Consider the following 53,388-nt stretch of genomic DNA (forward strand, 5'->3'; position numbering starts at 1 on the left):
GTGTCGCACCTGCTGCGCGACCACCACGGGCGCAGCGACCGGGTCGCCAGGCAACGCGGGCTGACCGGGGCCGGCGAGCGGCTGCGGATGAACATCGCGGCGGACCTGGAGATCAACGACGACGCGTACGGTGACGGACTCGCCCGGCCCCAGGGCGCCGTCCGGCCACGCAACCTGAAGCTGGACGAGGGCCTGCTGATGGAGGACTACCTGCGGCAGTTCCGGCTGGGACCGCTGACCCAGGCCCTCACCTGGCTGGACTGCGGCAGCGGCGCCGACGGCCGCGAACGGGACTGGGACCTGGGGCCGGACGGCGCGCACGGCCTCAGCGAGCAGGAGCGGGACGGGGTGCGGTTCCGGGTCGCGCAGGCCATCACCGGGCGCCCGGGGAGCACCCCGGACGGCTGGCGGCGCTGGGCGGAGGAGGCCTTCCATCCGCCGCAGCCGTGGCGGGAGCTGCTGGGCGCGGCGGTCCGCTCGGCGACCTCCGCCGCGGGTGCGGGCGACGACTACGACTACGGTCGCCCGTCGCGCCGTTCGGCAAGTCTGCCCGGCGTGGTGCTCCCCAGCCTGCGTCGCAGGCCGCCCCGGGTCTCCGTCGTCATCGACACCTCCGGCTCGGTCAGCGACGCCGAACTGGGCAGCGCCCTGCTGGAGGTGGCCGCCATCGCCCGCGCCGTCGGCGGCCGCCGGGACCTGGTCAGCGTGGTCTCCTGTGACGCGGCCGCCCGGACCGTGCACCCCCTGTGCCGTGCGGAGGGCATCGCGCTGGTGGGCGGCGGCGGAACGGATCTGCGCGCGGGCTTCGCCAGAGCGCTGCGGGCCCGCCCCGCCCCGGACGTCGTGGTGGCCCTGACCGACGGACAGACACCCTGGCCGGGGACCCAGCCGCCCTGCCGGACGGTGGTCGGTCTGTTCCCCCGCCACTGCACCGGCACGTCGTACAACGAGGACAACCCCGACTACGTACCGGACGAACCGCCCGCCTGGGCCCGGGTCGTACACATCGGATGACGCTGCCTTCGGGCCCGGGACGTGTGTCGGAAATGCTTTGGCCCGGCTCACGTGAGTGCACGGGGGCGGAGTTGCCGATGCCTCGGACCGGTCGAGCCGAAGGTCGCGGTCCGGTCCGGTGGCAGTGGGTGCCGGACCGGCTCGGCCGCTGACTTCGCAAGCTGGGTTGCCGAGCCTTCAGCGGCGGAGCCGGCCGACTTCTCGGACAGCCGTCACTTCATCAGGGCCTTCAAGACACACTACGGTCAGACTCCCACCGACCATGTCCGCCGGGCTCGCGCGCGTGAGGACTGAGGTCTCCCCGGCGAGCATCGCCAGGCCCTACTCCGCTCGGGTCGCCGCCAGGTAGTTGTACGCGGAGGCGCGGGAGATGCCGAGCCGGGTGGCGATCTGCTGGACCGCGCCGCGCACCGCGAAGACACCCTGTCGGTCGAGGTCCCGGAACAGCTCCAGGCGTTCGTCGCGGGTGAGTTGGGGCCACGGCCTGGCCTCGCGCAGCTGGCGGGCGTCGACGATGGAGTCCAGTACGGCGGTGATGTCGTCGCCGAACGTCGTGGTCGGCGGCGCGTCGGGCAGGGCCGCGACCCCGGCCAGGTCGCCGACCAGCGCATGGACCTGGGCCACGGCCGTGACGTCGAGGTTCACGCACAGCGCCCCGAACGCCGTACCGGCCGAGTCACGCAGCACCATCGTCGAGGACTTGACCAGCTTCCCGTCCCGGGTGCGGGTGAGGTAGTTCAGCTCGTCGGCCGCCGTGTCCCCGGCCGCCAGCAGCTTCATGCCGATCTCGCTCATCGACCCGCCGACCCCGCGGCCGGTGACCGACCCGGCGATGGCCACGACGGAGCGCTCGGGGCGGCGGAAGTCATGGATGACGACCTCGCAGAAGGCACCGAAGGTCGCCACGATCCCCTCGACGACCGGCGCCAGCGCGGCGATGATCGCGTCCTGCTCGGCCCGCGCCGCCGCACCGCCCGCCGTACCCGTCGGTTCCTGTGCCATTCGCTCGCCTCCGTGCCCCCGCCCGGACCGGGTCTGGACTTCACGTCCAGATGATAGACAATAATTCCATACGGTCGGCGTCGAACGGCTGTGCTCGACGCCCATCCGGCGCCCGGCGGCGCCCAGAACGGAGGACGAACATGCCCGACACCCCGCCCGTGACCCTCCAGGACGTGCAGGACGCGGCCGCGCGGATCAGGGGAGTGGCCCACCGCACCCCCGTGCTGCGTTCGCGCACCCTGGACGAACTGGTCGGCGCCGAGGTCTTCCTGAAGTGCGAGAACCTCCAGCGCATCGGCGCCTTCAAGTTCCGGGGTGCCTACAACGCCGCGTCCCGGCTCTCCGCCGAACAGCTGGCCAAGGGCATCGCCGCCTACTCCTCCGGCAACCACGCCCAGGCCGTCGCCCTCGCCGCCCGCGAACTCGGCACCACCGCCGTCATCGTGATGCCCGAGGACACCCCACGCGCCAAGCTGGAGGCGACCGCCGGATACGGCGCGGAGATCGTGACGTACGACCGCTACACCGGCGACCGCGTCGCCATCGGTGAGGCCCTCGCCGCCGAACGCGGACTCGCTCTGGTGCCGCCGTACGAGCATCCGCATGTGATCGCCGGACAGGGCACGGCCGCCCTCGAACTCATCGAGGAGGTCGGCGAGCTGGACGCCCTGGTGGTGCCCGTCGGGGGCGGCGGGCTGATCGCCGGCAGCGCCACAGCGGCGAAGGGGCTGCTGCCCGGTATCCGGGTCGTCGGGGTCGAGCCCGAGGCCGGGGACGACACCAAGCGGTCCCTGGAGGCCGGGTACCGGGTGTCCATCCCGGTGCCGAGGACCATCGCCGACGGCCAGGCGGCCGACATCCCCGGCGAGCTGACCTTCTCCGTCAACCGGCGTCTGGTGGACGACATCTCACTGGTGAGCGACGACCAGATCCGGGACGCGATGCGGTTCGCCTTCGAGCGGATGAAGACCGTCCTGGAGCCGAGCGGCGCCAGCGGTCTGGCCGCGCTGCTCGCCCACCGGGTGGCGCCACTGCCGCGCCGGATCGGGGTCATCCTCTCCGGCGGCAACGTGGGTGCTGAGCGGTTCGCCGAGATCGTCGCAGGCTGAGCAGCCACGCCGGCCCGGACGGCCGGGGCAAGGCAGAGGGCTCCTGACGAAGGGGCTGGTGGGGGGCGGTGCGGGGGGCAGGAGTCGGCGGGTTCCTGTGGCGGGCAAGGGCGCCCTGCTGCTGACCGTCCTCCCGGAGCCCGCGCTGACGGCGCTGCGGCGCATGGCCCAGGAGAACGAGTCGGCCCGTCGGCACACCCCCTGACGGCGAAGTTCGCGCGGCGGTTGGGGCGCCGGTGCCTGCCTCCCCGGTTCAGCAGTCGCGGAACTCCGGTGACTGGTTGAGGATCTGCGAGCGCGTCGAGGTGAAGCGGGTGTGCGTCCGGCCGCCCCGTGCCTCGGGTGGGAACACCGCCACGCGGTGGCAGTTCTGGAAGGCGAGGGCGACCCCGAAGTGCCGTTCCAGGCTGGACCGGATCGCGTCGGAGGACAGCGCCCGCAGCAGCTGGCCGCGCTCCCTCTCCGACGGCGGCGGGGTCTGGTTGTCGGCGAACTCGCGCGAGCCGTCGCGCAGTTCGCCGGTCAGCCGGGCGATGAGCTGGTACGCGTACGGCAGCGACCTACGGACGGTTTCCACGAAGTCCTCCTCCCGTACCGCACCGTTCTCGGCTTCGGCGAGCAGCTGCGGGGAGACGTCGAGCGACATAGGGCTGTGTCCTGTTCTGTTCAAGGTGGGTGGATCGACAGGGGAGCGGGCTTCAGGCGAAGGCGGGCAGGGCCGCCGGTCCGTGCCGGAAGTCCGGGTCGACCTGGGCGGCCAGATCCTGGCCGGTGGCCGCGTTCGCCCAGGCGGTGGCGTTGCGCAGATGGAACTCCACGGCATGCCGCTGGAAGGCGTCCCAGTCCTTGGCCCGCGCGTCCACGGCGGCTCGCAGCCGGTCCATGGCCCGGGAGTTGTGCGGCTCCAGCGCGCCGCCGCCCCGGCCCTGCTCCTGGGCGCGGACGTACGACGACAGCTCGCAGTGGGCCAGCAGGTCCTCGCCCACCCGCTCGCGCAGGAAGGCGAGGTCGTCCGCGCCGGTCACCTTGTTGCCGACCACGGCGACCGGGATGCCGAACTCGGCCGCGTGGTCCCGGTACTGCCGGTACACGGAGAGGCTCTTGCGGGTCGGCTCGACCACCAGGACCGTCATGTCGAAGCGGGTGAAGAGGCCGGAGGCGAAGGCGTCGGCGCCGGCCGTCATGTCGACGACGACGTACTCGCCGGGCCCGTCCACCAGATGGTTGAGATAGAGCTCCACCGCGCCGAGCTTGGAGTGGTAGCAGGCCACCCCGAGGTCGCTCTCGGCGAACGCCCCGGTGACCATCAGCGGCACCCCGCCGACTTCCTGGACGTGGTGGGAGTGCACCTCGTCGTCGCCGAGCAGCCGCAGCAGCCGCGAACCGCGCCCGGGCGGGGTCGTCTTGACCATGGCCTCCCCGGATGCGATCCGGGGGTTCGTACCGCGCAGGTAGTCCTTGATCGCGCCTGTCCGCGCGCTCAGCGGCGGCGCCGTGAACAGCTCGTCCTCGTCGAGGCCGAGGGCGTGGGCCAGGTGCTGGTTGATGTCGCCGTCGATCGCGACGACCGGCGCGCCGGACCGCGCCAGGTGACGGGTGAAGAGGGCCGACAGGGTGGTCTTGCCGCTGCCGCCCTTGCCGACGAAAGCCACACGCATCGCTAGTCGCTCCTCCTTTTGAAAATGGAAGTCATGATCATAGATTGGAGACGGTGCCGGGAGGTGTCAAATCGGGGTGACCCAACCGGGAAGCGGTCCGAGGGATTTGACGGAGCCCCAGATCCGGCTAGCCTCCAGCCAACACACCTGGACGGATGGGTCGACGATGGCGGACACGCGGGAACCCGGCCGGCAGCTCCAGGTGGAGACCCACGGCCTGGACGTGATCGGCGACGCCGACCGCAAGGGCACCCCGCGCACGCTGTTCTGGCCCTGGTTCGGTGCGAACGTCTCCGTCCTGGGAATGAGCTACGGCGCCTTCGCGCTCGGCTTCGGCATCTCCTTCTGGCAGGCACTGGCCGCCGGAGTCCTCGGCATCCTCGTCTCCTTCCTGCTCTGCGGCTTCGTCGCGGTCGCCGGGAAACGCGGCTCGGCACCCACGATGGTGCTCAGCCGGGCCGCGTACGGCGTGCGCGGGAACCGGCTGCCATCGGTGGTCTCGTGGGTGCTCACGGTCGGCTGGGAGACCGTCCTCATCGCCCTCGCCACCATGGCCACCGCGACCGTCTTCGCCCGGCTGGGCCGGGGCGGCGGCACCGGGACCGAGGTGGTCGCCCTGCTCGTGGTCTGCGCCCTGACCGTGATCGGCGGAGTGATGGGCTTCGACCTGATCATGCGCCTGCAGACCGTGATCACGGTGGTGACCGGCGTCCTCACCCTCGGCTACGTCGGGCTGGTGGCCGACCACATCCACTGGGCGACGGTGCGCGCGATCCCGTCCGGCTCCGCCCAGGAGTTCATCGGCGCGCTGGTGTTCATGATGACCGGCTTCGGACTCGGCTGGGTCAACGCGGCCGCCGACTACTCCCGTTACCTGCCCCGCGGCTCCTCCGGCCGGGGCGTGATCGGCTGGACCACCTTCGGCAGCTCCCTCGCCCCGCTCCTCCTGCTGGTCTTCGGCCTGCTGCTCGCGGGCTCCTCCGACACGCTGGACAAGGCGATCGCCGCCGACCCCATCGGCGCGCTGACGACCGTCCTGCCCACCTGGTTCCTGGTCCCCTTCGCCGTCGTCGCCGTGCTCGGCCTGGTCGGCGGCGCGGTCCTGGACATCTACTCCTCGGGCCTCGCGCTGCTCTCCGCGGGACTGCGGGTGCCGCGTTACCTGGCCGCCCTGGTCGACGGCGTCCTGATGACCGCCGGCGCGGTCTACATCGTCTTCTTCGCCGACGACTTCCTCGGCCAGTTCATGGGGTTCCTCACCACACTCGGCGTGCCGATCGCCGCCTGGTGCGGCATCATGCTCGCCGACCTCGCGCTGCGTCGCCGCGACTACGACGAGGCCGACCTCTACCGCCCGGCCGGCCGTTACGGCGACGTACCACTGCCGCCCCTGCTGCTCACGTCGGCCGCCACGGCCCTCGGCTGGGGCCTGGTCACCAACACCGCCGCGAGCTGGCTGACCTGGCAGGGCTATCTGCTGGGCCCGCTCGGCCTCGGCGGAAAGTCGGGCGCGTGGGCGTACGCCAATCTGGGCGTCCTGGCCGCCCTCGCACTCGGCTTCGCCGGCACCCTGGCGCTGAGCCGCGGCCGGATCCGCGCCCAGGAGACCCAGGCCCCGACCACCCCGGCGCCGCCGTCATGACCACCACCCAGCCCGGCACCACCCGCACAACCAGCCGGCCCGGCCCGCCGGCCGCCTGACTGCCTCGCCCGGCCCGCCGGCCGTAGAGCTGCCCGGCCCGGCCTGCCGGACGCCTGACTACCTCGCCCGGCCCGCCGGCCGCATGACCACCCCGCCTGACCCGCCGGCCGCCATCGCCACGCGGCACGTCGGAGGGAAACGGCTCCTGGACCGCCGAGCCCCGGTCGGTGCTGCCCTTCGGTCGCCCGCGACCGGGAGCTCGGACGCATGCCCCGGCCTCGATCGGGTACGCGTGCCGTGGCCGCCCGGCACTCGCCGGTCCCTGCGGCCAGTACCACCACTATCTGGGGATCTGTCATGGAGACACCCGCACACGACGACTTTCCGACGCCGGCCCAGCGGGCGCTCGACACGCTGGCCGTGAACGCCGAGGACCGTGACGCACTGGACACGCTCGCGCACAGCGACGTGCTGGTCCCGGTGCCGGACGACGCGGCGGAGGCGGCCGACCCCGCCATGATCGCGCTGCCCGTCCTGGAACGCCCCGACGGCGACCCCGTCGTCCCCGTGTTCACCTCGGAGGGAGAGCTGACCGGTCTGCTGCCGACGGTCTCCCGCTACCGCCTGGTGCCGCTGGGCGCGCTCGCCCAGCAGTGGCCCGAGGACAACCTGTCGCTCGCCATCGACGGCAGCTCGACGCACGCGCTGACGCTGACCTCCGAGGGCGTGCGCACCCTGCTGGCCCGGCCGACGGGCTGACGACGGGTCCCGGTCACCAGGAGGCCGCCGTGGGGGCCAGAATGGCCCCATGGAATGGATCTCCGGGGTGGCCGGGGGACTGGTACTGATCCTGGTCCTGCGCAGCATCCTGCGCACTCTCGTGGTCCCGCGGGGCCTGTACTCCGTGCTGGTGTACCGGCTGTGGTGGACCCTGCGCAAGCTGCTCTGCCTCACCGCGCGCGGCCGCGACTACCGGGCGATCGACCGGGCGGAGACCTGGCTCGCCCCGCTGATGCTGATCGGCATGCTCGCCGCCTGGCTCGGTGGGGCGTTCCTCGGTTTCGGCCTGCTGCTCTACGCGTTCTCCCCGCTGTCCTGGAGCACCGCCTTCCGGGAGGCCGGCTCCAGCCTGTTCACCCTCGGGTTCGCCAGCGGCGTCCGGCTGCGGCTGTCCGCGCTCGACTTCGTCGCCGCCGCCACCGGCCCCGTCGTCATCGCCCTGCAGATCGCCTACCTCCCCACGCTGTACGCGGCCTACAACCGCCGCGAACTGGAGGTCACCCTCCTGCAGTCCCGGGCCGGCGAACCGGCCTGGGGCCCGGAGATCCTGGCCCGGCAGTGGCTGGTCGACACCGAGGTCGCGCTGCCCCAGCTGTACCGGGACTGGGAACGGCTGGCCGCGGACATGGGGGAGAGCCACGCCACCTACCCGGTGCTGCTGGCGTTCCGCTCGCCCCGCCCCTACCGCAGCTGGCTGGTCGGCCTGATCGCCGTCATGGACGCGGCCGCCCTGCAGCTCGCGCTCAGCCCGCGCGCCGCCCCACCGGAGGCCCGCCTGGTGCTGCGCGCCGGGTTCACCGCCCTGCGCGACATCGCCGCCTCGGTACGGGCGACCTTCGACTCCGACCCGCCCCCGGACGCCCCGATCGACCTGACGTACGGCGAGTTCGAGGCGGCCGTGACCATGCTGGAGAAGACCGGCTTCCGCGCGGAACGCGGCACGCGGGAGGCCTGGCCGCACTTCCACGGCTGGCGGGTCAACTACGAGGCCGTGGCCTACGAACTGTGCCGCCGGTGCGACGCCGTACCGGCGCTGTGGACCGGCGGCCGCGACTTCGCGTCGGAACCGATCCCGCCGATGCGTCCGGTGGACCGGCAGCCCCCCGAAGGACGGCCGGAAGTTCTTCCCCGCGACGGGTAGCGCGGCCCATCCTGAGGGAAGATCCCAGCAGGGGTCGGGGAGACCGAGAGGGGCGGATCGTCGTGAGGGTCGTCCTGCTGGGCACCGCCGCCGGTGGCGGATTCCCGCAGTGGAACTGCGCCTGCGTGCTGTGCGCCGCCGCCCGGGACGGCAAGCTGCCGTCCCGTACCCAGGAGTGCGTCGCCCTGACCGGCAACGGCCGGGACTGGTGGCTGCTCAACGCCTCGCCGGACATCCGCGCCCAGCTCACCGCCACCGCGGTGCTCTGGCCGGGTCCGGGCCCGCGGGAGACCCCGGTGCGCGGCGTGCTGCTCACCGACGCCGAGGCCGACCATGTCACCGGTCTGACCGTGCTGCGCGGGGCACCGGACCTGAAGGTGTACGCGGCCCCGCCGGTGCGGACGCTGCTGACCCCGGCCCGCGGCGCCCTCGACCGCTACGCCCCCTGGGAGTGGGCCGACAGCCTGGCCGACGGCGGTTTCGTGCTGTCCGGCGGCCTGGTCGTGACGGCCCACCCGGTGAGCGCCAAGGCCCCGAAGTACGTGCCGGCCGCACTCGTCGAGGCCGACGGCCGCTGGGTCACGGCGTACCGTGTCGAGGACCTGGCCACGGGAGGAGTCCTGCTCTACGCACCCTGTGTCGGCGCCTGGAGCGACACACTCGACGACCTGTGCGCGGAGGCCGACTGCGTCCTGCTGGACGGCACCTTCTTCACCGCCGACGAGATGGGCACCACGGTCCGCTCCGGGCCCGGCCAGGCCGCCATGGGCCATCTCCCGGTCTCCGGTCCGCACGGCAGCCTCGCCGCCCTGTCCCGGCATCCGGGCACCCGCCGGATCTACACCCACCTCAACAACACGAACCCCCTGGTCGACCCGGCCTCCCGGGCCCGCGCCCAACTGGCCGAGGAAGGCATCGAAGTCCTACCGGACGGCATCGAGTTCGCGCTCTAGCCGGCGGCCGGACCTTCGAGCATCCGCTCCAGCGCGGCCCGCTGCAGCGGTCGTACCTCGGCGTGCACGGCCCGGCCCCTGGCGGTGAGCGCGACCCACACGCCCCGCCGGTCCTCGACGCACACCGACCGTTCCACCAGGCCGTCCTTCTCCAGCCGCCCGATCAGCCGGGACAGCGCGCTCTGGCTCAGATGCACCCGTCCCACCAGGTTCTGCACCCGGCAGTGGTCACCTTCGGCGGGCGACTCGGTCGCCAGCAGGTCGAGCACCTCGAAGTCGCTCGCGCCCAGCCCGTGCGGGTGCAGCACCCGGTCGATCTCGCACATCGTGCGCGCGTGCACCGACAGGATGTCCCGCCAGCGCTCCTCCAGCCGGGCCTCGGCCGTCTTGACTGCCATACCCGCACCGTAGCACCGATCCGGCCAATCGTTGAGTGTGCAACTAGTGCGGGTGCAAGCAGCATTCCGCGGGTCGTACAAGGACGGGTACGACGGTCAGGCCACCGGGTCCTGGAGCAGCCCCACCATGTTCCCGTCGGCGTCCTTCACGGAGGCGACCAGCCGTCCGTTGCCGACGTCCCGGGCGTCCTGGACCAGCTCCGCACCGGCCGCCAGCAGCGCCGCGAGCCGCTCCCGCAGATCGGTGACATGCCAGAACGGCGTCGGCCCGGTCAGCCCCTGGGCGTGCCCGTTCGGGTCCAGGCCGACGTCCTGCCCGGCGGCCTTGTACCCGATGTAGTACGGCTCGTCGGCGAACGGCTCGACGCCCAGCAGGGCGGTGAACAGGGCCTTGGCCCGCTCCGCGTCCTTCACGGGGTAGATGATCGTCTGGATGCCTGCGGTCATGGTCTTCTCGCTCCTCGTACCTGGCTGCCCGGCGCGGTCCGTCCGGTGGTTCCCACGCTAGGAGGGCGAGGGGCGGCACGGCTTCTCGAAAACTGACCGGCTGCCGGACCGCCCGCCCCACGCCTCAGGCCGACTCGCGCCGCACCAGTTCCGTCGGCAGGATCACCGCCGCCGGGTCCTCGCCGCCTATCTGGGCGAGCAGCAGCCGCACCATCTCGGCGCTGATGCGGTCGTAGGGCTGGCGGATCGTCGTGAGGGCGGGCGTGGCCTCCGTCGCCGCGACCGAGTCGTCGAAACCGCCGACAGCGATGTCATTAGGCACCCGGCGGCCCGCCCGGTGCAGCGCCGCCAGGGCGCCCTGCGCCATCAGGTCGGAGGCTACGAACAGGGCGTCCAGGTCAGGGGCGCGCGCCAGCAGCCGCTCGGCGCCCGCCTCGCCACTGGCCCGGCTGTAGTCGCCGGAGACGACGAGCCGCTCGTCGAGCTCGACGCCCGCTTCCGAGAGCACCTCCCGGTAGCCGGCGAGCCGATCGACACCGCCCGGGGTGTCCAGCGGACCGGTGATCATGCCGATCCGGCGGCGCCCCACATCCAGCAGATGCCGGACCATGTCCCGGGCGCCGTCCCGGTCGTCCGCCGCCACGTAACTCACCTTGGTGCCGGGCCCCATGGGCTTGCCGCACTGGACGAGGGGCACACCCGCCTCGCGCAGCTCCTCGGCGACCCGGTCGCCGGAGTGGCTGGAGACCAGCAGCACCCCGTCGACGTGCCCGGCGGTGATGTACCGCGTGATGCGCCGCCGTTCGTCCTTGGTGCCCGCCAGCATCAGCAGCAGCGGGATGTCGTGCCCGGCCAGCGCCTGGGTGCAACCGCTCAGCAGCACGTTGAAGTTGGGGTCCTCGAAGAACCTCTCCTGGGGCTCGGTCAGCAGGAAGCCGACCGAGTCCGAACGTCCGGTGATCAGCGAACGGGCGTGCCGGTTCACCACGTACCCGGTGCGGCGGATGGCGTCGTTCACCGCCTGCTCGGCGGCGGGGCTGACGTAGTGCCCGCCGTTGAGCACACGCGAGACCGTCCCTCGTGAGACGCCGGCCTCGCGCGCCACGTCGTGAATCGTCGGCGGTTTGCGCCGGCCCCCCGCATTACTGCCCATGGTCATGACTTTACGGCCCCGGACAGCAGGTCAAGGCTCCAGAAGCGCTGAATGACCAGGAACAGCGCGATCAGCGGCAGCACGGCCAGGAACGCCCCCGTGATCACCAGGGTGTACAGCGCCGGGGTGTTGGCGCCCTGTTCGAGGAGCGTGTACAGACCGAGCGTGAGCGGGAACTTCTCGTCGTCACTGAGCATGATGTACGGCAGGAGGAAGTTGTTCCAGACGGCCACGAACTGGAAGAGGAACACCGTCACCATGCCGGGGATCATCATCGGCATCGCGATCCGGGTGAAGATCCGCCACTCGCCGGCCCCGTCCATCCGCCCGGCCTCGACCACGTCCGTGGGCACGGCCGCGGCCGCGTAGATACGGGAGAGGTAGACGCCGTACGGGGAGAGGATCTGCGGCAGCAGCACGGACCAGTAGGAGTCCGTGAGATCGGCCTTGGCCAGCAGCAGGTACTGCGGGATGGCGAGGATGACCGGGGGCATCAGCACGCCGGCCAGCAGCACGTTGAAGATCGACTCGCGGCCCGGGAAGCGGTAGGTGGCGAGCGCGTAGCCGCTGAAGGCGGAGACACAGGTCGACAGCAGGGCGCCCAGACCGGCGTACAGGGCGGAGTTGCCCATCCAGTTCCAGTAGATGCCCTCGCGGTAGGCGTCGAGGTCCTTGAGGTTGTCCAGGAAGCCGGTGCCGGGCAGGAAGGTGAAGGTGGAGAACAGCTCGCTGCCGGACTTGGTGGATGCGATCACCACCCAGGCCACCGGCAGGAGCGTGTAGACCGCGCCGAGGAGGAGCGTGAGCGTCGGGATCAGGGCGATCCGGCGGCGCAGCGGCGGCCCCTGGGCGGTACCGGGAGTCGTACCCGCGGCCGGGGCGGCCTTGCGGACGGCAACAGAACTCACTGCGCTGCCTCCTGCTTGTTGCGGCGGTTCGCGGCCCGCAGGAACCCGAAGGACAGCACCAGCGTGGCTATGGCGATCAGCGTCGCCTCGGCCGCCGCCGAGTAGATGTCGCCCTTGGCGAAGGCGTCGACGTACACCTTCATCAGCGGACTCCAGGTCGTGTTGACCGAGTTGGTGAGGGGCTTGAGGGTGGTCGGCTCGTTGAAGACCTGGAGCGTCGCGATGATCGAGAAGAAGAAGGTCAGCACCAGCGAGGGCGCCACCATCGGAATCTTGATCTTCAGGGCGGTCTGCAACGGGGTGGCGCCGTCCAGCTTCGCCGCCTCGTACACCTCGGCCGGGATGGACCTGAGCGAGGTGTAGATGACGATCATGTTGAAGCCGGTGCCGCCCCAGACCGCGATGTTGGAGAGGGCCAGGTAGAGCGGGCCGCCGTCCAGCAGGTTCGGCTGCGGCAGGTGCAGCTTTGCGAGCACGTAGTAGAAGGGGCTGACGTCCGGCAGGTACAGGAAGCCCCACAGCAGCGCGGCCACCACGCCGGGGATGGCGTACGGCAGGAAGATCGCGAGCCGGGTGAAGGGGGCCAGCCGGACCCGCTCGGTGTCCAGCATCAGCGCGAAGAGCAGGGCGAGGCCCAGCATCACCGGGACGACGATGCAGCCGTAGCCGACGACGCGCAGCGCGCCGGCCCAGAACTCGTTGTCGGTGAGGGCGTCCCGGTAGTTCGCCAGGCCGGCCCAGACCTCGCTGCGGGCGCCCGCGCCCAGGCCGAGCCCGGAGACGTGCACCTTGCGGAAGCTGAGCCAGACCGCGTACCCGATGGGCAGCGCGAAGAACAGGGCGAAGAGGGCGGTGGCGGGGAGGAGGAAGGTGTACGGGGCCCCCTTGACCCCGTACCACCTCCGGCCGGTGGGGCTGGTCACTGAGAGACCTCGAAGCCCTGCTTCTTCATGTCGGTGACCGTGGCGTCCTGCATGGTGTTCAGGGCGGTCAGGAAGTCCGACTTGTTCTTGGCGGCGGCGGCGAACGCGTCGTTGAACGACGTGTAGGCGACGTTCACGTTCGGGCCCCACGCGGAAGGCGCCGTGGTCTTCGCGATCTTGGCGGCCTCGGTGTAGAAGTCGGCCTGGTTCGAGAAGTACTCCGGCGGGTTGGCGAAGGCGCCGCTGAGCTGGGCCGAGGTGGACGCCGGGTAGATGCCGCTCTCCTTGGCCAGCGCGTTGAGCGCGTCGCCGTCGGTGTTCAGCCAGGCGGCGAACTTGGCGGCGGCCTCCTGGTGCTTGGAGTCGGTGGTGACGGCGGTGGAGGAGCCGCCCCAGCTGCCGGTGACGTCCTCGGACGTGGACCACTGGGGGAGCGGGGCCATCGCCCACTTGCCCTTGGTGTCCGGCGCCGCCGTGGTCAGTGTGCCCGGCGCCCACACCGCGCTCACCCAGGCGATCTGCTTGCCGGTGTTCAGCGCCTTGTTCCAGGCCGGGGTGTACATCGGCTGGTTGTCGATGGCGCCCTCCTTGACCAGGCCGCCCCAGAACTTGGCCACCTTCTGGGTGGCCGCGTCGTTGATGGCGACCTTCCACTTGTCGCCGGAGGTGGTCCACCACTTGGCGCCGGCCTGCTGGGCGAGGCCCGCGAACAGGCCGGAGTCGTTGGCGGAGAACGTGGTCAGGTCGGTGTCCGGCGCCTTCTTCTTCAGCGCGCGGGCGGTCTTCGCGAACTCGTCCCAGGTGGTGGGGACCGTCAGGCCGTACGTCTTGAAGAGGTCCGCGCGGTAGTAGAACATCATCGGGCCGATGTCCTGCGGCACCGCGTACACCGCGTCCGTGCCCAGTGTGACCTGCTGCCAGACGCCGTCGGCGAACTTGGACTTGGCCTCACCGACGCTCTTCGATATGTCGGCGACCGCGTCGTTGCTGACCAGCGTCGGCAGCGCCTGGTACTCGGCCTGCACCAGGTCGGGGCCGTTCTTCGCCTTGTGCGCGGTGAGGATCTTGGTGACCAGCGTGTCGCCGGACGCCTGCTTCTTCACCGTGACGGTGATCTGGTCCTTCTTGCCCTCGCCCTTGTTCCACAGGTCCACGACCTTGTCCATACCGGGCGCCCAGGCCCAGTACGTGAGCGAGACCGGACCGGAGTCGGCCTTGCTGTCGTCGTCGGACGAGCCGCAGGCGGCGAGGGCGGTGGCGCCGAGCGAGACGGCGACGGCGGTTGTCACGAGGCGGCGGCGCTTCGTGTGCGGCATGGATCTCTCCCCTGACCTGGGCCCCCGCCCGACGCGGGGACCTTGCCATGCAGATGTGTGAGCGTTCTCAGACCCGGATCATCGCCCGTCGCGAGTCCGTGTCATGCTCTGTGAGCGTTCACAGTAGAGAAACATCCCGGACACTTGTCAATGGTTGTTGCTGTGCGGTTATGTTGGGCTCACGCCACGATCGATGTGTGTGCACGTTCCCAAATGATCGATTAAACGGGAGAGACCCATGCCGGACACCACCCCCAGGGGCCTCACCAGGCTCGCCTTCGGCGGGGACTACAACCCCGAGCAGTGGCCGGAAAGTGTCTGGCACGAGGACGTCCGGCTGATGCGCGAGGCCGGGGTCACGATGGTGAGCGTCGGGATCTTCTCCTGGGCCCTGCTGGAGCCGGCGCCGGGGGAGTACGACTTCGGCTGGCTCGACCGGATCATCGCCCTGCTGCACGAGAACGGCATCCGCGTCGACCTGGGTACGCCCACCGTGGCGCCGCCCGCCTGGTTCTACCGGGCCCACCCCGAGGCCCTGCCGGTGACCGCGGAGGGCGTGCGGTACGAGTTCGGATCACGCGGCGCCATCTGCCACTCCAACGCCGACTACCGCGCGGCCGCCGCGGACATCACCACCCGCCTCGCCGAGCGCTACGGCGACCACCCCGCGCTCGCCCTGTGGCACGTCCACAACGAGTACGGCGTCCCCGTCTCGGCCTGCTACTGCGACTCCTGCGCTGCCCACTTCCGCCGCTGGCTCGCCGCCACCCACGGCACGGTCGACGCCGTCAACGAGGCCTGGGGCACGGCCTTCTGGGGCCAGCACTACACCGACCTGGCGCAGATCAACCCGCCGCGCGCCACCCCGACCGTCGGCAACCCGGGCCAGGCCCTCGACTACAAGCGGTTCGTCGACGCCACCATCCGGGAGAACTTCCGCGCGGAGCGGGACATTCTGCACCGCCTCTCGCCCGGCGTCCCGGTGACCACCAACTTCATGACCGCGCTCAGCCAGTGCGACTCCATGGACTACTGGGCCTGGGGCCGCGAGGTCGACCTGGTCACCAACGACCACTACCTCATCACCGACGGCCGCCGTACCCACGTCAACCTCGCGATGGCCGCCGACCTCACCCGCTCCGTGGCCGGCGGTGCGCCCTGGCTGCTGCTGGAGCACTCCACCTCGGGTGTCAACTGGCAGCCGCGCAATCCGGCCAAGGCGCCCGGGCAGATGGCGCGCAACTCCCTGGCCCATGTGGCCCGCGGCTCCGACGGCGCGATGTTCTTCCAGTGGCGGCAGTCCCGGCGCGGCGCCGAGAAGTTCCACTCGGCGATGCTCCCGCACGGTGGCACCGGGACCCGGGTGTGGCGCGAAGTCGTCGAACTCGGCTCCTCCCTCGACTCGTTGACCCAGATCAAGGGCACCCGCACCCAGGCGGACGTTGCCGTCCTGTGGGACTGGCAGTCCTGGTGGGCGCAGAACCTCCAGTGGCGCCCCAGCGAGGACCACGACCCGCGCGAACGCGCCGACGCCTTCTACGAGGCCCTCTACGACCGCCACCTCACGGTCGACTTCGCTCACCCGGAAAGCGACTTGTCGGCCTATCCCCTTGTCGTCGTACCGGCCCTCTACCTGATGACGGAGGCGGCCGGGAACAACCTCAAGGAGTACGTCGAGAACGGCGGCACCCTGGTCGTCTCCTACTTCTCCGGCATCGTCGACGAGCACGACGCCGTGCACGAGGGCGCCTACCCGGGTCCGCTGCGCGACGTCCTCGGCCTCACCGTCGAGGAGCTCTCGCCGCTCCTCCAGGACCAGCGGGTACGGCTGACCGGGCCGGAGGGCTCCGAGCCGACCGGCGACGTGTGGACCGAGTTCGTCGCCCCGCGCGGCGCCGAGACCGTCTGGACCTACGCCGACGGCCTCACCGCCGGCCACCCGGCGGTCACCCGGCACCGGTTGGGGGAGGGCGCCGCCTGGTACGTGTCGACCCGCCTGGACGCGCACGGCCTGGACGCGCTGCTCGGCCGCGCCGCCGAGGACGCCCGGATCGCGCCCCGCGCCGACCTGCCCCGCGATGTCGAGGTGGTCCGCCGCACCGGTGACCACGGCACGTTCCTCTTCGCGATCAACCACACCGCCACCGACGCCAAGGTGCCTCTGGACACACACGGCACCGAACTGCTGACGGGCGAACGCGCCGCCGGCCGCCTCGCGGTCCCCGCGGGCGCCGTCCGGGTCGTACGGCTCGACGGCTGAACCCCGGCAGCGGACCGGTTCGCCGCACCCGGTCCGCCGAGACTCCCCTCCGCCCGCGAGTGCCACGAGAGCCGTGGGCGGAGGGGCCTCCTCCGGTCCCGCCGGAGGACACCCCTCCCCAGTCACGTCGAAGGGACGACGGACGATGATGTTCCATCCCAGACGCACCATCAGAGCCCTGCTGCTGCCGCTGCTGGCCGGGCTCGCCCTCACCGCCCTTCCCGCGCAGACCGCCCAGGCCGCGAGCACCCTCACCAACGCCGGCTTCGAGTCGGACGGTGCCGGTGTGGCCGCACCCACCGGCTGGTCGGAGTACGGCGACACGGGTGCTTCGTACACCGAGTCCGGTGGCCACGGCGGCAGTTACCGCCTGAGCCACTACTCGGCCGCCGCCTACAAGGTGGAGACGTACCAGTACCTCTCCGGCCTGACCAACGGCACCTACACGCTCACCGCCTGGGTGCGCTCCAGCGGCGGGCAGAACTCCGCCTACATATCCCTGAAGAACTGCGGCAGTTCGGAGCAGCGGACCGACCTGCCGGTCTCCACCAGCAGCTGGGTGCGGATCGTCACCTCGATCACGGTCACCGGCAACCAGTGCACGATCAGCATCAACTCCGATGCCAACGCGGGCAACTGGATCAACGTCGACGACCTGACCTTCGCCTCCGGCTCGACGGGCCTGGCCATCAAGGGCGCCGACATCTCGTCGCTCGCCAAGAGCGAGGCCAAGGGCGGCGTGTACAAGACCAGCTCCGGCACCACCGGGGACGCGGTCACCATCCTCAGGAGCGCCGGCATGAACTACGCGCGCCTGAAGGTCTGGGTCAACCCGGCCGACGGCTACAACGACAAGGCGCACGTCCTGGCCATGGCCAAGCGCGTCAAGGCGGCCGGCATGAAGCTGCTGGTCGACTTCCACTACTCGGACAGCTGGGCCGACCCGGGCAAGCAGACCAAACCCGCCGCCTGGTCCGGCCACTCCTACAGCCAGCTCAAGACCGACGTCTACAACCACACGTACGACGTCCTCAACGCGCTGAAGGCGCAGGGCACCACCGCCGACATGGTCCAGATCGGCAACGAGATCAACGGCGGCATGCTCTGGTCCGAGGGCTCCACCGACAACTGGTCCCAGCTCGCCGGCCTCATCAACTCCGGCTACAGCGCGGCCAAGGCGGTCTCCTCCGGCACGCTGGTCGCCCTGCACCTGGCCAACGCGGGCGACGACGCCACGGTCCGCTGGTGGTTCGACAACGCCAAGACCTACGGCATCAACTACGACGTGATCGGGCTGTCGTACTACGGCTACTGGCACGGCTCGCTGGCCGCCGCCCAGACCACCCTCGACGACGTGGCCTCCCGCTACGCCAAGCCGGTCTACATCGCCGAGACCGCCTACCCGTTCACCCTCGCCCAGGACGACCCGCTGGAGAACCAGATCGACACCAGCGGCGAACTGGTCACCGGCTACCCGGCCACCGCGGCCGGCCAGCTGGCCTGGATGAACGCCGTCGCGAACATCGTCGAGGCCGTCCCCAACGGCCGTGGCCTCGGCGTCTTCTACTGGGAGGCGACCTGGACCGCCGTCACCGGAAACGGCTGGGACCCGACCGACGCCACCTCCGGCAACGGCTGGGAGAACCAGGCCCTGTTCGGCTACGACGACAAGGCGCTCTCCTCCATGGCGTGGTTCAGCCACCGCTGAACCACCACTGACGAGGGGCCCGGCCACAAGGGGACGGCCGGGCCCCTCCGCCCTGTCCTGGGCAGGCCGCGAGGGCAAGGCCCCCGTCGGTCGATCTCGTACGGCCGTGCGGTCTCGGACAAGGCTCGCCGATCCCTGACGTGGGGGCTTCGGCCGCGGGACAGTGGGAAAACGAACTACGAGGAGGCAAGGGACGGACGGAGGCCGGTCGGATGCTGAGGAACTCCCAGAGCGTGAGCCGCCTGGACATTCTGGACTGGCTCAAGGATCCGGCGGCCCACTTCCCACCCCGGCGGCACGCGGACCTCACCGAGGACGGCGTCACCGTCCGGGCCGTCGCCGCCAAACTCGGCGTCTCCCGCAAGGTCGCCGGCACCCATCTGGGCATGCTGACCCGGCTCGGGCTGCTGCGCACCCGGCGCATCCGGCACCGCACCTACTACCGGCGGGACGAGGTCCGGATCGCCGAGGTGGCCCGGATGTTCGAGAAGGGCTGGTGAGACCGGTCACGCCTGTCAGTATGGGGTTCATGGACCGACCCGCGCGCCTCGTCCCGCTCCACTACGTCGCCATCGGCGGCCGCGGTCCGGAGGACGTGGTCACGGATCCGGACGGCGGGGTCCTGACCGGCGTCGCGGACGGCCGCATCCTGCGCCTGGACGGGCTCGGCGACCCGGACACCGCCCGGGTCCGGGAGCTGGCCCGGACCGGCGGCCGCCCGCTGGGCCTCGAACTCCTCCCGGACGGCGACCTGCTGGTGTGCGACGCGGAGCGCGGGTTGCTGCGTGTCGGCCTCGCCGACGGTGCCGTCCGCGTCCTCGCCGACTCGGTCGAGGGGGAACCGCTGCGGTTCGCGAGCAATGTGGTCGCCCTGCCGGACGGTACCGTGTACTTCACCGCGTCCAGCCGCCGCTTCCCGCTGGACCGGTGGATCGGCGACATCGTCGAGCACAGCGGCACCGGCCGCCTGCTGCGCCTCGCGCCCGGCGCCCGCAGCGCCGAAGTGGCCTGCGACGGACTCCAGTTCGCCAACGGGCTGGCCGTGAGCGGCGACGGCACCTTCCTGATCGTCGCCGAGACCGGCGCGTACCGTCTCACCCGATACTGGCTCACCGGCCCGCGGGCCGGTCGCGCCGAGTTCTTCGCCGAGCTGCCCGGCATGCCCGACAACATGTGGCGCGACGGCGAGCTGACCTGGGTCGCCCTGGCCGGCCCGCGCAACCCGCCGCTCGACCTCTTCCACCGCACCCCGCCCGCCGTCCGCCGGGCCGCCGCGCGCGCCGCCGTACACGCCCCCTACCGCCCGGCCGGCACCATCGCCGTGGCGGCCCTCGACGACCACGGCAGGGTCGTCCACCACCTTGCCCGGCAGCACTCCGGCTTCCGGATGGCCACCAGCGTCTGCGTGACCGGCCGCCACCTGGTCCTCGGCAGCGTCTGGGAGCCCGGTGTCGCGGTCTGCGCGGCCCCCACCGCGAAGTGACCGCCGGGTAGACCCGGCGGTACCCTGGTGCACTCGTCGGGGCGGTGCCGAACAGGAGACCTACGACCCATGACAGCCCCGGAAGCCGAGAGCCTCCGTGTCCAGCCGAGCCCCCAGCGGCGGTCCGAGTGGCGTGCCCAGGCACCGGTCGTCGCGGTGGTCGCCGCCGGCGGCGCGATCGGGGCGGTGGCCCGCTACGCACTCGCCCTGGCGCTCCCCACGGCGGCGGGCGGATTCCCCTGGGCGACCTTCTGGACGAACGTCGTCGGCTGCACGGTGATCGGCGCTTTCCTGGTCCTGATCACCGAAGGGCTGCCCGCGCACCGCCTCGTCCGCCCCTTCTTCGGCACCGGCGTCCTCGGCGGCTTCACCACCTTCTCCACCTACGCCGTCGACATCCAGAAGCTGGTCGACCACGGTCGGCCCGCCACGGGCCTGGCCTACCTCGCCGCGACCCTGTGCGCCGCCCTCGCCACGGTGTGGTGCGCGGCCACCGCGACCCGCCGTGTCCTCACCCGGAGGCAGCGATGACGAGACTGACCGGCCGCGCCCTGCGCCTGACGGTCTACATCGGCGAGGACGACACCTGGCACCACAAGCCCCTGTACACGGAGATCGTGCACCACGCGCACGCGGCCGGCCTCGCGGGCGCCGGCGTCTTCCGGGGCATCGAGGGCTTCGGCGCCTCCTCCCGCATCCACTCCGCCCGGCTGCTGTCCCTGAGCGAGGACCTGCCGGTGGCGGTCGTCGTCGTGGACACGGAGGAACGGAGCCAGGCGTTCCTGCCCCAGCTCGACGAACTGGTGACCGAGGGGTTCGTCACTCTGGACGACTGCGAGGTCATCCGGTACGTCGGCCGCGACACGGAATCCGGCAAAACGGACGCGAAGGGTAAGAAGTCGTTGTGAACTGGCTGTTGGTCGCCGCCGGCGCCGTCGTAGGTGCTCCGCTGCGCTACCTCACCGACCGCGCCGTCCAGGCCAGGCACGACTCCGACTTACCCTGGGGCACCTTCGTGGTGAACGTCGCCGGCTGCCTGATCCTCGGGCTGCTGACCGGCGCGGCCTCGACGGGTGCGGCGAGCCCCCACCTCCAGCTGCTGCTGGGCACCGGGCTGTGCGGGGCGCTCACGACCTACTCGACGTTCTCCTACGAGACCCTGCGGCTGACCGAGACCGGCGGCGGGCTCTACGCTGCGAGCAACGTCGTCGCGAGTGTGGCGGCGGGGCTCGGGGCGGCCTTCGCCGGAGTGGCGATCGCCCAGGCGGTGTGGGCCTAGGACTTGCCTCACACCCGTGCGTTGTAAGACTGTCTACAGCACTGTCGACCAAACTCTGCAGAACTGGATCCCATGAGCGCCATCTCCGTCGGTCAGGCCGCCATCCTCGGGGTTGTCGAGGGGGTGACCGAGTTCCTCCCGGTGTCCTCCACCGGCCACCTCAAGATCACCGAGGGGCTCATGAACATCCCCGTCGACGACCAGTCCGTCGTCGGGTTCTCAGCCGTCATCCAGGTCGGCGCCATCGCCGCCGTGCTGGTGTACTTCTTCAAGGACATCCGGCGGATCGTCTCCGCCTGGGGCCGGGGGCTGGTCAACAAGGAGGAGCGCTACCACCACGACTACAAGTTCGCCTGGTGGGTGATCGCCGCGACCGTCCCGATCGTCCTGGTGGGCCTCGCCGCCAAGCCGCTGATCGACGGGCCGCTCGCCTCGCTCTGGGTGGTCGCGGGCTCGCTGATCGCCGGCTCCGCGGTGATGTGGGCGGCGGACCAGATGGGCCGCCACAAGCGCGGTGAGGACGACACCTCCTTCAAGGACGCGATGCTGGTCGGCAGCTCGCAGATCCTCGCCCTGCTCTTCCCCGGCTTCTCCCGCTCCGGCGCCACCATGTCGACCGCGCTCATCCTCGACCTGGACCGGGTCGCCGCCACCCGCCTCTCCTTCTTCCTCGGCATCCCGGCCCTGACCGGCGCCGGCCTCTACGAGCTCAAGGACGCCCTGGGCGCGGGCGTCGGCGCTGCCCCGCTGGTCGTCGGCACGGTCGTCTCCTTCGTGGTCGCCTACGCCTCCATCGCCTGGCTGCTGAAGTTCGTCGCCAAGCACTCCTTCAACGCGTTCGTGATCTACCGGATCGCCATCGGCCTGGCCCTCTTCGGGCTGCTCGCCACGAACACGATCAGCGCCTGACCCGTTCATCGCGCCGCCGCGGGGTGTGACGCCTGTCCATTCAGGTGTCGCACCCCGTGAATGTTTTCTTTCCGGACGCCTTGACAGTCGCGGCCCGCAACCCGGAACATCTCACCCGTGAACCTGTCAGACAGCCGGACAGCCGGACAGCCCCCGCGGCGCGTGAGCGCCATGGAGGCGGTACTGGCGCATCTGCGCGGTGCCATCGAGCGCGGCGAGTACGCCATAGGCGACAAGCTCCCCTCCGAGGCGGAGCTGTGCCGTTCCCTGGAGGTCAGCAGGCCCGTCCTGCGCGAGGCCCTGCGGGCCCTGCAGACGATGGGCCTGACCGTCTCCAAGACCGGCAAGGGCACCTTCGTCGTCGCCAGCGCCGTGGAGGACCCCACCTTCGGCGACTACGCCGCCAGCGACCTGCTCGAAGTGCGCCGGCACATCGAGATCCCGGTCGCCGGGTACGCGGCGCTGCGCCGCACCCCGGAGAACCTGGACCACCTGGCCCATCTGCTCGACCGCATGGAGCGGGAGACGGACACCACCGCGTGGGTCGCGATGGACACCCTCTTCCACCTCGCCGTGGCCGAGGCCGCCCAGAACCCGGTCTTCCGCCGGGTCATCGAGGAGATCCGGGACGCACTGGCGCGTCAGTCGGCCTTCCTCAACGAGCTGGGCGGCCGCCGCGAGCAGTCCAACCGGGAGCACCGGGCCATCGTCGAAGCGCTGATCGACGGTTCCGAACCCGACGCCGTGGACGCCATGAGCCACCACCTGGACCGCGTCGAGACGACCCTCACCCACATCGTGCGGCCCGCGCGCACGGACGAGCACACGGAAGGCGGAACCGAGGCGTGAGCGAACAGCACCTCAAAGACGAGACGCGCCCCTCGTCCCGTCACGTCGACGCCGGAGACCACGGCTACAGCAAGTCGCTGAAGCACCGGCACGTCAACATGATCGCCATCGGCGGCGCCATAGGCACCGGCCTCTTCCTCGGCGCCGGCGGCCGCCTCGCCGACGCCGGCCCCTCCCTCTTCGTCGCGTACGCGGTCTGCGGGATCTTCGCCTTCCTCGTCGTACGCGCCCTCGGCGAACTCGTCCTGTACCGCCCGTCCTCCGGCGCCTTCGTCTCGTACGCCCGGGAGTTCCTCGGCGAGAAGGGCGCGTACACCGCGGGCTGGATGTACTTCCTGAACTGGGCGACCACCGGCATCGCCGACATCACCGCGGTGGCCACCTACACGCACTACTGGGGGATGTTCTCCGACATCCCGCAATGGTTGATCGCATTGATCGCCCTTGCCGTCGTGTTGACCGTCAATCTGATCTCCGTCAAGATCTTCGGCGAGCTGGAGTTCTGGTTCGCGATCGTCAAGGTCAGCGCGCTGGTGATCTTCATGTGCATCGGCATCTTCCTGCTGGTCACCCAGCACCCCGTGGACGGCGCCACCCCCGGCCCCTCCCTCATCACCGACAACGGCGGCGTCTTCCCCAACGGCCTGCTGCCCATGCTGCTGATCATCCAGGGCGTCGTCTTCGCCTATGCCTCGGTCGAGCTGGTCGGCGTCGCGGCCGGCGAGACGGAGAGCCCCGAGAAGATCATGCCCAAGGCGATCAACTCGATCATGTGGCGGGTCGGCCTGTTCTACGTCGGCTCGGTCGTCCTGCTGTCGATGCTGCTGCCCTGGAACAAGTACACGGCGGGGGAGAGCCCCTTCGTCACCGTCCTCTCCCACGTCGGGATCCCGGCGGCCGGCGGTGTGATGAACCTCGTCGTCCTCACCGCGGCGATGTCCTCCCTCAACTCCGGCCTCTACTCGACCGGCCGCATCCTGCGCTCCATGGCCGTGAACGGCTCCGCCCCCGGGTTCACCGCGAAGATGAGCCGCAGCCAGGTGCCGTACGGCGGAATCCTGCTGACCAGCGGTATCTGTGTGCTCGGCGTGGGCCTCAACTTCGTCGTCCCCGCCGACGCGTTCGAGATCGTCCTCAACTTCGCGGCGATCGGCATCCTCGCCACCTGGGGCATGATCATGCTGTGTCACCTGCTCTTCTGGCAGAAGACCCAGAAGGGCGAACTCACCCGCCCCGGCTACCGACTGCCGGGCTCCCCCTGGACCGAGATCGTGACGCTGGCGTTCCTCGCCGCCGTCCTGGTCCTCATGTACGCCGACGGCGGCGCCGGACGCACCACCGTGCTGTGCCTGCCGCTGATCGTCGCAGCGCTGGTCGCCGGCTGGTACGCCATCCGCCGCCGACTCGCGCGCCCGTCCGCCGGAACCGACGCGTGAACCGCGTACCGGTCCGTCCCGACTCACCCGAGACCAGGCAGTGATGTACAGCAGTTCCCCCGCGGCCGCACCCGTCGTCCGTGAACCCCTGCACGCCCCCGTCGCCCACCTCATACGCGGCGGGGTAGTCGAGGGCATCCACTACGGCTCCGCCGTCGTCCTGGACGCCGACGGCGAGGTCCAGTTCCAGCTCGGCGACATCGAGGCCGCGTTCTACCCGCGCTCGGCCGTCAAGCCCGTCCAGGCCGTGGCCATGCTGCGGGCCGGGCTGCCGCTCGACGGCGAGCTGCTCTCGCTGGCCGCCGCCAGCCACTCCGGCGAGGAGCGCCACCTCGCCGGCACCCGGCGGATCCTCGACCTCGCCGGCCTCACCGAGGACGACCTGCGCAACGTCCCCGACCTTCCGTACGACCCGGCGGTCCGGGACACCTGGATCCGCGAGGGCCGGCAGCCGTCCCGGCTCGCCCAGAACTGCTCCGGCAAGCACGCGGCCATGCTGTGGACCGCGAAGCTGAACGACTGGTCGCTCGACGACTACCTGGCGCCGGAGCACCCGCTCCAGCAGGCAATCGCCGAGATCGTCGAGGACCTGACCGGGCAGCGCATCGCGCGGACCACCGTGGACGGGTGCGGTGCGCCGCTGTTCTCCATCTCCCTGCACGGGCTGGCCCGGGCGGTGTCGCGGATCGTGACCGCCGCGCCGGGGACGCCGGAGGCGCGGGTCGCCGACGCGATGCGGGAGCACGCGGAGATGGCGTCCGGTGCGGGGCGCGACGTGGCCGCGCTGATGGCGGCCGTGCCGGGGCTGCTGGCCAAGGACGGCTTCGAGGGCGTCCAGGTCGCGGCGCTGCCGGACGGGCGGGCCGTGGCCGTGAAGATCGCCGACGGGGCGAACCGGGCGCGGATTCCGGTGGCGGCCGCGGCGTTGGCGAGGGCCGGGGTGGATCCGGAGCTGCTGACCGGGTTCGCCGGGGAGGCGCTGCTCGGCGGCGGGCAGGAGGTCGGGCGTGTGCGGCCCGTTCGCTCGCTGGAGCCGGTCGACGTTCCCGTGTGCGCCTAGTGATTCGAGTGGCCATTCCGGCGGGCGGCCTCGGGTCGTTCCTGGCTGGTCGCGCCCGCGCGGCGGAGCCGTAAATGTCACAGCCCCGCGCCCTTTACGGGGCGCTCCAGTTCCGGCCTTGAATATGTCACTCCCTCCGAAAGAGGATCTCCACCCTCATGACCTTCCGTAGCGAGCACGATCTGCTCGGTGACCGTGATGTGCCCGTCGACGCCTACTGGGGTGTGCACACCCTGCGGGCCACGGAGAACTTTCCGATCACCGGGACGCCGATCTCCGCGTACCCGCATCTGATCGATGCCCTGGCCGCCGTCAAGGAGGCCGCTGCTCTCGCCAATGAGGAGCTGGGGCTGCTGGCGCCCGCGAAGGCCGCCGCCATCGTCGCCGCCTGCCGGGAGATCCGGAACGGCAAGCTGCACGACCAGTTCGTCGTGGATGTCATCCAGGGCGGTGCCGGGACCTCGACGAACATGAACGCCAACGAGGTCGTCGCCAACCGGGCGCTGGAGTTGATGGGGCACCGGAAGGGGCAGTACGAGTACCTGCACCCCAATGAGGACGTCAACCTCGGTCAGTCCACCAATGACGTCTACCCGACCGCCGTCAAGATCGCGACGGTCTTCGCGGTGCGTGGACTGCTCAAGGCGATGGCTGTACTCCAGGACGCCTTCGGCCGCAAGGCCGTCGAGTTCCGTGACGTGCTCAAGATGGGCCGTACACAGTTGCAGGATGCGGTTCCCATGACGCTCGGCCAGGAATTCTCCACCTTTGCCGTCATGATCGACGAGGATCGCTCCCGTCTTGACGAGGCCGTCGAGTTGATCCATGAGATCAACCTGGGTGCCACCGCCATCGGTACCGGCCTCAACGCGCCCGCCGGATACGCCGAGTCGGCCCGCCGGCACCTCGCCGAGATCACCGGACTGCCCCTGGTCACCGCCGCCAACCTGGTGGAGGCCACCCAGGACTGCGGTGCGTTCGTCCAGATGTCCGGCGTGCTGAAGCGGATCGCGGTCAAGCTCTCCAAGAGCTGCAACGACCTGAGGCTGCTGTCGTCCGGCCCGCGCGCCGGGCTCGGCGAGATCAACCTGCCGCCGGTGCAGGCCGGTTCGTCGATCATGCCGGGCAAGGTCAACCCGGTGATCCCCGAGGTCGTCAACCAGGTGGCCTTCGAGGTCATCGGCAACGACGTCGCCATCACCATGGCGGCCGAGGCCGGGCAGCTCCAGCTGAACGCGTTCGAGCCGATCATTCTGCACTCCCTGTCGGAGAGCATCACGCATCTGCGGAACGCCTGCCTGACGCTGGCCGAGCGCTGCGTCGACGGCATCACCGCCAACACCGAGGTGCTGCGGGCCACGGTCGAGAACTCCATCGGCCTGGTCACCGCCCTCAACCCGTACATCGGGTACACGGCGGCCACCGACATCGCCAAGGAGGCCCTCGTCAGCGGCCGGGGCGTGGCCGAACTCGTCCTGGAGAAGGGCCTGTTGCCCGCCGAGCGGCTCGCCGACCTGCTGCGTCCCGAGGTCGTCGCCGGCAGCGGGGCGCCCCTCGCCTGACCTGCGAGTACGCACCAGGACCGGCCCGGAGGCACAATGGTGATCATGACAATGACGTCGTCACCGGCGTTTCTGCCGGTCCTGGAGCGGATCGCGGAGGAGGTCGAGCGGACGCCCGGTCGCGGGCGGCCCGCCGACTACATCCCGGCGCTCGCCGCCTGCGACCCCCGCCGCTTCGGCATGGCCGTGGCCGAGCTGGACGGCACGGTCTACGGTGTCGGCGACTGGCGGCAGCCGTTCTCCACGCAGTCCATCACCAAGGTCTTCACCCTCGCCCTCGACCTGGCCCGCGAGGGCGACGAACTCTGGGAGCACGTCGGCCGGGAGCCTTCCGGAAACCCCTTCAACTCCCTGGTCCAGCTGGAGTACGAGCAGGGCATCCCGCGCAACCCGTTCATCAACGCGGGTGCTCTCGTCGTCACCGACCGGCTCCAGACCCGTACCGGAGACGCGGCCGGCGAGCTGCTGGCCTTCCTGCGCGCCGAGAGCGGCAACGCTTCGCTGGAATTCGACATGGAGGTGGCCGCCTCCGAGTCCCAGCACGGCGACCGCAACGCCGCGCTGGCCCATTTCATGGCGTCCTACGGCAACATCGACAACGAGATCCCAGTCCTCCTCGACCAGTACTTCCGCCAGTGTTCCGTCGCCGCCTCCTGCGCCGACCTCGCCCTGGCGGCCACCTTCCTGGCCCGCCACGGCATCCGGGCCGACGGCACCCGCCTGCTGACCAGAAGCCAGGCGAAACAGGTCAACGCGGTGATGCTGACGTGCGGGACCTACGACGCGGCCGGCGACTTCGCCTACCGGGTGGGGCTGCCCGGCAAGAGCGGGGTGGGCGGCGGCATCGTCGCCGTGGTACCGGGGCGTTGTGCGCTCTGCGTGTGGAGCCCGGGGCTGGACGAGCGGGGCAATTCGGTGGCGGGAGTGGCGGCGCTGGACAGATTCACGACCCTCACCGGTCTGTCCGTGTTCTAGTTCCGGCGCTTCACCAGGACGTCGGTACTTCTGCCGGCCGCACCCGGACATTCCCGGCAGGACACCCCGTTCGCGGCGGTGGGCTGAGAACCCCGGCTGTTGCTGCGGGGAAGGGCGTGTCTGCGGAACGGCAGGTCGGCCGGTCCGGTGCGGGTCAGCCGCCCGGTACGGCGTCCGCGCGGCCGGACTGCATCCCGTCGGTGAGCAGCGTCAGGATGCGCTGGGCGCGTTCGCGGTCGGAGTACTGCGCGGCCCAGCCGATGGCGGCGGCGGCGGTGAAGAGGTCCTCGGCGTCCACGTCCGGCCGGACCTCTCCCGCGGCCTGGGCGCGTTCCAGCAGCCGGGAGGCCGATTCGTGCATCGCCGCGCAGGAGCCGTGCAGTTCGGAACGGACGTCGTGCAGGGCGGCCAGCACGGAACCGGGCAGCCCGTGAAAGGTGCCGGAGCCGGCGGCGAACCGCTGGAGCCACGCGGTGAGCGCCTCGCCCGGGGACGGCGCGGTGAGGGACTCGTCGGCCGCGTCGGCGAGCGCGTTGAGCCGGTCGCTGAGCACCGCCTGGACGAGGGCCTCGCGGGTGGGGAAGTGCCGGTAGAGAGTGGCGATTCCCACCCCGGCGCGGCGTGCGACATCCCGCAGGGACGCCTCCAGCCCCTCTTCGGCGAGGACGGTACGGGCCACCGCGAGGAGGTTGTCGCGGTTGCGGCGGGCATCGACGCGCATGCCGCTCTCGGCCGGGGTCCGTGGCGTGCGGCCGCCCGAGGCCGCGGCTCCCGCCGGGCCGCGGGACGAGCCCGCACCGTCGGCCGGACCCGAGGCCGCGCCTTGCTCGTCACTCATGGCACCTCCCTCGGTTGAGAATCGGAGCAGTGCTCCGTATAGTCATCAGGAGCACCGCTCCGTTTTATCGGAGCAGTGCTCCTCATCCTACATAAGCTCCAGGTCGACACTCATAGGGAGACCGGCCCATGGCAGCGGAGAGCACCACCAGCCCGCCGGACACCGGACGGGAGCCCTTCTCGCCCGAGCTCCGCAAAGTGATCGCGGTGACCACCCTCGGCGCGTTCATGACCTTCCTCGACTCCACGATCGTCAACGTCGCGCTCCAGACCCTGACGATCAAGATGGACGCCTCGCTGTCCACCATCCAGTGGCTGGTCACCGCCTATCTGCTGGCGATGGCCGCGGTCATCCCCATCAGCGGCTGGCTCGGCATGCGGCTCGGCGCCAAGCGAGTCTTCATCGGGGCGGTCACCCTGTTCACCCTGGCCTCCCTGGCCTGCGGACTCGCCACCTCGATCGACCAGCTGATCGTCTTCCGCACCATCCAGGGCATCGGCGGCACCGCCGTCCCGGTGAGCCAGGCGATCCTGGTCCGCGCCGCCGGCCCCCGGCTGATGGCCCGCGTGATGAGCGTCAGCGGTATCCCCGTCATCATGGCGCCGGTGATCGGCCCGACCGTCGGCGGACTGCTGCTCCAGCACGTCGGCTGGCGGTCGATCTTCCTGGTCAACATCCCGATCGGGATCATCACGGTGCTGCTCGCCCTGTGGCTGCTGCCCGCCGACGTGGCCGCGCAGCCGGGCCGGCTCGACGTGCCGGGTCCCGTGACCATCGTCGGATCCAGCGTCGCGCTCACCTACGGGCTCGCCGAGATCGGCAACTCCGGTGACGCCGGTTCGCCGAAGGTGGTGGTCTCGCTCGTCGCGGGCGTCGCGCTCCTCGTGGCCTTCGTCGTCATCTCCCTGCGCAGCGCCAAACCCCTGCTGGACATCAGGCTGTTCAAGGGCCGGCTCTACACCGCGGCCTCCCTCACCAACTTCTTCATGGGCGCGTTGAGTCTGGGTGCCGTCATCCTCATGCCGCTGTACTTCCAGGTCGTCCGCGGCGAGGACGCGGTCAACACCGGTCTGCTGCTGATCCCGCAGGGCGTGGGCGTCGCCATCGCCATGTGGCGGGTGGCCCGCTCCGTGGACAAGTTCGGCAGCGGCCCCGTCGCCCTCGTCGGCGGTCTCATCAGCATCGCCTCGACCGTTCCCTTCGCGGTGATCGGCGCGCACACCTCGTACTGGTGGATCGGAGCGGCCATGGTGGTGCGCGGATTCGGTATCGGCACCTGCGCGGTACCGGCGGTCACCGCTGCCTACCGAGCCGTGTCGATGATGAAGATCCCGGACGCCACGGTCCAGCTCAACATGGGCCAGCGGATCGGCGGTTCGCTCGGCGCGGCGATCCTCGCGGTCATCCTCCAGAAGCAGCTGCAGGACGCCCATTCGTCGGGCGACCAGGCGAGCGGCTTCGGTGTGGCCTTCGGCTGGGTGCTGGCCATCGGCGTGGCGGCGACCCTGCCGGCACTTCTCCTCGCCGTGACCGAGCGCCGCAACGCGGCCGCGGCCGCCGCGACACCCCCCGCGGCACCCGCAGGATCCCTCAACGAGGCCGGCAAGGCCTGACCACGATCCACCACCCACAGGTAACAACCAGGCCCCTCCCAAGAAAACACCCCGTCGCTTTCCGGCCACCCGCAATTGACACGCTGACCCAGTGTTGGCCATGGGTTTCCCCGTCGATCTACGCCGCTGCCAGGTGCTTGGCCTGGCCGGCACCGCCTTCCTTGCCCTGGGAGGTGAGACAGCCGGTGCCCTGCCCGTGGAGGATCTGCTAGCCCCCAGCTCCGTGCAGGCGGCGTTCGGCCTGGTCGGCGTCTACTTCGGCGTAGTGCTGCTGATCGCGGCGTGGCTGCTGCTCGGCCGCCTCGTGCGCAGCGCCGAACCGCCCACCCCGCGACAGCTGTTGCTGGTCCTCGCCGTCTGGGCGGCCCCGCTGCTGCTGGCGCCCCCGCTGTTCAGCCGGGACGTGTACAGCTACCTCGCGCAGGGCGCCATGGTCGACGCGCACATGGACGTCTACACGTCGGGCCCCGCCCAGCTCGGCGGCCCGCTGGCCGACGAGGTCGCCCCGGTGTGGCAGAACACCGCCGCCCCCTACGGTCCCGCGTTCATGGGCGTGGCCTCGCTGCTGTCCGGGCTGACCCGCGGTGAACTCCCGGCCGGGCTCTTCGGGATGCGGCTGGTCGCTCTGCTCGGCGTCGGCCTGATGGCGGCCGCGCTGCCCCGGCTCGCCCGGCACAGCGGCGCCGACCCGGCCGCCGCGCTCTGGCTCGGCGCCCTCAACCCGCTGGTGCTGCTGCACCTGGTCGCCGGCGCCCACAACGACGCGATCATGCTCGGTCTGCTGGGCCTCGGCCTGGTCGCGGCGCTCGGCCGATGGCCGTTCCTCGGCGCCGTGCTCGTCACGCTCGCGGCGCTGGTCAAGGCGCCCGCCGCGCTCGGGTTGCTCGCGGTCATCGTCGTACAGGCGCGCAAGGGTCGAAGTCCCGTGCGGGCCACCCTGACTACGGCGATCGCGTCGGGAGCGACGACGGTGGTGGCGACCGCCGTCGCCGGGACGGGGTACGGGTGGATAAGGGCACTCGACACGCCCGTCTCCCCGCACAACTGGGCGCTCAGCAGCCTGCTCGGACGGGCCACGGGCGCGCTCCTCGAACACCTCGGCAGCGATCTGGCGCCGCTCGCCGTCCCGGCCTGGCATCTGCTCGGGCTGGCGCTCACCGCGGTGACCGTGCTGCTGATATGGGTCCGGCTGCGGCTCCGCCCGGTCTACGCCCTCGGCCTGAGCCTGGCCGCGGTCGCCGCCTTCGGGCCGGCGATCCGCCCCTGGTACGCCATCTGGGGCCTGTTCCTGATAGCGGCCGCGGCGCCCAGCACCTCGGTACGGCACCGGGTGGCGGCCGTCACCGGCGTCCTCGCCCTCGCCGTGCTGCCCAGCGGTGGCCCCGCCGACATCGGTCAGCTGGTCCTCGCCGTCTCCGGCGGGGTGCTCGGCGTGGTCGTGCTGTGGCAGGCCCACCAGGCCGCGCAGGCCCCGGCCGTGGGACGTACGGCATGAGAGGCCCGAGAGGACCGCGGACCGACCGGGGAAGGCTGCTGCTCGTCCTGGTCCTCGTCGCCGCCGTGACCGTGTTCACGGCCACCGTGCCGCTGCTGCGCGACTGGTTCGACCTGCGCGTGTACTACGGCACCGTGCACACCTGGGTGCATCACGGCGGGCGGATCTACGACTACCGGGTGCCCGGGACGATGTACGGGTTCACGTATCCGCCGTTCGCCGCCGTCGGCATGCTGCCCATGGCGTTGGTGGGGCTGCACCTGGCCATCGTCGCCTCGCTGCTGCTGAACCTGGCCGCGCTGGCGTTCGTGCTGCGCATCCTGGCCGGACCGGGCTGGCGGCGCTGGGGCTGGTACCGCTGGGCCCTGGCCCTGTGCGCGCTGGCGCTGTTCGAGCCGTTGCGGGACACCTTCAGCTTCGGCCAGGTGAACCTGATACTGCTGGCCCTGGTGCTCGCGGACTGCTGTCTGCTGCGCAGCGGGCGGAGCCGCTGGGCCGGGATCGGTATCGGGCTCGCCGCGGCGGTCAAGCTCACTCCCGCGCTGTTCATCGGCATGCTGCTGATCGGCCGCAAGTGGCGTGCGGCCGGTGTCGCCACGGCCGTGGCGCTCGCCGCGACCGGGCTCGCGGCCTGGGCGGACCCGAAGGCGTCCCGCTTCTACTGGACGCAGGCGCTCTGGGACACCAGCAGGGTCGGCCGGCTCGACTACGTCTCGAACCAGTCGTTGCAGGGCGTACTGGCCCGGCTCGGCCATCCGGACAAGCCGCTGTGGGCGATCGTGGCCCTGCTCACGTTGGCCGTGTGGGCGTGGCGGACCCGCAAGGCCGTGACGGCCGGCGACTGGACGGCCGCCTTCGCGCTCACCGGTCTCACGGCCTGCCTGGTCAGCCCGATCACCTGGGTGCACCACCTGGTGTGGGTGCTGCCCTCGTTCGCGCTGCTGGCGCGCGCCGGGCACCCGCGGATCGCGGGCGCCCTCTACGCGGTGATGTGCACCAGCGTGGTGTGGCTGTGGTTCGACGACGCGTCCGGCATCGACGGGTTCATCGGCAGCAACATCTACACCTGGATCACGCTGGGCCTGCTGCTGGGCCTGCCGGTCGGTCAGTCCCGTCCGGAGCGTTCGCCCCTGAGCCGCATCGCCAGGGTGACGGCGCCCGCACCGAGTACCGCGAAGCCCGCCACGATGGCGGTCCCCGACCAGCCCGAGTCGTCCTCGGGCGCCGTGGCCGCCGCCACCGGTACGGTGCTCGGGCCCGGCCGGGGCCGCGGCCTGGCCCGCAGACCGTCCAGCGAGCCCACCGGGTCGACGCGTCCGGCCGCCGCGAAACCCCAGTCGAGCAGCTGACGGGCCTCGTCGTACACGCCGCCGTCCTGGGGGTTCATCACCGTCACGAGGAGGGTGCGCCCGCCGCGCCGGGCAGCGGCGACGAGGGTGTTGCCGGCGTTGCTGGTGTAGCCGTTCTTGATCCCGATCAGGCCGGGGTACCGTCCCACACCGTCCTCGCCGGTCAGCAGCCGGTTGGTGTTCTCGATACCGAACGACCAGCCGGCACCGTCCGGGAAACGGGCCTCGGCGGTGGAGCAGTACCGCGCGAAGTCGGGGTTGCGCAGCCCCTCCCGGCCGAACACCGCCAGGTCGAACGCGGAGGAGACCTGCCCCGGTGCGTCGTAGCCGTCGGGGGACTCGACATGGGTGTCGAGGGCGCCCAGGGAGCGGGCGTTGGCCTGCATCCGGGTGACGGTGCGGTCCCAGCCCCCGTCGAGCGCGGCCAGGACGTGCACGGCGTCGTTGCCGGAGCTGAGGAAGACCCCGCGCCACAGGTCGGACACCCGGTAGGTGTGGCCCTCCTCGACGCCGACCAGGCTGCTGCCCTCGGCGACGTCCGCCAGCTCCTCGGACGTCACCCGGTGCTGGAGGTCCGCGGGCAGGACGGGCAGCACGGTGAGCGCGAACAGGGTCTTCAGGGTGCTGGCCGGCGGCAGCTTGCGGTGCGCGTGGTTGGCCGCCAGCACCTGGCCGGTGCCCGCGTCGGCGACCAGCCAGGACAGCGCTGAGACGCCCGGGAGCTCCGGGGTCCCGGGGTGCGGCCGCACCTGTGTGCCGGACTGGTAGAGCAGCGACGGCCCGGGAACCACCGCCCTCGGGGGCGGGGCCGGGTCCAGCGCCCGGGTGCCGGCGGCGGCCGTGCCGGGTGCCAGCGCCAGCAGGCCCGCCAGGCAGAGGGCGCAGGTCGACACCGCCGCTCGCCGAGGGAATCGGTCAGGGAATCCGATCGTCATATGATCAACGTAGGAATGGTGGCGGTGTCCGGCGCGCTGCCTGGGCCGGTCGGACGACGTGCACAACCCGGATGCCGCACGCCCGGCCCCGGTCCCGGCCCGCCGGGAGGGGCGTCCGGTGTCAGCCCGCCGGCAGGGTCGGCTGCACGCGCCGCAGGAAGGTCGCGTTGTCCGGGGTCTCCCGCAGCCGCTCCAGGAGCGTCTCCAGGCCGCCCTGGGTGCCCTCGCGGCTCTGCAGGGCCCGGCGCAGTCCGCGTACAGCGGTCAACTCCGCGGGAGCGAGCAGGAGTTCCTCGCGGCGGGTGCCGGAGGGGGAGATGTCCAGGGCGGGAAAGACCCGCCGGGAGGCCAGCTCGCGGTCCAGGCGCAGCTCCATGTTTCCGGTGCTCTTCAGCTCCTCGAAGAAGTAGCCGTCGGCCCGGGAGCCGGTGTCCACCAGGACGGTGGCCAGGATGGTGAGCGAGCCGCCCTCCTCGGCCTTGCGGGCGGCGCCGAAGAACCGCTTGGGGCCGAGCAGCGCGCCGGCGTCGACGCCGCCGCTGAGGGTACGGCCGTTGGAGGCGGCCGCGTTGTTGTGGGCCCGGCACAGCCGGGTCAGGGAGTCCAGGAGGATGACGACGTCCTGGCCGTCCTCGACGAGCCGCTTGGCGCGCTCGACGACGAGTTCGGCGAGGGCGATGTGCTCCTTGGCGGGCCGGTCGAAGGTGGAGGCGTACACCTCGCCGCGCACCGAGCGCCGCATGTCGGTGACTTCCTCGGGGCGCTCGTCGAGCAGCAGCACCATCAGATGGCACTCCGGGTGGTTGCCGGCGACGGCGGCCGCGAACTGCTGGAGCAGCACGGTCTTGCCGGTCTTGGGCGGGGCCACGATCAGCCCGCGCTGCCCTTTGCCGACCGGCGCGAACAGGTCCGCGACCCGTCCGGCGAGCCCGGCGGCGGGATGTTCGAGCCGGATCCGCTCATGCGGGTGCAGCGGGGTCAGATCCCGGAAGTGACGGCGGCCGCGCAGTTCGTCGGGCGTACGGCCGTTGACGAGCGTGATCTCGGTCAGCATGCGCCGGTCGCCGCGGACGCCCTCGACGAGGTCGCCCTTGCGCAGGCCGTGACGGCGGATCAGCGCCGGGGAGACCTGGAGGTCGGCGGGGGAGGGCAGGCAGTCCGGGGCCCGCAGCTGGCCCTTTCCGCCCGGGTCGATGTCGAGGACACCGGTGACGGGCCGGCCGGCGGCCCGGTCCTGCCGCTGTACAGGGGGTTCGAGTGTGGTGGTCATGAGAGGTGGTCCTTTCGCGGACGGAAGACATGAATGAAGGGGGGAGTGGGCCGCGAGCGGGAGGGCGTGTGCGCAGGCCTCCGTGCGGCGGGGAACGACACCTCGGGAACGGCAGAAAGACCCAGGTCACGAGGTGGTGCTGAGAAGCCGGTGAGCCGGTCGGAAACGACGGGCGATGCGGCTGGAGGAGTGGAACCGGCACTCGGCGCCCTACAGTGGGGCGGCCACACGTGCTGATCGCACTATACCCAGGGTTCCGCGATCGTCAACATGGCACCGGTCACCGGTATTCCCGCTCCCGGTGCCGGACGGGACACCGGTTCCAGCCACTCCGGGCTCGGCGTTACACCGGTTCCTCCTCCCTGGGCTCGGCGTGACACCGGTTCCTGCCACCCCGGGCCGGACGTGACTGGCCGGGAAGCGCCCCTTCCCAACGGCCCGCGGGCGCCTACGATCGGCCGTGTCCGCGTCGTACGGCTGTCAGGAGCCCCTGGTGGAGACCCCGTCCGTGCCGCACCGTCCGGACCCCGCCGGCGGCTGCCCGCACGCCGACAACGCCAGGCTGCTGGCGCGCGGTGCCGTGGCCCCGGTCGTGCTGCCCGGTGGTATCGAGGGCATGGCCGTGCTCGGGCACGAGGCGCTCAGGGAGTTCCTCCAGCATCCCGAAGTCGCCAAGGACGCGCAGCACTTCACGCAGCTGCGGGAAGGCCGCATCCCCGCGGGCTGGCCGCTGCTGACCTTCGCCACCGTGCGGGGCATGACCACCGCCGACGGCGCCGACCACCGCAGGCTGCGCGGGCTGGTCAGCCGGGCCTTCACCCCGCGCCGGGTCGAGGAACTCCGGCCCAGGATCGATGAGTTGACCGGCACCCTGCTCGGCGACCTGGAGCGGGCCGCGGCCGACGGTGACGGTGTCGCCGATCTGCGCCGGCACTTCGCGCTGCCGCTGCCCATGAGCGTGATCGGTGAACTCCTGGGCGTGGAAGCCGAGTTCCGTGACCGGCTGCACCACCTGTCCAACCAGGTCGTGGCCACCGACATCGGACCGGCCGAGGCCGTCGCCGCCAACCGGGAGCTGGTCGCCGTCCTCGCCGCCGTCGCCGCCGCCCGCGCCGAGCGTCCCGGCGACGATCTGACCAGCGCCCTGATCGCCGCCCGGGACGAGGACGGCGACCGGCTCGGGCAGGAGGAGCTGATCGGCACCCTGGTCCTGATGATCATCGCCGGGCACGAGACCACCCTCAACCTGATCACCAACGCCGTGCGCGCCCTGTGCGGCCATCGCGACCAGCTCGAACTCGTCCGCAAGGGCGACGCGAGCTGGGCGGACGTGGTGGAGGAGACACTGCGCTGGGACGCGCCGGTCAGCTATTTCCCGTTCCGCTACCCGGTGCGGGACCTGACCGTCGACGGCACGCTGATCCCCGCGGGCACCCCGGTCCTGGCCGGCTACTCCGCCGCCGGACGCGACCCGGCCGCGCACGGCCCGGACGCCGACCGGTTCGACGTCACCCGGCCCGCCCGCCCCGACGCCGTCCGCCACCTCTCCCTCGGCCACGGCGCCCACTACTGCCTGGGCGCCCCGCTGGCCCGGCTGGAGACCACGGTCGCCCTGGAGCGGCTCTTCGACCGCTTCCCGGCCCTGGACCTCGCCGTCCCCGAGGACGCCCTCGCCCGGCAAGCCGGCTTCGTAGGCAACAGCGTGCGCGCCCTCCCGGTACGGCTGCGCCCTCGGACCGGCGGCTGAGGCGCATACCAGCCATACGAACCCCCGATGGCCCTTCCGTGACGCATTTCTTGTTCTGGCCATAAGCCCTACCTACGCTGCCACCACCGCACTTCGGCGGCATGGGACAAGGGACTTGGCAATCATGGGTCGACTGGCCGGGAAAATCGCTTTCATCAGTGGAACGGGGGCTGGAATCGGCCGGGCCGCGGCACAGGTATTCGCTGCGGAGGGCGCCACCGTATTCGGCTGTGACATCGACGAGAAGAGTGCCGCCGAAACCGTGGAACTCGTCGAGAAGTCCGGCGGCGTCATGAGTTCACTGGCCCCGGTCGACCTTTCCACCGAGACCGGGGCGCGGGAGTGGGTCGAGGCCGGGATCGCGGAGTTCGGCGCGCTCGACATCCTCTACAACAACGCCTCCGCCCTGCGCAACGGTCCCTTCGAGACGATGCCCGTCGAAGACTGGTACTTCACCATCAGGAACGAGCTGGACATCCCCTACTTCTGCACCCGGGCCGCCTGGCCGCACCTGGTCGCGCGCGGCGGCGGGGCCGTCCTGAACGTCGCCTCGGTGGCCGCCGTGCGCGGCGCGCCGTTCATGCCGATGGTCCCGCACGGCGCCGCCAAGGGCGGGGTCCTCGCGATGAGCAAGCACCTGTGCGCGGCCGGCGCCCCGCACCGCATCCGCGTCAACACCATCGCCCCCGGCATGACCCGCACAGCGGCCACCGCGCCCTTCCTCGACGACCCGAACGGTCCGAAGGCCCAGCTGGAGGCACGGATCCCGGTCGGCCGGGTCGGCCGGCCCGAGGACATCGCCCGCGCGGCGGCCTTCCTCTGCTCGGACGAGGCGGCTTTCGTCAACGGCGCCAACCTGATGGTCGACGGCGGCGACAGCGCGATGGCGGGCTGAGCGCGGATGCACACACGACTCGACCACGTGGGCGTCAACGTACGCGACCTGCCCGCCCAACTCTCCTGGTACCGAACGGCCTTCGGGCTGAGGACCGTCTTCGAGTTCCGTCTCGACGGCCCCGGCCTCACCGGTGTCGTCCTGGAACACCCGCACGGCTGGCGGATCGAACTGCTCGCCAGGACCGGATCCGCACCCGGCCTCCGGGCCCCGGACCCGATGACCGCGGCCCTCACCGAGGGGTACGGGCACTTCGCGGTCACCACCCCCGCACTCGACCCCGTGTACACCGCCCTGGTGGCAAACGGGGCGGGCGAGGTGCTGAAACCCGGCCCGTCCCCCGAACCGGGGATACGGATGGCCTGGGTCAAGGACCCCGAGGGAAATCTCATCGAACTCATAGAACGCGGCACCACTGTTAACCCGTGAGATGGAGTACGGAATGACCAACGCTGTGAGAAAACTGGACGTGGGCACGCTCGTGGCCTGTTGTCTGGCAGTTGCCGCCGCGCAGCTGTGCATTACCGTCCCCTCGCCCATCAACGGGGAAATACAGGCCGCGTTCGGCGCCTCGGGATCGCAGGTCGCCTGGGTCACCTCGGCCTTCATTCTGCCCACCGCGATTCTGGAACTGAATTTCGGTGTGGTGGGCGACCTGTTCGGCCGTAAGAGGCTGCTGGTGCTCGGCGGATTCGTGCTGGCGCTCGGTGAACTCCTCAACGCCACATCCCAGAACATCACCATGCTCTGGATCGGTCAGGCCCTCGCCGGCATCGGCGCCGCCGCCCTGTTCCCGAGCTCCCTCGCCGTGATCGCGGCCGCGACGCCCGGCGAGAAGGACCGCGCCAAGGCGGTCTCGACCTGGGCGCTGAGTATCTCCCTCGCCTCCGCCGTGGGCCCGCTCTCCTCCGGCATCCTGGCCACGGTCGCCGACTTCCGCTGGGCGTTCGTGCCCCCGGTCGTCCTCGGTGTCGTGGTCGGCATCTCCTGCTGGGCGCTGGTCACCGACTCCAGGGCGCCCGAGGGCCGGGCCCTGGACTGGCCGGGCCAGATCAGCATCGCCGTCGGCCTCACCGCCCTGCTGTGGGGCATCATCGAGGGCGGCGACCGAGGCTGGAGCAGCCCCTCCATCGTCCTCGCGCTGGTCCTCGCCGCCGTGGCGCTGGTCGGCTTCGTGGTCGCGGAGAGCCGTACCGAGTCCCCGATGTTCAACCTGGAGCTGCTGAAGATCCCCTCGTTCGCGGCGGCCGCGGTGGTCGCGCTGACCGGCATGTTCGGCTTCATCGGCACCGCCTACTGCGTCTCCATCCGGCTCGGCGCGGTGATGCACCTGAGCGCGCTGCGCGCCGGTATGCCGTTCGTGATCCTCCAGCTGATCCCGCTGCTCCTGGCGCCTGTGCTCAGCAGGATGCTCACCCGGGTCGAGCCGCGCTGGCTGCTGATGGGCGGTCTGCTGCCGATGGCGGCCGGCCAGTTCTGGATCGCCGCGCTGCCGATCACCACCACCGACCTGGCGGCATTCATCGGTCCGGTGCTGCTGCTCGGCATCGGCTTCATCTGCGTGGTCTCCTCGCTGACGTCAGCCGCCGTGAACGCCGTGCCGATCGAGATGACCGGCATGGCGAGCGGTGCGACCAGCCTGGTCCGCGAGTTCGGTCAGGGCCTCGGCCCCGCCGTGATCAGCACGATCGCGATGAGTGCGGCCTCCTCCGCGCTGGTCGGCAAGCTGAGCGGCGCCGACGCGGGCATGGAGGCCGCGGCCGGTCCGCTCGCGGTGGTCAACGCGGGCAGCGACAGCGCCCGCGCCGCCGCGCAGGACGCCCTCGCGCACGGCATGGCGCTGGGCGTCGTGATCTGCGGCTGCGCCTCGCTGCTCGGCGCGCTGGTCACCCTGCTGCTGGTCCGCAAGAACACCGCGCGGGCGGCGGCCCCGGTGCCGGTGCAGCCCGCGTCCGCCTGACCGCGGACACCACGAGAAGGCCGGGGCTCACGCCCCGGCCTTCTGACGTGTATTCAACTTCCGTCTCACTGCGGGCTCGTGGCACCGCAACGGATGTCCGCAATCCATAACGGTCATGGCCGGGACGGGACTTGATATCGGGTTATGCCTTATCTTCACGACATGTCCACGCCACCGCAGCAGCCGCCGTCCTCTCCGCAGCAGCCGCCGTCGACTCCCCAGCAGCCCCCGCAGCAGCCTTTGCAGCAGCCGGACCAGCCGCCGGCGACACCGCCCCAGCAGCCCCAGCCGACCGCGTACCCGTATCCGAACCCGCAGTCGCCGCCACCGCCGAACCCCTACGCCCAGCCGACCCTCGTCAACCAGCCCGTGCCACCGCCGCAACAGGGCACGCAGCAGGGCAACCCCTATGCCGTACAGCCCGGTTACGGCTACCCGCCCCCGACCGCACCACCATCGCCGTCGGCGGGCGGGAACGCGGCCGGGAGAGCCGTGCTGTGGGCCGTCGTGGGCGCGGTGGTCGCCTCCGCCGCCTGGGCGGGCGGCATCTTCCTGACCGGCGGCTTCGGCACCGGCGCCGATCTGCGCGGCTACCAGGCGCCCGCGAACCTCTGCTCCGGCGCGGACTACTCGTCGTTCAAGGACGAGTACCCCGTCGACGACTCGTCCCCGACGAAGAACGTGCTGAAGGACCCGGCGCTGGACGAGAGTTACTGCAGTCTCAGTCTCAAGAAGACCAGCTCCAGCTACGGGGACGCCTATCTCACCATGACGGTCGACCTGCACAAGAAGACCGACCCGGGGCCGGAGTTCACGGCCACCTGGAAGAAGTACGGCGACAGCCACACGGACTACGACGTGAGCCCGGTGAGCGGCATCGGCGAGGAGGCCTACCTGGTCACCCAGGACACCAGCAACGGCTCCACCACCAGCGGCTCGCGGTACGCCACGCTCGCGGTGCGGGACGGCTGGATGACGTACACCATGTACTACAGCGCGTACTTCTCCTCGTACGACAGCGACACCGACCCGCCCACCCTCGACGACGTGACGGGGTGGCTGAAGACGGACACCAGGTCCACGCTGGAGCAGCTCAAAAGCTGACGCTCAGCCCCGGTCCAGGGCGTCGGTGATCGCCTTCACCGGGCCGTGGGCCGAGTAGCCGCCGTCGACGGTGATCTCCGCGCCGTTGACGTACGACGCCTCGTCGGAGAGGAGATAGACGACGAGCGGCGCCACCTCGTCGACCGTGCCCGGGCGGCCCTGGGGCGTCATGGCGAGGTGGGCGGTGACGAACACCGGGTTGGCGGTCGCCATCAGCGGGGTCTCGATGTAGCCGGGGTGGACGACGTTCGTACGGATGCCGCGCGGGGCCAGTTCCAGGGCCGCGACCCTGGACAGCCCGCGCAGCGCCCACTTGCTGGTCGTGTACGCGACCGCGTGATGCGCGGTGAGCCCGGCGACCGAGCCGACGTTAACGATCGACGAGCCGGCCGGCATCAGCGGGGCGAGGGCCTGGATGCCGAGCAGGGCGCCGGTGGTGTTCACGGCGAACGCCCGGTTCCAGTCGGCGAGTTCGACCTGGCCGAGCCGGGCCCGCATCGGGATGCCCGCGTTGTTCACCAGACCGTGCACGACGTCGAGGGAGGCGGCCAGCGCCGCCCAGTCCTCCGGCGAGGTCACGTCCAGACGGGCATACCGGACGTCGAGACCGTCGGCGTGCAGGGCGGCGGCGTGCTTCTCGCCGGCCTCGTCCAGTACATCGGTCGCGATCACCGTGGCGCCCTCCCGGGCGGCCGCGGCCGCCTCCGCGGCTCCCTGGCCCTGTGCGGCTCCGGTGACGACGACGGTACGGCCCGCCAGGCGCGTGCGGCTCACGGCTTCCTCCAAGGGGATACGGGAGTGTCCTCCCGTCCACGCTAGGAAGCCGCGGACAGCTGCGGAAACGCGCGCTCGGGATGGCTGGCATCCGCCCCGTCGATCTCGCCTGGGATCTCGGCCGGGATCTCGCCCGGGTTCTCCTCTGCGGCCTCCTGGCCCAGCGCGGCCCCGACCCTGCGCACCGTGTCCCGCAGCCAGCGGTGGGCCGGGTCGGCGTGCCGGTTGTGGTGCCAGTACATGGCCTCCACCAGCGGCACGTCCGGGAACGGCGCCGGTACGACCGCACAGCGCGCGAAACCCTCGTACCGCCTCGCCAGCCGTTCCGGGACCATCGCGACCAGGTCCGTGCCGCTCACCAGGAACGGCAGCACGCTGAAGCCGGGCGTGCTGACCTGGACCTTCGGGGTGATCCCGAGGGTCTCCAGCTGGCGCTCGGCGGGGGTGTGGCTCTTGCCGATGGCGCAGGCCGCGTGCGGCATCTCCGCGAGGTCCCGGAGGGTGAGCCGCCCGTCCACCAGGCGCGGGTTGTCCGGGTCGACGAGGCACACGAACCGGTCGTGCATCACCGCCTCGCTGACCCCTGGGAGCTGGTAACCGAGCGGCACGATCATCAGGTCGTGGCAGCGCAGATGCGTCTCGGTCTCCAGCTGGCCGTCGACGATCGGGTGGAAGTCGATCCGGACGCCCGGCGCCTCGGCCGCGATGACCCGCAGCAGCGGCTCCACGAACACAGTCATCACATAGTCCGACATGACCACGGAGAAGCGCTGGCGGCTGCGTCCGGGGTCGAAGTGCCGGGTCAGCGACAGCGCCTCCTCGGCCTTCTGCAGCGAGCCCTGGACGACCGGCAGCAGCCGTTCCGCCAGGGGTGTCAGTTCGTACTCGCGGCCCACCCGGATCAGCAGCTCGTCATTGAAGTGCCGGCGCAGCCGGGCCAGCGAGCCGCTCATCGCGGACTGGCTGGTGGACAGCCGCACACCCGCGTGGGTGACGTTCTTCTCCTCCAGGAGCGCTTCCAGTGCCACCAGAAGATTGAGATCGATCGCTCCGAGACCCACGGGTGTCCCCTTCCGGCCGGCCACGTCATTGAAGCTTCGGTGAAACGGGAGGTTAACCAGCGGACGGCCGTCGAGGAAGGGGGTCGGGGCGACTCTCAGGGGATGCGATGCCAGGCATCCGGACACCGGATACCCCCAGGTGGGGGGCGTGCGCGCACCACAGGCCCCCCACAGCTTCGGGTGCTAGGGGCGGGGCGTGCGACCCCTCTTGCGGGCCCGCGGAAGATACGCGTCCGCCCGTCCGGGCACGATCCGGTTGGACACCGTGCCGAGCCCCTCGACGCTCAGCGTCACCTCGTCACCGGGCTTCAGCGGGGGCGGGGTGCGCTCTCCGAGCCGGCCCCAGAACTCCGCCAGCGAGCCCCAGCCACAGGTGCCCGAGCCGAGGATGTCACCGGGGCGCACCCAGGCGTCCCGGCTGGCGTAGGCGATCATCTCCTCGAAGGTCCAGGAGGTGTTGGCGAGGGTGTCCCGGCCGATCAGCTCCCCGTTCAGGGTGACCGTCATCTCCAGGTCCAGGAAGCCGTCCGGATCCCGCCGGTCCTGCACCTCGTCGGCGGTGACCAGGTAGGGGCCGAGCGTGTTGGCGAAGTCCTTGCCCTTGGAGAAGCCCAGGCCGAGGTTCTTCTCCGGCTTCTGCAGGTCACGGGCCGACCAGTCGTTGAAGACCAGGTAGCCGATGATGTGGTCCCCGGCCCGCTCGGGGGTGAGGTCGCGCCCGCTGCGGCCGATGACCGCTCCGACCTCCAGCTCGAAGTCGAGCACCGAGCAGCCCGCAGGGACCGGAACGTCGTCGTGCGCGCCGTAGGCGGCATGCGGGTTGGTGAAGTAGAAGTTGGGCGCCCGGTACCACTCCTCGGGCACCCGCTCCAGACCGTCCAGCGACTTCGACACACCCTCGATGTGAGCCTCGAACCCGACGAAGTCCCGGATCGAAGGCGGCTTCAGCGGCGGCAGCAGCCGCACCTGATCCACCGTCAGATCACCTGGGGCATCAAGGGCTTCGATGCCGGCCGCGTACAGCACGCCCGCCTCGACGAGGGTGAGGACGCTCACCCCCTCGGGCAGCGGGTGGATCACCCCGTCCCGCACCACACCGGCGCGCTCCTCGCCCTCGTGCTCGTATGTCGCGAAACGCATGGCTCACTGCTCCCAGTGGTTGGTGTTGGTGACGGTCCCGGCGCTCAGATAGCCGGCGAACACGCCCTGGGGATCACGGGCCGCCCGGATCTCGTTCAGCCGCCGCCACTGCTCGTCGCCCATGAACCTCACCTGCCGTACCGTGAAGTCGGAATCGCCCAGGTACTGGCCCGTGGTCACCGGCTCCATCGCCGCCATCGCCTCGTCCAGCCAGCCGCGCAGCTCCGCGTCCCGCCCCGGTTCGTCGTGGACGACATAGCTCGCGCAGTAGATCTCCGACTGCAACGAGAAAGCCATGTCCGGCAGTCGGCGCAGTGGGGCCATGGAGAACCAGATGGTGAAGGTCCCCCGGGTGGGGTGCTCGGTGAACGCCTTGCGGATCGCCGGGACGACCTCCTCGGCGGTGCCGGCCAGCCAGGCGTTGTCGACGAAGTAGCGGTGACCCTCCGGGTTGGCGGCGCGCTGCCCGGTCAACTGCTCCGCGATGGTGGTGGGACGGGCCTCGACCCGGAACAGGGCCCGGTCGGCGTACGGGTTGGCGTGCAGGGGCGCCAGCGCCTCGGCCGCCTCCTGGGGGGTGTCCGTCATCGCCACACCCGTCACCAGCAGCACCGGTCCGTCGAGATCGGGCGGGGTCTGCGTGAGGGCGACGATCTCCACCAGGTCGGAGACGGTGTGATGGGTGTGGTGCAGCCAGGTCATGACCTCGTCGAAGAGGTCCAGCGGGTAGGCGTGCACGGTGTGCGCCAGATGCCCGGGGAGCGGACGGGTGCGCAGATGGAAGCGGGTCACGACCCCGAAGAAACCCGGGCCCGCACCGCGCGCCGCCCAGAACAGGTCGCTGTGCCGCGTCTCGTCGGCACGGACCAGCTCGCCGTCCGCCGTGACCAGGTCGATCGCCACGATGTTCTCGGCCGCCCAGCCCCAGCCGCGCGCGTTCCAGCCCTGCCCGCCCTGGAGCAGGAAACCGCCGATGCCCACCGACGGACAGTGCCCGCCGTTGAAGAACCGCCCGAACTCCCCCAGATACGGATTGAGTTCGTCGCCGCCCTTGACGCTGGGGGTGGCCGTGACGATCCCGGTCCGCGGGTCGTACGCCATCTCGCGGAAGCCGCCGAGGTCGATCAGCAGCGCGTCCCGGCGCACCGACCAGGCCGCCCAGCTGTGCCCGCCGGAGCGCACGGCGACCTGCCAGCCGCGCTCCAGGGCGAGCCGTACGCCCTCGACCACGTCCTGTTCGGTGGCCGCCTTGAGTACGGCGGCGGGAGTGCGGTCGGCCGGCCGGCGGGCGTTGAAGACCCGCCGGTACACGGCCTCCTCGAAGTCCTCGTCACCGGGGAGATGGAGGGTGCCGGAGAAGCGGTTCTCCCTCGGGGGTTCGGGGGTCGTCCCCCGATTGATCGCAGTCACCGGGCGGCTCACTTGACCGCGATGGGGTTGACGGGGGCACCGACCGCGCCGGTCACCGGCAGCGGTGCCGCCACCAGCAGGAACTCGTAGACACCGTCGGCCGCGCAGTCCTCCGCGATGGCCTCCAGGTCCCACATCTCGCCCAGCGGCAGGCCCATGTTGGGGATGGCGATCTGGTGCAGCGGCGACATCGCCGGCTCGGCGAACTCGTACGGCCGTACCTCAAGCCCCCAGGTGTCGGAGGCGATGGCCGCGATCTCCGTGCGGTGCAGCCAGCCGAGGGTGGTGAAGGACAGGCCGGGCGCGTCCCCCGCTGCGTAGCCGCCCCACTCGCCGAGCCGCCGCACCCGGCCCAGCTGGCCGGTGCGCACGAGCACGATGTCACCCCGGCGTACACCCGACGTGGCGCCCTGCGCCTCGATGGTGGTGCGCAGGTGCTCCTCCAGGATCGGGAAGCCGTCCGGGAGTTCACCGCGCGCGTCCCCGGCCGCCCGGCCGACGTCGAGCAGCACCCCGCGGCCGGTGAAGGCGTCCCGCATGTGCTCGATACCGGTCACGGAGTCGCCGTCACCGTTGACGATCGTGCACGGACGGCCGTTCCAGGCCTGCTTGTTGTCGTAGATGTGGCCCAGCCCGTCCCACTGCGTGGAGGCCTGGAGCGGCATCAGGACGTGGTCGTCGGCGCCGCCGAAACCGTGCGGGAAGCCCTGGGTGCCGGCCGCCGCGTCGGAGCCGGTGTCCCGCATGTAGTGCACCGGGTTGATCCGGCCCCGGAAGCCGCGCTGCGGTCCCGACTCGTTGAACTCCTGCGCCAGCGAGAAGGAGCGGCCGCGCCGGACCAGACCGGCGGCGTGCGCGCGGATCGCGTCGTCGACGAAGTTCAGCGTGCCCAGCACGTCGTCCTCGCCCCAGCGGCCCCAGTTGCGGTACAGGGCACGGGCCTTGGCGAGCTCTTCCTCGATGGGACCGACGGTCATCGGACGTGTCCTTTCAGCAGCAGTTCCAGGGCGTTGCCCCCGGCGATCGCGTCGCGCGCGACCGGGTCGAGACCGGCCGCGTCGAGCCGGGCCACCGGGTCCGTCACCCCCATGTCGAAGGGGTGGTCGGTGCCGAGCACCACCCGGTCCGCGCCCACCTCATCGACCAGATGGCGCAGCGCGCGGGGGGTGTAGACCAGGGCGTCGAACCACATCCGGCGCAGGTAGGAGCTGGGCGGTTCGGCGCAGCCGCGCGCGTCCGGCCGTACCCGCCAGGCGTGGTCGGAGCGGCCGATGTACGTCGGCAGATAGCCGCCGCCGTGCGCGGCCACCAGCTTCAGCCGCGGGAAGCGGTCCAGGACTCCGGTGAAGATCAGCCGGGAGAGCGCGACCGTGGTCTCGGTGGGCTGGCCGACCGTGTTGCCCAGGTAGTGCGTGGCGAGCCGCTCGCCGAGCGAGCAGCCCCAGGGGTGCACGAAGACGACCGCGCCCAACTCCTCGGCCTTCAACCAGACTTCGTCGTGCGCGGGGTCGGCCAGCTCGCGGCCCTCGACGGTGGTGGAGACGCTGATGCCGTACAGGCCCAGCTCGGTGACGGCCTTGTCCAGCAGGGCGACCGCGAGGTCCGGGTGCTGGAGCGGTACCGTGCCCAGGCCGTGGAGCCGCTCGGGCGCGGTGGCGCAGTGCGCGGCCACCGACTCGTTGACGGTATGGGCCAGTCGCACCGCCAATTCGGGGTCGGCCCAGTAGTGGTGCATGGGCATCGGGCCGACCACCTGGGTGTCGACGCCCATCGCGTCCAGGTCGGCGAGGCGCACCCCGACGTCCGTCAACTGCGGTGCGAGACGCTGGAGTTGCGCTCGGTTGACGGCCAGCGACTCGGGGGAGTGGGCGCGCTGCTCGGCGGCCAGCTCGGCCGCGAAGCCCCCGGTGCCCGCCACCAGGGCGTCGGCCTCGGGGACCGCGAGATGGCCGTGGAAGTCGACGACGGGCGTGCTCATGCGGCCACCGTCAGCGAGGAGAGCGTCTCCGACATGATCCGCGCCGGGTCGGCACCCGGGGTCTCCGGGTGGATCTCCCACTCGGCGAGCCGCAGGGAGTTGTCCAGCACCATCCGCACCCGCGGCAGCCGCCGGGCCATGAACCGGGCCAGCGCCCGGTCCAGGGGCTCGTCGCCGGTGACCAGTTCGGCCAGCAGCACCGCGTCCTCCATGCACATCGCGGCACCCTGCGCGATCAGCGGCGGACAGGCGTGCGCCGCGTCGCCGATCACCATCGCCCGGCCCCGGTGCCAGTCCTCGTCGACCAGCACCGCCTCGATCCAGCGGTAGTCCACTGCCGTGTCGTCCGGCAGCGAGGCGATGATCTTCCCCCAGGTGCCGCCGTACCCGGCGCCGCGCTCGCGCAGCAGGTCCAGCGAGGCGCGCGGGCCGATCAGGGAGGCGTCGAGGTTCTCGTCGAGGAGGTAGGCGTAGCACTGGTCGCCGGATATCGGGCTGTAGCCGGCCTTGTAGCGCGGGCCGCCGTAGTACACCTCGGCGCAGTCCATCTCGGCGGGCCGCTGAGCCACCACCCGGAAGATCGACATGCCGACCGGGCGGGGCTTCGCGGTGATGCCGATGAGCGCGCGCATCGCCGAGTTGATGCCGTCCGCGCCGACCACCAGGTCGTAGCGGCCGGCCGAACCGTCGGTGAAGGTGACATCGATGAGACCGGGGGAGTGGTCGAGGCGCTCGACGCTCAGGCCCAGGCGGACCGAGACGCCGTGCGCGTACACCGCGTCGCACAGCGCGTTCTGCAGGTCCGAGCGGAGTGCGCCCGCCGTGGACGGCAGGTCCGCACCGCCGGTGTGCGGGGTCTCCAGCTCGGTGATCAGGCCGCCGTCCGCCCGGCGCAGCCGCATGAGGTCGAACGGCACCGCCCGGGTCAGTACCCGGTCCAGCACGCCGACCGCACGCAGTGCCTTGAGCGCGTTGCCCTGGATGGTGATGCCATGGCCCACCCCGAACCACCGGGGCGAGATCTCGACCAGCTCCACCTCGACACCGCGCTGGGCGAGCGCGAGACACAGCATGCTTCCGGTGATGCCGCCGCCGACGACGAGCACCTTGTGAACGGGCATGGGCGATCCTTGCTCACGGTAGAAAGACCTCAAAGGAGAAAGACAAAGAGCAGCGGCCTGCGGCTGTCAGCCGGTGAAGCGCGGGCCCAGCTCGTGGTAGTGCTCGACGGCCGGCGGCGCGGCGAAGAACGGGCCGACCAGCGCCCGCCAGCGTGCGAACCGCTCCGACTCCCGGAAGCCGACCGTGTGCGCCTCGACCGACTCCCAGCCGACCAGCAGCAGGAAGGTCCGCGGCCGCTCGTCGCAGCGCAGCAGCTCCGCCCAGCGGAAGCCGCCGGCCTCGGCGAGCACCTCGCGGGCCTTGCCGAAGACCTCCGCGAATTCGGCTTCCCGGCCTTCCTCCACGGTCAGCTCGGCATGCTCGACCACCACGGTGTTCTCCTCGGGTTCGGGTGGCATCGAGCCTGGTCGGCGGTCCGTGCAGGGTCAACGGATCGAGGCATCGGCAAGGGGGACGGCATCCATCCCGTACGGCGATGGCGCCACCGCACGCCACTGCCGGCACGGGGTGGCAGCGCAGGCGATGGCAGGCATCGCCAACGGCCATTTCCGTCGACCGCGCCCGGTGCCTAGCGTCGAGGGCGAGCCCCCACCCGTACGAGGAGAGCCGCCCGTGCCCGAACCTTCCCCCTTCTCCGCAGGCCCCTTCCCTGCCGGCCCCTTCGCGCTCGGCACCTTCGGGGACGGCGCGGCCGTCTTTCCCGGGCTGGTCGCCGGCGCGCGGGTCCGTGACCTCTCCGGCCTGGTGGCGTCGGTACGCGCGCTGGTCGAGGACTGGGACACCTGGCTGCCCCGGCTGCACCGACTGGCCGACGACGCCGACGGCACCTGGCACGACCTGGCGGAGCTGCGGGTCCTGACACCGATCGAGCCGGGCCAGATCCTGCAGAGCGGCGCCAACTACCGCAAGCACGTGGTCGATCTGGTCGCCGCCGAGAAGGAGAGCGTGCACGGCGCCACCCCGCGGGAGGCCCGCGCCGACGCCGAGAAGATGATGGACGAACGGATCCGCGACGGAGTGCCGTACCTCTTCCTCGGATCACCGCGCGCGCTGTGCGGCCCCTACGACGACATCGTGCTGCCCGCGCTCGGTGATCAGCACGACTGGGAACTCGAACTCGCCCTGGTCATCGGGAAGTCGGGGAAGGACATCCCGGCCGAGGAGGCGATGTCGTACGTCGCCGGGTACACGATCAGCAATGACCTGACGACCCGGGACCGGCTCTACCGGCCCGACCTGAAGGCCATCGGCACCGACTGGTTCACCGCCAAGAACGCCGACACCTTCCTGCCGACGGGCCCCTTCCTGGTCCCCGCGGAATTCGTCGGCGACCCGGGTGACCTGCGGATCACGCTGCGGCACAACGGGGTTGTCCGGCAGGACGAGTCCACCAAGGACATGATCTTCGACATTCCGCGGCTGATCGCCTACGCCTCCGCGACCACCACCCTGCGCCCCGGCGACCTGCTGCTCACCGGCTCCCCGGCCGGCAACGGCGCGCACTGGAGGGTCTTCCTCAGGCCCGGAGACGTGATCGAGGCGGAGATCACCGGCCTCGGCCACCAGCGCAACACCGTCAGGAGCCACCCATGAGCTTCCAGCCCATCAGCCATCTGCGCCATGTCGATCTGGCCGTACCGGACTTCGCCACCCAGCGCGCCTTCTACGGCACCACCTGGGGCCTGACCGAGGTCGCGAACGACAGCGGGATCGCGTTCTTCGCCGCCGAGGGCAGCCCCGAGCAGTACATCGTCCGCATCCGCGAGGACGAGCGGAAGCGGATGGACCTCGTCGCCTTCGGCGCGGTGTCCCCGGCGGCGGTGGACGAACTCGCCGTACGGCTCGGCCGCGCCGGAGTGCGGATCATTCACGAGCCCCGGGCACTGGACACCCCCGGCGGCGGCTACGGGCTGCGCTTCTTCGACCCCGACGGACGGGTCGTGGAGGTCTCGGCCGACGTGGCCACCCGTACCCACCGCAGGATCGAGGAGCGCGAGGCCGTCCCAGTGCGGCTGTCGCACTGTGTGGTCAACTCCCAGGACCCGGAGGGGCTGCGCGACTTCTACGTCCGGCACCTGGGCTTCCGGCTCACCGACACCCTGTACTCCGCGCACATGGGTGACCTCATGTACTTCCTGCGGTGCAGTCCGCTGCACCACTCCTTCGCCATCGCCCGCGGGCCCCATGTGTCGCTGCACCACGCCTCGTTCGAGATGCGGGGGGTGGAGGAGTACATGCGCGGCACCGGGCGTGCGCTGCGCGCCGGGACCCGGCTCACCTGGGGGCCGGGACGGCACCTGGCGGGCGACAACACCTTCTCGTACTTCCACGACCCGCACGGCAACACCGTCGAGTACACCACCGAACTCGCCGTCCTCGAAGAGGACCTCTGGCACCCCGGCCGCCACGACGTGGCCGACCCGGTCACCCAGGACCAGTGGGGCACCGCCGACCCGATGAGCGAGTCGGTCGCCAAGGAGCAGTTCAACGACCCCGACGTGCTTTTCGAAGCGCCCCCGGTCTGACCCCGATCCTCCTGAGAAAGGCCGTAGTTGTGGCAGAGATCCTGAAGCACGCCGTGCCCGGGGCCGAGGTGGCCGCCACCCTCGACCAGGTGCGCGCCACCGTGTCCGGCGTCATCGCGGACATCCGCGAACGCGGCGACGCGGCCGTCCGCGCGTACTCCGAGAAGTTCGACCAGTGGAGTCCCGGCTCCTTCCGGCTGAGCGCCGAGGAGGTCGAGAAGATCGTCGCCTCGGTGCCCCGGCAGGTCATCGACGACATCACCTTCGTGCAGGAACAGGTCCGTGGCTTCGCCCGGCACCAGCTTGACTCCCTGCGCGAGTTCGAGGTGGAGACGCTGCCGGGCGTGCGGCTCGGGCAGAGGCACATCCCGGTGCAGGCGGCCGGCGCCTACATCCCCGGCGGGCGCTACCCGCTCACCGCCTCCGCCCACATGACCATCGTCACCGCCAAGGTGGCGGGCGTGCCGCGCGTGGTCGCCTGCACCCCGCCCATCCACGGGGAGATCCCGGCCGCCACCGTCGCCGCCATGCACCTGGCAGGCGCCGACGAGATCTGGCTGCTCGGCGGGGTCCAGGCGGTGGCCGCGATGGCCGTGGGCACCGACACCATGAAGCCGGTCAACCTCATCGCCGGACCCGGCAACGCCTATGTGGCCGAGGCCAAGCGCCAGCTGTTCGGCGAGATCGGCATCGACCTGTTCGCCGGACCCACCGAGATCCTGGTCCTCGCCGACGCGCGGGCCGACCCGTTCGTCTGCGCGGTCGACCTGCTCTCCCAGGCGGAGCACGGCCCGGACTCCCCGGCCGTGATCATCACCACCTCCCGCGAGGTCGCCGAGAAGACCATCGCCGAGGTCGAACGGATCCTGCCCGGCATGCCCACCCGCGACTACGCCGGACCCGCCTGGCGCGACCACGGCCAGGTCCATGTCGTCGACACCCTCGACGAGCTGTACGCTCTCGCCGACACGTTCGCCTTCGAGCACGTCGAGGTACTCACCACCGAGCCCCGCCTGGCCCTGGAGAAGATGACCCAGTACGGCGCCCTGTTCCTGGGCGAGGGCACCTGTGTGTCGTTCGGCGACAAGGTGATCGGCACGAACCATGTGCTGCCCACACGTGGTGCCGCCCGCTACACCGGCGGCCTGTGGGTGGGGAAGTACCTGAAGACGGTCACCTACCAGGAGGTCACGGACACCGCCTCGCAGGCCCTGCTCGGGCGGCTGTGCGGACGCGCGTCCCGGGTGGAGCTGTTCGAGGGCCACGCGCGCTCCGGCGACGTACGGGCCGCGAAGGCCGCGGGCGACGAGCTGCCCTGGAACGAAGGGTGAGCCTGGACGGCCGTACGGCCCTGATCACCGGCGGCGGAGGCCCGCTGGGCCGGGCGTTCGCGCTGGCACTCGCGGACGCCGGCGCCCGGGTGGTCCTCGTCGGCCGGAACGAGCAGGCCCTCGCCGAGGCGGCGGCCAAGGTGGGCGAAGCGGCCCGCACGGCGGTGTGCGACGTCTCCGACCCGGCGTCCGTCCGCACCCTGGCCCGTCAACTCGCCGACGAGGAGGTGTCGTTGCTCGTCAACAACGCCGGGGTCGCCGGACCGGTGCGGCCGCTTGTCGACATCGACCCCCACGAGTGGGACGACGTGTTCGCCGCCAACGTCCGCGGCGTCTACCTCATGTGCCGGGCCTTCCTGCCGCCCATGCTGGCCGCCGGACGCGGTGACATCGTCAACGTCGCCTCGGTCAGCGGCAAGCGCCCGCTGCTCCACCGCACGCCGTACACCGCCTCCAAGATGGCCCTGATCGGCCTCACCCGCACCCTGGCGGGCGAGGTCGGCCCCGAGGGGGTCGCGGTCAACTCTCTCTCCCCGGGCCCGGTCCGGGGACCCCGCATGGACCGCAACTTCCGGCTCACCGCCGAACTCACCGGCTGCACGGTCGAGGAGGCGGAACGTGACTTCGTCTCGCGGGCCGCGCTCGGCCGGCTGGTCGAGGAGGATGAGGTCGCACAGGCCCTGGTGGCGCTGCTCGCGATGCCCGGACTGTGCGGGGCGGACATCGACCTGTCGGCGGGGATGATCGCACCGGCGTAATCACCCGGGGAAATACGGCGAGGGGGGCGGCGCGGGGGGCGGCCCCCCCCCCCGCGGGGGGTACCCCCCCCCTGGCGAGTGGCCCCGGGGTGTATTCGCGGTGCAGTGGGCGGGACGA

At 71.3% G+C, this 53,388-nt stretch carries 50 protein-coding genes and 1 pseudogene (1 of these 51 cut by a window edge); 31 read left to right on the top strand and 20 right to left on the bottom strand.

Annotated elements, in window-relative coordinates:
- On the top strand, nucleotides 1-1,014 hold the 3' portion of the coding sequence (locus ACWGJB_RS16170) for a vWA domain-containing protein (RefSeq protein WP_453380798.1). The gene continues 228 nt to the left of window position 1, outside the view; only the last 1,014 of its 1,242 coding nucleotides appear in the window; its start codon lies off the left edge, out of view; it ends in the stop codon at nucleotides 1,012-1,014.
- Nucleotides 1,015-1,335: 321 nt separating this feature from the next.
- On the opposite strand, the gene ACWGJB_RS16175 is transcribed toward ACWGJB_RS16170, so the two are convergent.
- Nucleotides 1,336-2,016: a helix-turn-helix transcriptional regulator gene (locus ACWGJB_RS16175; RefSeq protein WP_453380799.1), complete on the bottom strand. Its 681-nt coding sequence runs from the start codon at nucleotides 2,014-2,016 to the stop codon at nucleotides 1,336-1,338.
- Between the two features lie 140 nt (nucleotides 2,017-2,156).
- Here ACWGJB_RS16175 and ACWGJB_RS16180 point away from each other — a divergent pair, with 140 nt between their 5' ends.
- Nucleotides 2,157-3,125 carry a threo-3-hydroxy-L-aspartate ammonia-lyase gene (locus ACWGJB_RS16180; RefSeq protein ID WP_453380800.1) on the top strand — a complete coding sequence of 323 codons (969 nt, stop codon included), beginning with the start codon at nucleotides 2,157-2,159 and terminating at the stop codon, nucleotides 3,123-3,125.
- A 253-nt stretch (nucleotides 3,126-3,378) separates the two neighbouring features.
- Here ACWGJB_RS16180 and ACWGJB_RS16185 read toward each other — a convergent pair whose 3' ends face one another.
- Together ACWGJB_RS16185 and ACWGJB_RS16190 are read right to left on the bottom strand one after the other, a co-directional pair.
- Complete coding sequence (locus ACWGJB_RS16185; protein ID WP_453380801.1) at nucleotides 3,379-3,771, bottom strand: SCO5389 family protein; 393 nt, start codon at nucleotides 3,769-3,771, stop codon at nucleotides 3,379-3,381.
- Nucleotides 3,772-3,823: 52 nt separating this feature from the next.
- Nucleotides 3,824-4,783, bottom strand: coding sequence for an ATP-binding protein (locus ACWGJB_RS16190; protein WP_453380802.1), 960 nt, complete (start codon nucleotides 4,781-4,783; stop codon nucleotides 3,824-3,826).
- A 166-nt stretch (nucleotides 4,784-4,949) separates the two neighbouring features.
- Here ACWGJB_RS16190 and ACWGJB_RS16195 point away from each other — a divergent pair, with 166 nt between their 5' ends.
- The 4 genes from ACWGJB_RS16195 (at nucleotide 4,950) to pqqB (ending at nucleotide 9,299) form a co-directional block, all read left to right on the top strand.
- Nucleotides 4,950-6,425 carry a purine-cytosine permease family protein gene (locus ACWGJB_RS16195; protein WP_453380803.1) on the top strand — a complete coding sequence of 492 codons (1,476 nt, stop codon included), beginning with the start codon at nucleotides 4,950-4,952 and terminating at the stop codon, nucleotides 6,423-6,425.
- 357 nt (nucleotides 6,426-6,782) lie between these two features.
- Nucleotides 6,783-7,184 (top strand): SseB family protein, encoded by a 402-nt coding sequence (locus ACWGJB_RS16200; protein WP_360491821.1) that lies wholly within the window; start codon nucleotides 6,783-6,785, stop codon nucleotides 7,182-7,184.
- A 49-nt stretch (nucleotides 7,185-7,233) separates the two neighbouring features.
- A complete protein-coding gene (locus ACWGJB_RS16205; RefSeq protein WP_453380804.1) occupies nucleotides 7,234-8,346 on the top strand; it encodes a hypothetical protein in 1,113 nt (370 codons plus the stop codon).
- A 62-nt stretch (nucleotides 8,347-8,408) separates the two neighbouring features.
- Nucleotides 8,409-9,299, top strand: a complete 891-nt coding sequence (pqqB, locus tag ACWGJB_RS16210; protein WP_453380805.1) for a pyrroloquinoline quinone biosynthesis protein PqqB — start codon at nucleotides 8,409-8,411, stop codon at nucleotides 9,297-9,299.
- Here the strand turns inward: pqqB and ACWGJB_RS16215 are convergent.
- The 6 genes from ACWGJB_RS16215 to ACWGJB_RS16240 all read right to left on the bottom strand — a co-directional run bounded on the left by ACWGJB_RS16215 (nucleotide 9,296) and on the right by ACWGJB_RS16240 (nucleotide 14,444).
- Entirely contained in the window at nucleotides 9,296-9,697 is a 402-nt protein-coding gene (locus tag ACWGJB_RS16215) for a MarR family winged helix-turn-helix transcriptional regulator (protein ID WP_360491827.1), read from the bottom strand. The genes pqqB and ACWGJB_RS16215 overlap by 4 nt on opposite strands.
- Nucleotides 9,698-9,793: 96 nt before the next feature.
- Complete coding sequence (locus tag ACWGJB_RS16220) at nucleotides 9,794-10,144, bottom strand: VOC family protein (RefSeq protein WP_351736329.1); 351 nt, start codon at nucleotides 10,142-10,144, stop codon at nucleotides 9,794-9,796.
- A gap of 124 nt (nucleotides 10,145-10,268) precedes the next feature.
- On the bottom strand, nucleotides 10,269-11,303 hold the full coding sequence (locus ACWGJB_RS16225; protein ID WP_453380806.1) for a LacI family DNA-binding transcriptional regulator: 1,035 nt from the start codon (nucleotides 11,301-11,303) through the stop codon (nucleotides 10,269-10,271).
- Nucleotides 11,300-12,205 carry a carbohydrate ABC transporter permease gene (locus ACWGJB_RS16230; RefSeq protein WP_453380807.1) on the bottom strand — a complete coding sequence of 302 codons (906 nt, stop codon included), beginning with the start codon at nucleotides 12,203-12,205 and terminating at the stop codon, nucleotides 11,300-11,302. The genes ACWGJB_RS16225 and ACWGJB_RS16230 overlap by 4 nt, the downstream gene beginning before the upstream one ends.
- The gene (locus ACWGJB_RS16235) at nucleotides 12,202-13,128 is read right to left on the bottom strand and encodes a carbohydrate ABC transporter permease (protein ID WP_453380808.1); all 927 of its coding nucleotides are present in this window, start codon (nucleotides 13,126-13,128) and stop codon (nucleotides 12,202-12,204) included. The genes ACWGJB_RS16230 and ACWGJB_RS16235 overlap by 4 nt, the downstream gene beginning before the upstream one ends.
- Nucleotides 13,125-14,444, bottom strand: coding sequence for an ABC transporter substrate-binding protein (locus ACWGJB_RS16240; RefSeq protein WP_453380809.1), 1,320 nt, complete (start codon nucleotides 14,442-14,444; stop codon nucleotides 13,125-13,127). The genes ACWGJB_RS16235 and ACWGJB_RS16240 overlap by 4 nt, the downstream gene beginning before the upstream one ends.
- Nucleotides 14,445-14,682: 238 nt before the next feature.
- On the opposite strand from ACWGJB_RS16240, the gene ACWGJB_RS16245 reads away from it, so the two are divergent.
- The 13 genes from ACWGJB_RS16245 to ACWGJB_RS16305 all read left to right on the top strand — a co-directional run bounded on the left by ACWGJB_RS16245 (nucleotide 14,683) and on the right by ACWGJB_RS16305 (nucleotide 27,965).
- Entirely contained in the window at nucleotides 14,683-16,704 is a 2,022-nt protein-coding gene (locus ACWGJB_RS16245) for a beta-galactosidase (RefSeq protein ID WP_453380810.1), read from the top strand.
- A gap of 148 nt (nucleotides 16,705-16,852) precedes the next feature.
- The gene (locus ACWGJB_RS16250; protein ID WP_453381007.1) at nucleotides 16,853-18,412 is read left to right on the top strand and encodes a glycosyl hydrolase 53 family protein; all 1,560 of its coding nucleotides are present in this window, start codon (nucleotides 16,853-16,855) and stop codon (nucleotides 18,410-18,412) included.
- 212 nt (nucleotides 18,413-18,624) lie between these two features.
- Nucleotides 18,625-18,912 carry an ArsR/SmtB family transcription factor gene (locus ACWGJB_RS16255; RefSeq protein WP_453380811.1) on the top strand — a complete coding sequence of 96 codons (288 nt, stop codon included), beginning with the start codon at nucleotides 18,625-18,627 and terminating at the stop codon, nucleotides 18,910-18,912.
- Between the two features lie 29 nt (nucleotides 18,913-18,941).
- Complete coding sequence (locus tag ACWGJB_RS16260; protein WP_453380812.1) at nucleotides 18,942-19,895, top strand: SMP-30/gluconolactonase/LRE family protein; 954 nt, start codon at nucleotides 18,942-18,944, stop codon at nucleotides 19,893-19,895.
- 69 nt (nucleotides 19,896-19,964) lie between these two features.
- Nucleotides 19,965-20,426, top strand: coding sequence for a fluoride efflux transporter CrcB (crcB, locus tag ACWGJB_RS16265; protein ID WP_453380813.1), 462 nt, complete (start codon nucleotides 19,965-19,967; stop codon nucleotides 20,424-20,426).
- Nucleotides 20,423-20,803: a DUF190 domain-containing protein gene (locus ACWGJB_RS16270; RefSeq protein WP_453380814.1), complete on the top strand. Its 381-nt coding sequence runs from the start codon at nucleotides 20,423-20,425 to the stop codon at nucleotides 20,801-20,803. Before crcB (ACWGJB_RS16265) ends, ACWGJB_RS16270 begins: the two co-directional genes overlap by 4 nt.
- A complete protein-coding gene (crcB, locus tag ACWGJB_RS16275) occupies nucleotides 20,800-21,174 on the top strand; it encodes a fluoride efflux transporter CrcB (RefSeq protein WP_453380815.1) in 375 nt (124 codons plus the stop codon). The genes ACWGJB_RS16270 and crcB (ACWGJB_RS16275) overlap by 4 nt, the downstream gene beginning before the upstream one ends.
- A 72-nt stretch (nucleotides 21,175-21,246) precedes the next feature.
- Nucleotides 21,247-22,083, top strand: coding sequence for an undecaprenyl-diphosphate phosphatase (locus ACWGJB_RS16280; protein ID WP_453380816.1), 837 nt, complete (start codon nucleotides 21,247-21,249; stop codon nucleotides 22,081-22,083).
- 171 nt (nucleotides 22,084-22,254) lie between these two features.
- Nucleotides 22,255-22,932: a FadR/GntR family transcriptional regulator gene (locus tag ACWGJB_RS16285; RefSeq protein WP_453381008.1), complete on the top strand. Its 678-nt coding sequence runs from the start codon at nucleotides 22,255-22,257 to the stop codon at nucleotides 22,930-22,932.
- Nucleotides 22,929-24,368 carry an amino acid permease gene (locus ACWGJB_RS16290; protein WP_453380817.1) on the top strand — a complete coding sequence of 480 codons (1,440 nt, stop codon included), beginning with the start codon at nucleotides 22,929-22,931 and terminating at the stop codon, nucleotides 24,366-24,368. Before ACWGJB_RS16285 ends, ACWGJB_RS16290 begins: the two co-directional genes overlap by 4 nt.
- Nucleotides 24,369-24,411: 43 nt before the next feature.
- Nucleotides 24,412-25,428 (top strand): asparaginase, encoded by a 1,017-nt coding sequence (locus ACWGJB_RS16295; protein ID WP_453380818.1) that lies wholly within the window; start codon nucleotides 24,412-24,414, stop codon nucleotides 25,426-25,428.
- A gap of 158 nt (nucleotides 25,429-25,586) precedes the next feature.
- Nucleotides 25,587-26,990, top strand: coding sequence for an aspartate ammonia-lyase (aspA, locus tag ACWGJB_RS16300; RefSeq protein WP_453380819.1), 1,404 nt, complete (start codon nucleotides 25,587-25,589; stop codon nucleotides 26,988-26,990).
- A gap of 36 nt (nucleotides 26,991-27,026) precedes the next feature.
- Complete coding sequence (locus ACWGJB_RS16305) at nucleotides 27,027-27,965, top strand: glutaminase (RefSeq protein WP_453380820.1); 939 nt, start codon at nucleotides 27,027-27,029, stop codon at nucleotides 27,963-27,965.
- Between the two features lie 154 nt (nucleotides 27,966-28,119).
- On the opposite strand, the gene ACWGJB_RS16310 is transcribed toward ACWGJB_RS16305, so the two are convergent.
- Nucleotides 28,120-28,803 carry a TetR/AcrR family transcriptional regulator gene (locus ACWGJB_RS16310; RefSeq protein ID WP_453380821.1) on the bottom strand — a complete coding sequence of 228 codons (684 nt, stop codon included), beginning with the start codon at nucleotides 28,801-28,803 and terminating at the stop codon, nucleotides 28,120-28,122.
- A gap of 128 nt (nucleotides 28,804-28,931) precedes the next feature.
- Between ACWGJB_RS16310 and ACWGJB_RS16315 the strand changes: the two genes are divergently transcribed.
- The 3 genes from ACWGJB_RS16315 to ACWGJB_RS16325 all read left to right on the top strand — a co-directional run bounded on the left by ACWGJB_RS16315 (nucleotide 28,932) and on the right by ACWGJB_RS16325 (nucleotide 33,260).
- The gene (locus ACWGJB_RS16315; protein WP_453380822.1) at nucleotides 28,932-30,416 is read left to right on the top strand and encodes a DHA2 family efflux MFS transporter permease subunit; all 1,485 of its coding nucleotides are present in this window, start codon (nucleotides 28,932-28,934) and stop codon (nucleotides 30,414-30,416) included.
- Between the two features lie 100 nt (nucleotides 30,417-30,516).
- Entirely contained in the window at nucleotides 30,517-31,911 is a 1,395-nt protein-coding gene (mptB, locus tag ACWGJB_RS16320) for a polyprenol phosphomannose-dependent alpha 1,6 mannosyltransferase MptB (protein ID WP_453380823.1), read from the top strand.
- Nucleotides 31,908-33,260 carry a glycosyltransferase 87 family protein gene (locus ACWGJB_RS16325; RefSeq protein ID WP_453380824.1) on the top strand — a complete coding sequence of 451 codons (1,353 nt, stop codon included), beginning with the start codon at nucleotides 31,908-31,910 and terminating at the stop codon, nucleotides 33,258-33,260. The genes mptB and ACWGJB_RS16325 overlap by 4 nt, the downstream gene beginning before the upstream one ends.
- 89 nt (nucleotides 33,261-33,349) lie before the next feature.
- On the opposite strand, the pseudogene ACWGJB_RS16330 reads toward ACWGJB_RS16325, so the two are convergent.
- Nucleotides 33,350-34,195, bottom strand: a pseudogene (locus tag ACWGJB_RS16330) (D-alanyl-D-alanine carboxypeptidase family protein); the annotation flags it as partial.
- A 121-nt stretch (nucleotides 34,196-34,316) separates the two neighbouring features.
- Nucleotides 34,317-35,465, bottom strand: coding sequence for a transcription termination factor Rho (gene rho / locus ACWGJB_RS16335; RefSeq protein ID WP_453380825.1), 1,149 nt, complete (start codon nucleotides 35,463-35,465; stop codon nucleotides 34,317-34,319).
- 493 nt (nucleotides 35,466-35,958) lie between these two features.
- On the opposite strand from rho, the gene ACWGJB_RS16340 reads away from it, so the two are divergent.
- The 5 genes from ACWGJB_RS16340 to ACWGJB_RS16360 all read left to right on the top strand — a co-directional run bounded on the left by ACWGJB_RS16340 (nucleotide 35,959) and on the right by ACWGJB_RS16360 (nucleotide 41,171).
- Nucleotides 35,959-37,212: a cytochrome P450 family protein gene (locus ACWGJB_RS16340; protein ID WP_453380826.1), complete on the top strand. Its 1,254-nt coding sequence runs from the start codon at nucleotides 35,959-35,961 to the stop codon at nucleotides 37,210-37,212.
- A gap of 124 nt (nucleotides 37,213-37,336) precedes the next feature.
- Nucleotides 37,337-38,107, top strand: coding sequence for an SDR family NAD(P)-dependent oxidoreductase (locus tag ACWGJB_RS16345; RefSeq protein ID WP_453380827.1), 771 nt, complete (start codon nucleotides 37,337-37,339; stop codon nucleotides 38,105-38,107).
- A gap of 6 nt (nucleotides 38,108-38,113) precedes the next feature.
- Nucleotides 38,114-38,536 carry a VOC family protein gene (locus tag ACWGJB_RS16350; protein ID WP_453380828.1) on the top strand — a complete coding sequence of 141 codons (423 nt, stop codon included), beginning with the start codon at nucleotides 38,114-38,116 and terminating at the stop codon, nucleotides 38,534-38,536.
- 13 nt (nucleotides 38,537-38,549) lie between these two features.
- Nucleotides 38,550-40,067, top strand: coding sequence for an MFS transporter (locus ACWGJB_RS16355; RefSeq protein WP_453380829.1), 1,518 nt, complete (start codon nucleotides 38,550-38,552; stop codon nucleotides 40,065-40,067).
- A gap of 162 nt (nucleotides 40,068-40,229) precedes the next feature.
- The gene (locus ACWGJB_RS16360) at nucleotides 40,230-41,171 is read left to right on the top strand and encodes a hypothetical protein (RefSeq protein ID WP_453380830.1); all 942 of its coding nucleotides are present in this window, start codon (nucleotides 40,230-40,232) and stop codon (nucleotides 41,169-41,171) included.
- Between the two features lie 3 nt (nucleotides 41,172-41,174).
- On the opposite strand, the gene ACWGJB_RS16365 is transcribed toward ACWGJB_RS16360, so the two are convergent.
- The 8 genes from ACWGJB_RS16365 to ACWGJB_RS16400 form a co-directional block, all read right to left on the bottom strand.
- Nucleotides 41,175-41,945, bottom strand: coding sequence for an SDR family NAD(P)-dependent oxidoreductase (locus ACWGJB_RS16365; protein WP_453380831.1), 771 nt, complete (start codon nucleotides 41,943-41,945; stop codon nucleotides 41,175-41,177).
- A 41-nt stretch (nucleotides 41,946-41,986) separates the two neighbouring features.
- A complete protein-coding gene (locus ACWGJB_RS16370) occupies nucleotides 41,987-43,006 on the bottom strand; it encodes a LysR family transcriptional regulator (RefSeq protein ID WP_453380832.1) in 1,020 nt (339 codons plus the stop codon).
- A 183-nt stretch (nucleotides 43,007-43,189) separates the two neighbouring features.
- A complete protein-coding gene (locus ACWGJB_RS16375; RefSeq protein ID WP_453380833.1) occupies nucleotides 43,190-44,146 on the bottom strand; it encodes a fumarylacetoacetate hydrolase family protein in 957 nt (318 codons plus the stop codon).
- A gap of 3 nt (nucleotides 44,147-44,149) precedes the next feature.
- Entirely contained in the window at nucleotides 44,150-45,556 is a 1,407-nt protein-coding gene (locus tag ACWGJB_RS16380) for an FAD-binding oxidoreductase (RefSeq protein ID WP_453380834.1), read from the bottom strand.
- 8 nt (nucleotides 45,557-45,564) lie between these two features.
- Complete coding sequence (locus tag ACWGJB_RS16385) at nucleotides 45,565-46,533, bottom strand: cyclase family protein (protein ID WP_453380835.1); 969 nt, start codon at nucleotides 46,531-46,533, stop codon at nucleotides 45,565-45,567.
- Nucleotides 46,530-47,534: an amidohydrolase family protein gene (locus ACWGJB_RS16390; protein WP_453380836.1), complete on the bottom strand. Its 1,005-nt coding sequence runs from the start codon at nucleotides 47,532-47,534 to the stop codon at nucleotides 46,530-46,532. Before ACWGJB_RS16390 ends, ACWGJB_RS16385 begins: the two co-directional genes overlap by 4 nt.
- Nucleotides 47,531-48,655 (bottom strand): FAD-dependent monooxygenase, encoded by a 1,125-nt coding sequence (locus ACWGJB_RS16395; protein ID WP_453380837.1) that lies wholly within the window; start codon nucleotides 48,653-48,655, stop codon nucleotides 47,531-47,533. Before ACWGJB_RS16395 ends, ACWGJB_RS16390 begins: the two co-directional genes overlap by 4 nt.
- Nucleotides 48,656-48,721: 66 nt before the next feature.
- Nucleotides 48,722-49,027 (bottom strand): antibiotic biosynthesis monooxygenase family protein, encoded by a 306-nt coding sequence (locus ACWGJB_RS16400; RefSeq protein ID WP_351736269.1) that lies wholly within the window; start codon nucleotides 49,025-49,027, stop codon nucleotides 48,722-48,724.
- Nucleotides 49,028-49,268: 241 nt separating this feature from the next.
- Here ACWGJB_RS16400 and ACWGJB_RS16405 point away from each other — a divergent pair, with 241 nt between their 5' ends.
- From ACWGJB_RS16405 to ACWGJB_RS16420, 4 genes are read left to right on the top strand one after another with little or no spacing between them, the layout of a single operon-like run.
- Nucleotides 49,269-50,249 carry a fumarylacetoacetate hydrolase family protein gene (locus tag ACWGJB_RS16405; protein ID WP_453380838.1) on the top strand — a complete coding sequence of 327 codons (981 nt, stop codon included), beginning with the start codon at nucleotides 49,269-49,271 and terminating at the stop codon, nucleotides 50,247-50,249.
- The gene (locus ACWGJB_RS16410; protein WP_453380839.1) at nucleotides 50,246-51,181 is read left to right on the top strand and encodes a VOC family protein; all 936 of its coding nucleotides are present in this window, start codon (nucleotides 50,246-50,248) and stop codon (nucleotides 51,179-51,181) included. Before ACWGJB_RS16405 ends, ACWGJB_RS16410 begins: the two co-directional genes overlap by 4 nt.
- A 29-nt stretch (nucleotides 51,182-51,210) precedes the next feature.
- Nucleotides 51,211-52,512 carry a histidinol dehydrogenase gene (gene hisD, locus ACWGJB_RS16415; RefSeq protein ID WP_453380840.1) on the top strand — a complete coding sequence of 434 codons (1,302 nt, stop codon included), beginning with the start codon at nucleotides 51,211-51,213 and terminating at the stop codon, nucleotides 52,510-52,512.
- Nucleotides 52,509-53,270 carry an SDR family NAD(P)-dependent oxidoreductase gene (locus ACWGJB_RS16420; RefSeq protein ID WP_453380841.1) on the top strand — a complete coding sequence of 254 codons (762 nt, stop codon included), beginning with the start codon at nucleotides 52,509-52,511 and terminating at the stop codon, nucleotides 53,268-53,270. The genes hisD and ACWGJB_RS16420 overlap by 4 nt, the downstream gene beginning before the upstream one ends.
- The last annotated feature ends 118 nt before the right edge of the window (nucleotides 53,271-53,388 follow it).

The sequence above is a fragment of the Streptomyces sp. NPDC054813 genome, assembly GCF_053611365.1.

Bases quoted from the DNA above. Each gene is read 5' to 3' on its own strand.
- ACWGJB_RS16175 (WP_453380799.1), bottom strand. From the start codon at position 2,016: ATGGCACAGGAACCGACGGGTACGGCGGGCGGTGCGGCGGCGCGGGCC.
- ACWGJB_RS16180 (WP_453380800.1), top strand. From the start codon at position 2,157: ATGCCCGACACCCCGCCCGTGACCCTCCAGGACGTGCAGGACGCGGCC.
- ACWGJB_RS16185 (WP_453380801.1), bottom strand. From the start codon at position 3,771: ATGTCGCTCGACGTCTCCCCGCAGCTGCTCGCCGAAGCCGAGAACGGT.
- ACWGJB_RS16190 (WP_453380802.1), bottom strand. From the start codon at position 4,783: ATGCGTGTGGCTTTCGTCGGCAAGGGCGGCAGCGGCAAGACCACCCTG.
- ACWGJB_RS16195 (WP_453380803.1), top strand. From the start codon at position 4,950: ATGGCGGACACGCGGGAACCCGGCCGGCAGCTCCAGGTGGAGACCCAC.
- ACWGJB_RS16200 (WP_360491821.1), top strand. From the start codon at position 6,783: ATGGAGACACCCGCACACGACGACTTTCCGACGCCGGCCCAGCGGGCG.
- ACWGJB_RS16205 (WP_453380804.1), top strand. From the start codon at position 7,234: ATGGAATGGATCTCCGGGGTGGCCGGGGGACTGGTACTGATCCTGGTC.
- ACWGJB_RS16215 (WP_360491827.1), bottom strand. From the start codon at position 9,697: ATGGCAGTCAAGACGGCCGAGGCCCGGCTGGAGGAGCGCTGGCGGGAC.
- ACWGJB_RS16220 (WP_351736329.1), bottom strand. From the start codon at position 10,144: ATGACCGCAGGCATCCAGACGATCATCTACCCCGTGAAGGACGCGGAG.
- ACWGJB_RS16225 (WP_453380806.1), bottom strand. From the start codon at position 11,303: ATGACCATGGGCAGTAATGCGGGGGGCCGGCGCAAACCGCCGACGATT.
- ACWGJB_RS16240 (WP_453380809.1), bottom strand. From the start codon at position 14,444: ATGCCGCACACGAAGCGCCGCCGCCTCGTGACAACCGCCGTCGCCGTC.
- ACWGJB_RS16245 (WP_453380810.1), top strand. From the start codon at position 14,683: ATGCCGGACACCACCCCCAGGGGCCTCACCAGGCTCGCCTTCGGCGGG.
- ACWGJB_RS16250 (WP_453381007.1), top strand. From the start codon at position 16,853: ATGTTCCATCCCAGACGCACCATCAGAGCCCTGCTGCTGCCGCTGCTG.
- ACWGJB_RS16255 (WP_453380811.1), top strand. From the start codon at position 18,625: ATGCTGAGGAACTCCCAGAGCGTGAGCCGCCTGGACATTCTGGACTGG.
- ACWGJB_RS16260 (WP_453380812.1), top strand. From the start codon at position 18,942: ATGGACCGACCCGCGCGCCTCGTCCCGCTCCACTACGTCGCCATCGGC.
- crcB (WP_453380813.1), top strand. From the start codon at position 19,965: ATGACAGCCCCGGAAGCCGAGAGCCTCCGTGTCCAGCCGAGCCCCCAG.
- ACWGJB_RS16270 (WP_453380814.1), top strand. From the start codon at position 20,423: ATGACGAGACTGACCGGCCGCGCCCTGCGCCTGACGGTCTACATCGGC.
- ACWGJB_RS16280 (WP_453380816.1), top strand. From the start codon at position 21,247: ATGAGCGCCATCTCCGTCGGTCAGGCCGCCATCCTCGGGGTTGTCGAG.
- ACWGJB_RS16285 (WP_453381008.1), top strand. From the start codon at position 22,255: ATGGAGGCGGTACTGGCGCATCTGCGCGGTGCCATCGAGCGCGGCGAG.
- ACWGJB_RS16295 (WP_453380818.1), top strand. From the start codon at position 24,412: ATGTACAGCAGTTCCCCCGCGGCCGCACCCGTCGTCCGTGAACCCCTG.
- aspA (WP_453380819.1), top strand. From the start codon at position 25,587: ATGACCTTCCGTAGCGAGCACGATCTGCTCGGTGACCGTGATGTGCCC.
- ACWGJB_RS16305 (WP_453380820.1), top strand. From the start codon at position 27,027: ATGGTGATCATGACAATGACGTCGTCACCGGCGTTTCTGCCGGTCCTG.
- ACWGJB_RS16310 (WP_453380821.1), bottom strand. From the start codon at position 28,803: ATGAGTGACGAGCAAGGCGCGGCCTCGGGTCCGGCCGACGGTGCGGGC.
- ACWGJB_RS16315 (WP_453380822.1), top strand. From the start codon at position 28,932: ATGGCAGCGGAGAGCACCACCAGCCCGCCGGACACCGGACGGGAGCCC.
- mptB (WP_453380823.1), top strand. From the start codon at position 30,517: ATGGGTTTCCCCGTCGATCTACGCCGCTGCCAGGTGCTTGGCCTGGCC.
- ACWGJB_RS16325 (WP_453380824.1), top strand. From the start codon at position 31,908: ATGAGAGGCCCGAGAGGACCGCGGACCGACCGGGGAAGGCTGCTGCTC.
- rho (WP_453380825.1), bottom strand. From the start codon at position 35,465: ATGACCACCACACTCGAACCCCCTGTACAGCGGCAGGACCGGGCCGCC.
- ACWGJB_RS16345 (WP_453380827.1), top strand. From the start codon at position 37,337: ATGGGTCGACTGGCCGGGAAAATCGCTTTCATCAGTGGAACGGGGGCT.
- ACWGJB_RS16350 (WP_453380828.1), top strand. From the start codon at position 38,114: ATGCACACACGACTCGACCACGTGGGCGTCAACGTACGCGACCTGCCC.
- ACWGJB_RS16355 (WP_453380829.1), top strand. From the start codon at position 38,550: ATGACCAACGCTGTGAGAAAACTGGACGTGGGCACGCTCGTGGCCTGT.
- ACWGJB_RS16360 (WP_453380830.1), top strand. From the start codon at position 40,230: ATGTCCACGCCACCGCAGCAGCCGCCGTCCTCTCCGCAGCAGCCGCCG.
- ACWGJB_RS16375 (WP_453380833.1), bottom strand. From the start codon at position 44,146: ATGCGTTTCGCGACATACGAGCACGAGGGCGAGGAGCGCGCCGGTGTG.
- ACWGJB_RS16385 (WP_453380835.1), bottom strand. From the start codon at position 46,533: ATGACCGTCGGTCCCATCGAGGAAGAGCTCGCCAAGGCCCGTGCCCTG.
- ACWGJB_RS16390 (WP_453380836.1), bottom strand. From the start codon at position 47,534: ATGAGCACGCCCGTCGTCGACTTCCACGGCCATCTCGCGGTCCCCGAG.
- ACWGJB_RS16395 (WP_453380837.1), bottom strand. From the start codon at position 48,655: ATGCCCGTTCACAAGGTGCTCGTCGTCGGCGGCGGCATCACCGGAAGC.
- ACWGJB_RS16410 (WP_453380839.1), top strand. From the start codon at position 50,246: ATGAGCTTCCAGCCCATCAGCCATCTGCGCCATGTCGATCTGGCCGTA.